Genomic DNA, 57,671 nt, shown 5'->3' with positions numbered 1-57,671 from the left:
GACCCTTCTGCATGATCGACTGCACGGCGAGCCCGCCTGCAATCAGGATTGCGACGAGCGGCACGAGCCACACGGCCTGCACGCGCCACCTCGACGGTTTCACAGTGACCGCCGCCGGAAAGCCGGTCGCCTCACTGTTCTCTTTCTGCCCGGACAATTTATTCAACTTCCAGCTCCACTGGATCCCATATGAGCCGGGGATCGAACGACAATGCCGCGAACATGGTCAGCACGACTACTGATCCGAATGCGATAGCCCCTGGACCTGCATCGATCGTCGCAACAGAACCGAACTGGACCAGCGCAACCAGGATCGTAATGACGTAGATATCGAGCATCGACCAGCGGCCGACAAGGTCCAGAAAACGGTAGATATGCGTTCGTTTGCGAGGGGTGACTCGCGAGCGTATCTGCGTGCTCCAGGCGAGATACACGAGCGACAGGATCTTGAGCATGGGCACCACGATGCTGGCAATGAAAACGATCACGGCAAGCGCCCACGACCCGGAGTTCCAGAGAAAGACCACGCCGCTCAGGATCGTGTCCGACTGGGTACCGAATACGGTGCTGGTAACCATGACCGGCAGGAGAACGGCTGGGATGTAGAGGACCATCGCAGCCAGCAGGAACGCCCAGGTGCGTGACAGACTGTGTGGTTTGCGCAGATGTAAAACCGCGCCGCAGCGCGGGCAGATGCCGCCATGCGCGTGTGCAAGCGGCTTTGACAGCAGGCTGCAGGCATGACACACGAACAGACCGGCGCGGGCCGCAGTCGGGGCCACCGCACTTTCCTCAGGCGCCCCCGGCGCAGCGTTGACGTGCGGCACGCTATCGAGACGCGCCCAGATATCCGCCGCATTGAAGGAAGCATTTGCTGTGGTGACCAGCACCATCACCGCGCCGAATGCCCACAGAGCGACACCGGGCATAACGGTCGCGAGATGTTCCAGTTTGACGAGCGCGACCAGCATGGCGAGCATGAGCACTTCGATCATTCCCCAGGGTGCAACATGCCTGAGCACACGCAAAATGAGTTCGGGGCGCTGCGGCAACCGGCCTGTATGTAGCGGCAAAAGCACACCGATCACTGCCAGGATGTTCAGCGACGGCATCAAGATAGTCGTCACGAAGACAAGTCCGGCCAAAGGCCACATGCCGTCGCTCCATAGCGCTGAGACCGCTCCGAACAGCGTCGTCCCGACGAATGTGCCCTGGACCCGAAGTCCGACGACAGAAAAGCAGTTGGCGACCACAAACAGAACCGCGGCAGCCAGTGTGAGTGCCAGTGCGCGGTCGTACGTTGCCGGCAGGCTCCGATAGAGGATCGCACTGCAACGCCGGCAGCGCGCAATGCCGCGTCCGGAGAGCAGGGCACTCCGCTGGAGCAGGTCACAGTCGTGACACGCGACAAGTTTGGCTTCGTTCATCTCTGATATCCGGGTTCTCGCGCGCAACACACGACGGACGGCTCATACAAGGCGGCAGACTAACACTGCGATGCGAATTTGTAAACCGGACAGACGGTTTGTTTGTGAATTAAAAATTTGGCGGGATTCGCCCGAACTGCCGCTGATCGGTCAGCAGTGCGCACGACATGCCGTGCCGCGTATGAACTGATGCAGGAGTCCGTCCCCGCTGATGCCACTTTCGCCGACAGCGAATCGAGCGGCATTCCACGGACACCATCCCGTCAGACCGGTCAGCGCGGCGTCAATTTCCTGCCTGAGACAAATCTGCGGGCGGGCCTTTTCATCCGCTATTGATATAGAGTTGTCGCGGCGCGTGCGGTGCGGGCGTGGAGGCTCGCGGAGCAGGGCGGTGAAATTGTAGCGTGTCGCCCCTTATTTACAGACCGGATAGACGGTTTACACAAAATAAAAACGGTGCTACTGTCCGGTCTCATCGGTTCCGCCCGGAACAGCGGGCCTCTCCCACCTCGAATTGCTCCCCAAGGAATGCCAAGTGTTCAACAGAAACGTCGTCCCGCTTCTTGTCACCGCTGCAGCGGTGCTAACCCTGACTGCGTGCGCCGGTGTGCAGCCCGTCCCGTACACGGGTATTTCCTCTTCCTCACAGTTGCAGCAAAACCGCGATGACGATTCACGCAAGGTGCCCTACAAATACGCTTCCCCTGTGGTCTGGTCACGATACACGCAGGTTCTGCTGGAGCCGGTCGTCGTGTACCAGGGGAGTGACAACCAGTTCGGCGACATAAAGGGCGCCGACCGGGACGAGCTTGCCGGCTACATGGCAAAAACGTTTTCGAAAGAATTGGCAACGCGCTTCCAGCTCGCGAAGCAGCCCGGTCCTGACACACTGCGCGTCAAGCTGACATTGACCGGCGCTGAAAAGACAAAGCCACTGGTCGGGCAGTTCATGCATTTCGATCTGGCGGGCAATCTCTACAACGGCGTGCAGGCGGTGCGCGGTGCCCAGGGGGCGTTCAGCGGCTCGGTTTCCTACGCGGTGGAGATCTATGACAGCAGCAACGGGCACCTGCTCAAAGCCTATGTTTCGAAGCAGTATCCGAATGCGATGAACCTGCCGGCCGCATTCGGGTCACTGGGTGCTGCAAAGACTGGCCTGGACAAGGGCGCTGCCGCACTGGTCGCCCAGTTTCACTAGAAGGACTCGCGGCGGCGCGTCAGCCGAAGCGCTGTCTGGCGCCGCGTGCGTCCATCGTACAAGCCGCCGGAACCCGCCGCGCAGATGGCGGCTGCCCTGACGTCCCCGAAGGTTGCGCATGCCGGCTCTGGTCGACTTTGTAGTCTTGTCTGTCCCGCCGCCTTTGATGGTGGCCGTGGTGTTTGCGATCGCCTATGTGCTGGTAGGCATTCCGGTCCATTTCCGACGCGGTGCAGTCGCCAGGGATGTGTTGGGCACGTTAGCCGGAGTCTTCTGTGCCCTTATCTACATCGCGCTCGTCGTCGGTGTCCATTCAGGTGTTCATACCGCTTCGCGATAACGCGGCCGTTCGTTGGTATCCAGCGAGCCGGTCTGCGTATTCGGCGAAGGGAAAAGGGTATGAAGGGCTTGTGACCCGTGATGATTCCGTCGATTGCCTGCCATGCTTTCCGGGTGACGCCGGGGCTGGGGATTGGCTGCAGTGGCGCTACGGGCGCCGAAGATGAGCGGGACGGGTAACGGTGGCGTGCGCATCAGTTGCCTGATGGGCGATGACGTTGGGAGCACGACTGGATATCCAGACCAGGCATCCCGGGAAATTTGCGCGTGCGTAGCTTGCCACGCGTGAGTCGACTGAAATGCAGTCCATGCTTCTGGCGCAGATAGCGATGGCCCGGGCGGCTGCCGGTCAGCCGCGAGATGTCGCGTTGGCTCCCCGAGCAGAGCGGATGCGAGATCCGGAGTTCCTGAATGTCGTCCAGGAGATGGATGCGGCCAGGGTGAAACGGATCAGCGAGGAAGCAGGTGGTCCTGAAATGCCTTGTTGCACCGGTAAGCAGCCAGGGATTCGTGCTGTCCTGCCTTCCCGGGCTGTGCCCGTTGTCCCTGCAGGAGCGCGATCGACTGTTTGATCGACTGCGCGGAAACACACGGAAAACCGGACGAACGAGCCCATCTGGCGTGACTGGATGGGGCATTGGTCCCGTGTACCGCCGGACCGGAGTGTCAGGCCAGGCCACCCAGGCGATGCGTCTTCTGCTTCGGCTGTGCTCTGGAAAAAAAGTAAAGGATACCTGAGGATTGTTTCTTAATGCCGCGGACCGAATGCATTTAACGGCGTCGGCTGTCCGTGGTGAGATACGCAACCTGTCCTGTTTTCTGGTGTCGGAGGAAATTGTAATGAAATACCTTGTATGGGCCGCATGCGTCGTTCTGGGGTTCGCACTGGGGGGCTGTGGTCTCGCTGCAGCTCCGTGTCGCGTTGCGTCGGCGGGTATCAAGATCGTTCCGGTGGTAGGGCATGTAGCGGCGGCGCCGACGGATACCTGCGCGGCGGTCATTGATCCGTGATCGAATCGACCCGACCCTCTGCGGGGGAGAGCCGGCCAGGACATCGATGACGTGTCCGGTCACAATCGCCCGGTCACCACATCATGGAGGATGGCGAACAGGCGGCGGACCGCCTTCGCGATCCGGACCGCCAGCCGCGGTATGGCGTCTGTCATGGCAGCGCACAAACTCCGATTGGTGGCTTCCGGGCCTGTCCGATGTTACCCATCCGATGCATGACGTAGTCTGGCAGTGGTCATGAGTGGATTGGCGTCGCCCGTATCGGGACGGAATCCGGAGATGAAAGTAATGTCAGCGAGGCCCGGCCACGCGCTCCGAAACGACTTTCTTCGGGGAAGTCGGTGGAGTTTGTTGAACTGAATGCAAAGACGGGCGACCGTTGATCGGCGCTCATCCGCTGTAGCAATCGCCCTCATGTGCCCGGGTTTGGCGGATACCCAGGATCGCCCGAGTTGAGACCGGAGAATATCATGGGAAAATGCCTGAGTAAACCGTCTGGACGGTCGGATCGAGTGTGTGGAAGTGTCGTAGAATGCCATCTTCATGGCCGATGGCCCTAGTTCAACCCCGTGGTGTCCGTTCCTGGCGAATCGGGGGATGAGATCGCATCGCTCGCGCAGCGCACAGGCGGGAGGAGTTGACGAAGAGCGTGATGCGCTTGGGTCATGCGTTGCGGACATCATGTTAAATAGAAATGGACAATCACACTCGTTCGGAAATCACCCGCAAAAAAGCAATCGAAGCGGCACTGGCTATACTTGCCCGTGACGGCGTCGGCGGTTTGACATTCGATGCATTGGCGCGTGAAAGCGGGATCAGCAAGGGCGGCCTGTTGCACCAGTTTCACACCAAGAACGGAATTCTTGAGGCGCTGGCTGAATATCATCGCCATCATTTCGAGCAGGTCGCAAGGAAATACCTCGCTAAAGAGGGCTCGTCGAAGGCGGAACCGACACTGTCCGCCCAGATTGCGATTTACCGCGAATCGGCCAACCAGCCTCATTCTGTTGCACGCGCTGTGCTTGCAACACTGATTGCACACCCGAATCCGGACCTTCTGGAACGTCTTCGGGCAATCGATGAAGGAACGTTGAAGAACATTGAAGCAGAGGCGTCGGATCGTGATTTTTCGTTGATCCGTCTGTTGGCCGCCAGCGGCCTTGCGTATTCGACGCTACTCGGCATGTCTTCACTCACACGGAAAGACCGTGACCGGCTGTTTGACACGTTGCTCGACGATGACGCCTGGAAAAATGTGGCCGCAAAGCCCACGGTGAAGAAGCGCTCCGGCGCCTGAGATAGATCCGACGGGGCCTGCATCCTTTTAGCTTCATGTCGGACGGAGATAGATCGATCGCGATCCGACGCGAACGTCTAGCCGGAGACGGGTCGAACAGATACTTCATTGGAAACGTCCGACACTCTTCGTTGCGCAACCCCGTTTGCAGCATCAGCTTCGTCATCAACTGAACCGTCCGTCCGGGACAGCGCTCAAGCAGCGTGGGGCATTGGGCAACGGTCAGAAAGCGGATAGGTTGGCGCGGTACACGGGGAAGGGGGTACTCGCGGATGACCCGATGAAGCCGCCCATCACGAACATCCGACCTTGATACATCCCACGGAACGGCCCGGATTCAGCCACACCCCAAAGCCCATTCATAAAAACGCATAATCTGAGAAAGTCTCTTCCGTACCGTACTCGCTTGTATGGCGTGCCTTCCAGATCTCCGATCAAGCGCGTCAAGCGACCAATTGCGATACAGCGCGATGTTTGAGATTCCGCCGCCTTCGCCGTAGCGGGCGGGCACTGGGTCCCAACTCAAAGCGTTCGCCTCGAGCCACGAGAAGTAGTCGTAGAGTGCCTCGGCGTAGCTCTTCCACGTTGCGGGACTTCGGGTCTGGGGATTTTCCAAGACGACCCATAAGAGATAGTCGTTCGGCGCGTTCATGAAGTCCATGTTCTCCGCGCACAGGAACGGCATGCCTGGACGAGATCGACCTTTGCAGACAAAGTCCGCTGTCGTATAAAAGAGTCTCACGAGACCTTCGAGACAGAGTCGTTGAGCGCATCGATGCAGATCTTCACCGAGCGAACGAAGTCGAGACCAGTGAGATGGGCGGCCAGATCGATGGCACCTGCGCCGCCTCGTCCGTGCTGCGGTGGAGACAAGAGCTCGTTGACCCACTTCTCTCCTGTAAAGACGAGGCGAAAGTCACGGCCAGCGTAGTTCACATGAACACGGATGCTCTCGGCCAAACCGGCAGAACGATATTCCCTGTCCACCTTGCAATACGCCCCAAGGAAACGAAGCAGGACGTAGAAGGGCACGGCCCTCGCTGACTCTATATCGGCAGTAGTCCACCGTCCCATGAAAGCACTCCTGAACGACACTACTGCCACGAAATATAGGCAAAGAAAGCGTCATCGCATGTAACTGTTACTAGATTACAGTTCAGATCATTCTACGCTTGGAGGACAGTGATACGGCGCAGTGGTTCTCGCACAAGGTCGGTGAAACCGCTATTCACGTTTCCAATCTAGAGGCTCACCGCCGATTCAATAAGTGCGACGAGAAGCGGTCGGCTTGGGAGGCTGTGATCGAACGCTACTTAAGAGGATCTGATCAGCGATAGATGAACATCATGCGCAGTGGGAACGTACGGTGCGGTAGCCCAAAACCGGCGCTAGCCAATCCTGCCATCCCTCGTTTTAATGTCGTTTTTAATGCCATCGTCTAAACGATTTCGGCGCGGTCGACTGGAAATTTCCGTGAGGTAGCCGGAGGCGTCCGCTGGATACGCCTCACGAGTCTGCTAGTCTTCCGTTGCGTGACCGCGTACTTCACCTCGTGAGTCCGGGACGTCGATTGATCGAATCTGCATACCGGGCAGGTCGCTTTCTGCGTAGTGGTTCGGTATATGGCCCGATAGCTGACTGCCGAATGTTCACGAGGGCTGCGGCCGGAGTCGGCAGGCGCGCGCTCTGAATCGGTGAAATCGATCCTGCTTCGGCTGTTCGTCGATTATCTGAAGTCTGCACGGTCGTTCCCGAGAGTAAGCAAGCGGGCTATCGGGCGTTTGTGGGGCGACGGGTATCGTCTTGCGAGCCCATCGTGTCGCTGTCGGCGCGCAGGTACATCGTGTGCGTCCCGTTGGTCGGAGCGATTCGGTCTGCTGGCTGTGATCGCTCTGTACCTGCGCCGTTGTGAAGTCTGCCCGGTACCCTTTTGATACGTTTTCCAGACACCGATCCGGGTCCGTTGCCCATGCCCGACGCGTCCAAAATATTTCTTTTATTCCGACGTAATCTGGTTAATTCCATGGCGGTCCGACAGAAAAATTCTGGCCGGAAACAGGTATTGACGGCGCTTTCCCGAGTGAACAAGATGGGGAGAAGAGAGCACGACGGAGCGAATCATGCCGGTCGCGAAAAGCTATACCCGAGCGCAATGGGATGAGCTTGTCCACTCGCTCGAATCACTGCCGGTCAAGCCGGGAGCCGAGCAGCGCGTGTCGATCACCGATGCAATGAAAGAGATGCGTGTGGTGATCGGTACGGCGAGGGAGAAGGGATACACGCTGGAAGAAATCGTTGAACATGCAAGGGAGAAGGGGCTCGATTTCAGCGTTGGCTCTGTCAAATACGCGTTATATCCCTTAAAAAAAGCTAGGTCGGCGCGACCGGCGGTAAAGGAATCTGCGCGAGGCAATACCGCACCATTGCCTCGTACGAAGAAGGTAGACAAGGGCGGCGCGCCGCGCGCGGAAGCCACCAGAGAGAATCAAAAGCAGGATGGGGGAAAAGTAGTCAACAAGCCGGGAACCATGGTGATGCGTGATGCGTACTCATTCGAGATTGCGCCCGACACCGAGAACCTTTAGAGGATTCAAATGGATACGACGACTTACCCCATCTATCTCGTTGGCGGCAGCAAGGGCGGCGTGGGCAAGAGCTTTGTTGCGCTCGCCCTGGCCGATTATCTGCTGCGGCGAGATATCCATGCGGCACTGGTGGAAACCGATACTTCCAATCCGGACGTGATGAAAGCGGTTCAGGATGAGATGCATTGCATCGCGTACAACCTGGACGATGCAAACGGCTGGATCGGCCTCGTCAATTACTGCGACGAGCACCGGGATGCAGCAATCGTCGTCAACACGGCGGCGCGGAGCCAGACGGGTGTCGAGCAGTTCGGCGCGACACTGGCCGGTGCGCTTGGCGAGCTTCGACGTCAGCTTGTGGTCCTGTGGGTGATCAACCGGCAACGCGACAGCCTTGAACTGCTGAATGCTTTTAACCGGACGTTTCCGGACGCGGTGACGAATGTCGTGCGCAACGGCTACTTCGGCGCGGCGGACAAGTTCACCCTGTATCAGGGGTCGCAGCTTCGCCGTTCTGTCGAATCGCGCGGCCATTCGCTGGATTTTCCCGATCTCGCGGATCGCGTCGCCGATGAGCTTCGTAGTCAGCGTATGTCGATCCGCAAGGCAGCAGAGACGATGCATATCGGTGAACGGGTCGAGCTGTTGCGCTGGCGTTCGCTGTGCGATGCCATGTTTGCCAAGGTAACTGCTAATGCGTAACCGGCGGGCGAAGTCGCCTGATGCGCTCGCCCGCCTGTTTCTCGATGTCACGGGCGAGATGCCCGACGATACGAGTCGGCTACGCATGCGCCGGATGTCCGGGGCGCTGAACCTGCGCGACAACGATGCGCTCTGGTCGATGATCGCCGTGCTCCAATACTACGCGCGGCTTTACGAGGCGATGCCGGATCGCATCCGCAGGGCCGGAGACGGTAGTTTCGATGGCGTGCGTAGGGAGGCGACCGATGCCTTGATGCGTCAGCATCGTGACGCGCTCGCGCGCTGCAAGGCCACGATCCAGTTGGCGGAGAATTTGATCCGGGAACACGAAGCGAGATATCAGGCCGCTCTGGCAGACTTCAACACGGCAGCGATCACTTCGCTTGCTGAACGGATGGCGAACCGGGTTGCGAGCGTGGCCGGTAACAGACTTGTCGGTGCGGCAGCGGTTGCGGCGCGGGAACAGCGGGAGCGGCTGAATGAGGTCGCGAGCCTGTTTGAGCGGACGATGGAGTCTGCTGTCAGACAGGCGCAGGTGAGTATCGATGCATCCGGGCAGCGTCTGACACGCTGACTAGGCTATCTGTTGTCTGTCGTGATCGGTCTATTCGCCGTGATAGTTGCCGTTGCGCTCTGGGTAGGGGAACACGCACGGTAAAGCGCACTCCCTGCCTGTGCCAGAGCACAGGCAGGGAGTGGTCAATCACGCGTTGCGCTGCGTGGTTTCCGTATTAGCCATATTTGCTGCGGTCGGATAAGGCCATGCTGTACGGCTTTCGTCGGCCGATTCCGCATCAGGCTGTGCCTCTGTTTCCTCGGCGCCGGCTTCGCCCTTGTCTGCGTCATCGTCCGGCGTGCTGTGTACGCTGAGCGCACGGACAGGCGGCACTTCCCGATCGGTGAGGATTTCCGGGAGCCAGTCGGACTTCGCCAGCTGCATTTCGGCAGTGGCCGAGGCGTCGCCCTTCTTCATCTTGCTGAGGTCGAGGGCGACCTTGGGCGACACCGCCTGCATGGCTACGTCCACGATACGTGATTTGCTGACGTGATCGAAATACGTCGCGCGGGTCGGCGTCCAGTACCGGGCCATGTCGAGGTGCAGCGCATTGCTCAGGGCGTTGATCGCGTGCGGTCCTTCCGTGCCGGTGACCCCGTCGAGCAGGGTGCCGGTGCAGAATGCCAGCAGATCGAGCAGCGTTGTACCGGCGTCCTGTCCGGTCAGCCACGGCAGCAGGTCAGCCAGATTGCGGGGAAGGGCGGCGAGCCACTGCTGGCGCTGTGCGTCGATGACGTCCCATGCGGTGCTGGCGGACAGGTCATCGGCGGCTTTCAGCAGTGCATCGTGGTTGCTGGTGGCGTTAAGCTCCAGATAGTCGCGGCTTGGCCCGACACCGTACCGCTCGGGGAAGGCGACCGGCACGAGCCGGAACAGCAGCGCTGCGAGCGCGACGGACGGCTGCGCGATCAGTTCCGCGTGGATGGCTGCGGTGCGGTGGGCGGTCAGACGCTGGCAGAGCTTGGCGTTGTGTACCGGCTTCGGTTTCCGGCTGGCCTCGTTGAGCGTGGCGACAGCCTGTCCCACGGTCGTTGCCGCCGTATCGTGCGCGGCATTCCCGTCGCGGCGAATCAGCCCCCGCTCGATGGTCAGGTTGCCCTGCGGGTCGAGGATGATGAACGCACCTGCTTCGGCCATCTGCTGTGCATCCCACGTCAGCGTGCGCGTTTCGAGTGCCTGAATCGCAGCGGTGACGCTGTTCAGTTCGGCCTCGATCCGTTCGCCTTGTTCATAGGCGTTCTCGTCGTCCTCTGCAAGAGCATCGTCTTGTTTCGCGAGTTCGTCCTGCCGCGCCGTCAGCGCGTCGATCTCGCGCTGCTCGTCCCCGGTATACGGACGGTTGAGCGGATCGAGCCTGTCGTAGCGGTTCAGTTCGAGGACGTCACGCTCCACGCGCGTCTCGGTCCAGTTCCAACCCTCGGCGCGGACTTCCCCGGCCACGGCTTCGAGTTTTTCGCCCGCAAGACGCTGCAGCAGTTCCGTGTCGGCAATGAATCCGGCGTTCTCGTCGTCGCTGAACAGATCGCGGCGTACATAGCCGCCCGCCGCCTCATAGGCGGAGAGACCGACGAAGCGCACGAGGCGGCTGCGGCTTGCGTCGATTTCGGCGCGCGTGATCGCCTGCCGCAGGTAGTTCGGCTGACGTTGCCACTCGTTCGCTTCCGACCAGATCAGTTCCTGCGTCTCGTGATCGTCGGAAAGGGCGAGCGCGGCCAACTGGTCGAGCGTGATGCTGTCCTCGCGCAACAGGCCGAGCAGCCTGGGTGAAACGTTGGCGAGCTTCATGCGCCGCTTGACGGTGAGCGGCGATGCGGAGAACAGCGCGGCGATATAGTCGACGCTGCGGCCTTCCTCGGCCAGCATCCGGTACGAGCGCAGCACGTCGAACGGATCGAGTCCTTCGCGCTCGCTGTTTTCGATCAGCGAAATCGTGAGGGCTTCGCCTTCGCTGACGATCCGTACCGGCACCGGATAGTCGGCGGCGATATGCTTCTGCTCGTACAGCAGGTCGAGTGCGGCTTCGCGGCGCTGACCCGCGCAGACACCATATCGGCGTTGCTTGCCCCGCGTTCCCTTCATTTCGTGGACGACAAGGTTTTGCAGCAGACCCTTTGCGCGGATGTTGGCGGCGAGGCCGGGAATCCCCGACAGAGGCTTCGTGCGCGCATTCAGCGGCGAGCGGCGCAGGCTGGAATACGGAACGGTGGCGATGGGCTGCTCGTTGCCGAAGTAGGTCTCGAGCATGGTAGTCGTTTCGGCGGTGTCTGCCGTGATGGTTTCGACTTGGGCGTGCATGATTGACTCCAGAAAGATAGAAGGTTCCGGGTCGGGGTTGCTACCGTGTTCCGTCAGGACATGACCCGGACAGCGTTCCTGACGGAATGAGGTGGCAGGGCGGCGAATAGCGCCACCCCCGGAGTGCTTACGCCTTCATCTGACGCATGGCGTCAGCGAGCATCCACAGCGAGCGATTGAGCTTCACGTTCTGGTCGATGCTTGTTATGGGGCGTGTGGATACAGCACGTCCGTTACTTGAGCGTCCGCGCAGGCCGCCCTTGGTCATGTTTTCCTGTACGCGGTTGAAGACCGTCCAGAGGTCGTCGCGGCGATCCTCGAAGCGGCGCGGAGCCAGTAGCTGGCTTTCGGTGACCGGTGCCGGTGCCTCGGCGTTGGTCGGGTCGTAGCGCAGCGCGAGCGCTGAGCGTGCGAACGCCTGCTGTTCGTCTCGGTTCAGTTCGACGGCGCGCATGCCGTCCTTCTGCTCGAGGATCAGGTCGAAGCCGTCGAGCACGTCGAATGCGCCGTTGATGACGTTCTGGACGATGTTGCCCTTGTGCGGCACACGGATGTCCCGGATGTTGTCGCCGGCCACCATGCCGTTCTGGCAGACGAAGCGCAGCACGCCCGCGAGCATCTGGTAGCTGCTCGTGCCGTCGTGCGAGTTCAGCAGCACGATTTCGTTGACTTCGTCGCCGATGATCTGGTCGGCGTGGCGAAGCCGCAGCATGTGTTTCGTGTACTCGCGCTTGCCTTCGTCGCGCACGCGCGTCTGGCAGGCCATGAACGGCTGGAACCCCTCGTTACGCAGGCCGCGCAGCACGTCGATGGTCGGAATGTAGGTGTAGCGATCCGAGCGGCTTTCGTGCTTGCCGACCGCAAAGATGGAGGGGGCAACACGACGGATCTGGTCATCCGACAGAGGCGAGTCGGCGCGGAGCATCGGGGAGCCGTAACGGAAAGAGGAAGCGAGTTGCATGACAATCTCCACAGCAAGAGGGTTGAGTTACGGGCTGTGAGATGGTCTTGCCGCTTGCGTGCGAAACCTTCCCGGTGGAACTCGGGGTTGGCTTCTGCTTTTGCCTGGCACCCGGGTTCCTGCCCGTGCGACCCAAGGAGTCGAAGGCGGGGCGGTGTCAAGGAAAGAGGCGAGGGATGGTGCGGGCAACACGGTCCCTCGCCCCTTGACGCCGCCCCGCCTTCGACTACGGTCGCGGGACAGGGCAGGAAACTCGGTGCCGGGCAGATGCTTGAGCACGAGTTCGACCGGGAGAGACAGCGAAGCCTCGGTTATTCACAGTTTTTGGGGGCAACGCTGTGAATAACTTTCCGCAGGGAACTGCAAGTAATTGACGTGGATCGGGTTTCCCGGTGCACCTGACAGCAGGTACGAAACGAGTCAGGCATAGGGTCGTTGATGGCCCGGATATGTGCCATGCAGACAGTACAGGGTTGGCTGGGACATAATGCCCCGCATACTGTTTCTGACATCAGGACAGGGCACAGGTACGCGGTTATCAGCTCGACTTGTACCGGGAAGTCGAGCTCGAATGCCTGAAGGTCGAGACGCGAGTGAGGACTTGTCCTGCATGAAGCGCGAAACTCACGGCGTCGTGGCTCGGAAGCCTGGTTCCCGGGACGCCGACATTAAAAAGGATCTCGAGTTGTTCATCACGGCGCAAAGCGAGAAGCATCACACGAGATGCGATGCTAAGCCGTGGCTGATAAGACCATCCAAGAGAATGCTCCCGATCGACTGTGACATGCGTCGGCCGATGGATAAATTGGTCAATCTGTCTACGCGCCGCGTATGACGGCTACTCGCTCTCGCCATAGAGAGGCGACGTTACGGAATTTGAGCGTGATATGAAACAGAGAAAAAGAGCTAAAAGGAAGAATAAAAGGCCTCTCCCTGTCGAGGTCAATCGGGGGCTCAAGTTCGTCGAACATCCCTTCACTCGAATCGATAAGGCCGTCTTGATGCAGGCGTTCTTAGATCAAGGGAAAAAAAGCGGCGAAGATTTTCCCGTTATCTTGGAATCGCTTATTGGTTACTTCCGTAATTGGTATCCACCGTCCATCATCTCGACAATCGCCACATATGGGTTGCAGGTTGGGGTCAGCGAAAAAGGTGCGTCACAGCAAGGTTTCGTAGAGAACGTGCAGCAACATCATGTCGAGTTGCTACAAGCATTGATGTTGACCTTGCCTCATGCAGAATGGGGACGCGAGCCGCCGCCTCCCGACATCATTCAGAAAATTATTGACCAGAGCAGTGGACTTGCAAATGCCTTTTCGCATCGCAGGTTTGTCGCGATGGAGGTTGAGCGCGATAAGCAACAACAAGTCGTGCTGCTTCTTCAGGAGCGTCTTCGTTTACACACTCAGATTGTTCGGAACTGGGGGTACTTTTCTGCTGTCGTTAGAATTTCAAAGGAGTTGTATAGAGCCATCGATCAGGATCTATCAAATCAATTCGGCTTCTCGGCGACAGATCTAATTGAAATATCCAAGACTTTGGTTTCGTCGTTTGAACGACGCTCTAACAGTCGGTGGAGAATTCTCGGTGAAATACTCAAAAATCAAACGACTGAGAAACTGGTTCGAGAATATTACGCGAAGTATCCGGATGTTGAAGGTGATCCAGACGAGTTTTTAGCCCATATTCCGGATGGTGTGACTACGGAGATGGTCAAATATAGGTTGCTGGCTCACGCCGACATTGCGCTGGTTAAGTTGGGAGTTGTCGATGTATCCGAGCTCGCGGAGCTCGCTGACCACACGGAGGGAGTGGTTGAGTCTGTTCTAAATAAATTGGTGTTGAATCCTGGTGACCTTGATTTGGAGCAGGCTGAGTATTTTTTTCTTGCAAATCCTGTATGGACGGCTCCGGGGATACTGATTGAACGTGAGTTTTTTTTTCCTGCGCCTCAGGTCATATTCAGCCATATTCATGCAATTTTAGGTTCACTGGCCGAGGTGGCAGGTGTAAAGGAGAAGCTGGAGAGGGCTCGCGCAGAATTTCTCGAAGATAAGATTGAAGGTATTGTTGAGAAAGCTCTCCCAGGAATACACATTACTTCGAACGCCAAATGGCAGCTTGATGATAAAATATTCGAAACGGATTTGCTCGGGAAAATTGACAGGGTTTTGCTTATTGTTGAAGCAAAGTCTGCGGCGTTGACTCCCCAAGGACTTCGCGGTGCTCCGGATAGGGTAAAGCGCCATGTACGTGATCTGATAGTGGACCCGGCACAGCAATCCTATCGACTTGAGCAGGTTATTCAGCACGCGAAAGACGGTGATCAAACGTCTATCAAGATCGCATCGTCATTGGGATTGGTTCCAGACGATATTGATATGGTCATTCGCATTTCCATCACGTTGGATGATTTTTCGGTTATCTGTAGCGCAGAGAAAGAACTGAAGTCTGCTGAATGGGTTCCTGATGACTTGCGTTTGGCGCCCACGCTGGGGCTGGCTGATTTCGAAGTTGTTGCCGATATTTTGTCAGAACCAGCACATTTTCTTCATTACTTCTCTGAACGGGAGCGGGTACAGAAGACGGCTGATATATTTGGCGACGAGCTTGATTATCTCGGTTTCTATCTGGAAACCGGGTTCAACGTGGCATCAATAGAAAATGAAAAGGTCGCCCTGTCAATTTCTGGGATGTCGCGTGATATAGACCACTACTATATGAGTGGTGATGCCGGTGTGATTGTTCCAAAACCGGTTCCTAAGGTTCATACTCATATCTCCCGTATCCTTGAGGCTGTCCGGCAGAGAGATGCAAAGTCATGGACTATTATGTCTTTGGACATATTAAGTCTTGGGAATCTTGAGGAGCAGCAGGCTCTCTTCAAGGAAATGGATCGATTGCGGGAAAGTGTGCGGAAAAATTATCAGAATCCGAAGCACCTGTGTTCTCTAAGGGTATCTCCGCCTGCACACCGCCTTGCTTGCGTGATTTTCTATGTTTATCCGGAAGCCCTTTCGGAGCGCCGCCAAGATATCGTTAGTCAACTTTCGGGCGATGCCTTAGCCGAGGGGAAATGGAGGCGCTGTGTTTTCGTTGGTCGAAAAATAGAAGAATGGGATCGGCCTTATCAGTTTATTGGAATTGCCACGCCTCCAAAAGAGTGATGCTCCGATCTAGTGGTTGGTCAGCCTCCGAAGTTGGGAGTGCAAAAAGGCGAACTGGCCGTGAGTGATTGTCGATACGAATTCATAGATCGCTTTTGAAACAGCCTGTCCGTCGGCGCGGCGGCGGAAGCAATGCATCTTGGCAAGCGCGCGGAACTGCCGCGCTGGCGTGTGCTGCGATACCATCTTTGGTCGCCCGGATGAGTTGGACGGTGCGTTACCGCAGTGAGGCCACCTTACGCGGTTATGAGAGTAAGTCAGCTATGTCCGTTGTTCGTACCGACGCAAGATTTCAAGCCGCGGGTCGTTTCGGGTCGCGGGTTGCTCTGCCAATTGAGCAAGGATCTCTCCGACGCCATACGGCCACGCGCCGGGGTCCGGACTGAGAACAGTCGAAAGCAAGTCGAGGAGTGCACGCGGATGTTGGGTGAGAATCTTCTCATTGATATTGACGCGCGCGAGAACTACCGAGTGCCCTTTTATCGGTACAAGTCTTGGAAGTATTGCCGTAACAATCTCCGAAAAACGGTCGGGCGCAGCCAACGCGAGGTCGACGAACCTCGCGGACATCTGAGCCGTTCGGACTGTCCGTTGGCGGGGCCAAACCCGTTCAAGAAACGGTAGCAGGTTCTCGCCGAGTGGCGGATTGGGTTTCTTGGCCCACTGCTGAAAGTACCAGAGGACCGAGGAACGCAATTCATCCCCTGCGTGAATAAGTATCTCCCGCAATTCGGTATCTGAGATGAGCGGTTCAGGCTCGTTCGAGTCCTTCTGTCGTGCCCAACCACGCAGCAGAATTCCGGCTAGATTGTTCGCGTGTGCTCTACGTAGGTTCTGTTGGCTGGCAAGCCCGATCAATGGTTGCTTTAGCTTCAGATAGAGCGGGGGTTGGGGTGCGCGCGCCGCCCAGAAAAAGCCCGCCCAAAAGGCTTCCGTGTCTTCATCATTGCGAGTCGAAAACGGCAGCATCCTCGTGTCGACCCACTTTCGGTCAGTGCGATACAACCATGTCAGTCTTGATGCAATCATTACGATGGCGTAGCGCCGATCGTCGGCATGCAGCGCAAGCATCTCATCCAGCTTGACTGACCACGCAATGGGAAGCCCCGCATCCGGCTTGATGTCATCCAGACCAGGATATTTGAACAGTGTGTCGAGCATACGGCCTGCTGCACTGTTCAGGCTCTCATCGACCCATCTTCTATCAGCACTTGGGAATTTATGCAGCCCGGAACTGGCTGACAACGACCCTCGGAGCGCTTCCCACACCAGGTCGAAAACTTCCGGACACTGTGAATAAAGCGTTCCGCATCTGTCACGCAACCATTCGGTCGCTGGATGGACAATTTCTCCAAGTTGAGCCGGTTCAAGTCGTGCGAGACGGCGTCCTATGACAGAAAGCATGCGAGGCGATTCAGCCTGGATGCTTGTTGAACTCAGCAAGGCGCGCCATGCCCATGCCGGATAGTTGCCCTTTCTGGAGGCACCTGTGATCGCACTGAGCGCTCGTGCGGGATGTGCCGCTGCGAGGCCGTGAAAAGGCTGGCGTACGACTGGTGCCAGTATCTCGTGCTTTGCAAGATTTTGTGCGGTTTCCAGGATGTCTCCCAGTGGCACCTGCTCGAGCGTGGCCGAGCTGGCATCAGTCTCAACTGTCCTAACTTTCGAAACATGCGGCTGGGCCGTGTATTTGGTGGCTTCTTCCGTCCAATCGGGCGCGGCCGAGCGAAGCAAAGCAATCTCTGCATCCAGGTCGAACGAAAAGATGACGCCATGCGTTGCCAGCCAATGTAGTCGATTCAATCGACAGTGAGCGATCAGTTCATCTCTGTGCTCGTGATCTTGGGCCCAAGGAAAATGTCCGCATCGCAATTGCTTTTCAAGTCCGGCAATCGTTGGGGACGGGAGTTCGTGCCACCGGTCTCGTAGAGTAAACAGCAGATCGCGCTCGTGATAGGAGTCCCAGAAGGCGTCATCACTCAACGCCAGCAAGCCTTTGCCTGCTTCTTCTGGTGTGGTCAGTTCGGCGAGTCCGAAGGACCAGATACGGAGGCGAGTAAATACTGTATCGGGTGACGTCCATTTCCAGACCTCCTGGCGTGCAGCATCCCGGTCGAATTTGGCCAACCGCATAACCATATTCGTCAAGATAATTAGGTGGCCGGTCAACCCGTAGGCATCTTCATCCGGCATCTCCCCGTCATCCGCCCTGATAGAGTCAAGGTAGATGTGGTCGTGTTCCCTGATTTCCGATTCGTGACGAACCGTATCCTCCAATTGCCGGCGGAATAAGGTTATCGCATATTTCAGCGCATTGTCCGGAATAGCAAACGGCTCGTGAGGGCGGGGATACTCGATATTGAGTCTTAAAACGGCTTCCAGCGCAGGTTCCGGCTTAGGCGCAGGTGCTCTTACGCCCCAGGAAGGCGAGACCGATAGATAGGGTTGGTAGAGTTCAATTGCTTCGCGGACTAGGGGCGATGACCATCCGTCGCGTTTTGCCGCTTCCTCGATAGGATACTTATCGATATCCGGCTGTCGTGGCCTACGCTGCCAACTGGCGAGTAGTAAGCGCCAGCCTTTGCGTATAGTAGAGGTAAATCGCGTCGCGTCGTGGCGCAACGACCGCTCGATATCGTCGCAAATCCGGGGGTGAAGTGGCGGTTGCGCGGCAGCCCACCACAATGCTGCGGGCTGGTGCGCGACTTTGACAAGCCACCATCCAAAATTAGCAAGGCGGGCGGGAAGAGCGGCTTCGCGACCGGCGCCGTTCCGTATCTGCGCAACTGCCGCAGCGGGTAACCTTTCGGTATCGGCCGAAGTAAGCTCCATGCCGTCCCATGCAGTTGCTGGCACGTCACGCTTTGCGAGGAAGTCTTTAGGATCGGTCGGGATAGGCAGCGTGTCACTGTCTAACCCGAACGCGTCAAATGGATCGAAGGAAGGCTGCATCTCGTCATCGCTGACTTAGCCCGGGCGCCCGTACCTTGCATTGCGATCAATGACGAACAGCCAGTCAGCTGGCAGTATCGTCTCGGAAGTGGCGAGGTACTTTGAGCCGACTGATGTTGAGACCAGATGAGCAATCATCCCACGTTCATAGGGGGCCATGGACCCCGGTCCCTGAACGGCCCTTCTTATGAGCTGGTTGTGCCAGCCACCTACGTCACGCGCACGGTCAGCCCACGCAGAGAGCGTTTTCCATAACGCTGCATGGTGATTGGCGCTGTCATAGGAGATTGGCTCAACACCCTCGTGTGTCCATTGTTCTGCCGCCTGCCTTGTATTGCCGGATTGGAAGGCATACAGAGCATTTGCGGGCCGCGCAAAGCGATTCAGTGCCTCAAGTAGGTACTGGACCGGCGGATCGTCGGCCGAGTATCCGACGAACACGATACGGAACCGCTGCAGAAGCGCTTGAATGTAGCGGGTCGCCCAGCCATCGGAGAGGTAGGCGTGCCCAAAATCGGCGCTCGATAGGACAAGTTCGTCATCACACGCTCGACGGTAATTTACGTCGACACGGCCATGAAGGTGAATCACCCCCCGAAAATCGTTGATTCTTCCTGGGTCTGGTAAATGAGGAGGATTGAAAGAATCAAGTCCTGGCTCACATTCCTCAAAGAGAAGGTCGAAATTGGTGGTGACAACACGAGGCATACCGCCGCGTATCCGCGAGAGATCAAGTAGCGTGCGGTGAGCATCGAGCACATAGCCCGGCTCCGGTCGCAGCGCTGTTGCCACGGCCTCCCGTACCTCGGAAGCTTCAAATTCCCTCTCGAGCATGCCGAAGATGCGGTCGGTTGCCACCAGACCGGTGAGCCCACTAGCTTCTTCAAACGTTCGAGCCGCGTTGAAGAGACGGCGTGCTGGACTATCCATTGCCGATCCCAACAGCGCGAGTACACGCTCAGCCAAGACTGCGAAGTTGGGCAGCTTGGCGTCTGCTTGCGAGATGCCGGCTCCGCAGAAGAACAGAACCTGTCCTGCATCGCGGGCAGCCAGGAGCTCATCAGGTAAGGACGGGCCGTCCGGCGTGAATCGCATGTGGGCGCCTTTATACTCTTATGTTTCGGTCGAATACGTCATGCTGCCAGATTGTATGGCAGCTGCGCGCGCGTCCGGGCGCTCCAAACAATCGATGTGTTTACTATCGCTAACCGGAGCGAGTTCACAACTGGTGCGCCTCAGCGATAACAATGAGAGACCCGCCGGGCTTTAGGCCGATAACGCTTCAACCAGCGCAAGATCGCTGTCGTCGCAATCTGTCTCTGTTGTTGAGTCGGCAAGCTCCCCCTTTGATTGTTGGCAGTCTTTGATGAATGCTGCCCATCGTTCCAAGGCAAGGCGTCGTTCACCGTAGTATGTGTATTGATCGTAGATTCCTTCGACGCCGGGGAGCTTGTGATTCAGGCACATCTCAGAGACGTCGCGGCTGATCCTTAGCTTCCGCATATGGGACTTCATGGTCGACCGAAGATCATGCGGTGTAAATCGACGTATCGAAGGTTTGTGGTTGTCGATCCAGTAATCGATGGCTTCCCGGATAGCGTCCTTGCTGAGGTGGGCGTCACCACCATGCCGCGCCGCTCGGCTGGCCGCCCTGGTTGGCAGAATATAGCGGGAGCGGGTATTGAGTGCGAGCAGTTCACGGAACCAGTCGACAACAACCGGCGCGAGCGGAATGTCCATTGCTGTGCCGGTCTTGCTGCCCGGAATATGCCAGCGTGCTTCATCGAGGAATACGTTTGTCCGCAGGCCTTTATACAGCTCCTCCGAACGAACGCCAGTCGCGAGAAGGATGCTGACCGAGAGCAGGTTCTCGTGATTCATGTCTGCGTTCAAAAGCACGTGCAGCTCATTGACCGTCAGCATAAGACGTTGCCGAATGGGAGGACGGGGACCAATAATCGAAACCAGCTCGACGCCGATGGCGGGATTTGCATTGATGACCTTCTTGCCAGCGGCGTGACGGAAGATGGCTTTGGCAACGATTAACAGCGTGTTCGCCTCGACCCATCCAAGCTTGGCGCGCTCGATCAGCCCAACGATATCCGCCGCTTCGACTTCGCGTACCTGCATCGCACCCAGTACGTTCTCGGTTCGCTTCAGGTTTCGACCGTAGCTTCGCTGCGTGCTCAATCCCAAATTGACCAGCACCTTCTCCCGGTAGTCGGAAACGAGCTGACGGACCGTCCAGTTCTTCCGAGATTTGTCCTTGCGCTTCTCGGTCGCCGGGTTGTTGCCTTTCTGGACTTCGACGCGTTTTTCGGCCGCGAGCTTGCGTGCTGCCGACAGCGTCAGATCGGGGTAGCGGCCGAGTGTCAATTCTTCAGGTTTTCCGCCTATCCGGAAACGGAGTACCCAGGACGCGGTCCCGGTAGCTGAAAGAGTGAAGGTCAAGCCGCCGCCGTCGGTTTTTGCGAGAGGGCGCCTTTCCCGAATCCATCGCCTTAGTTCGAGATCTGATAGGACATTCGTTCCGCGAGTTGCCATCGCCACCTCTGTCTAGCTACATATCTAGCTACACATTTTAGGCGCGCTCTGCACGGATATCAACGGATTGAATCGGACGGCTGTTTGTATATGTATTTGAATATTAACGGTTTTATGTGTATTCGTCGGAACTTGTCGGCCTTCTGTGGACCTACATCAGAACGATGTCGTACTGCTCCTGACTCAGATTCGACTCCACCTGCAGCGAGACCGGCTTGCCGATAAAGTCGATCAACATCGCGAGATGCTGTGACTCTTCTTCCAGGAAAAGATCGATCACCTGCTGCGACGCGACCACGCGGAACTCGCGCGGATTGAACTGCCGCGATTCGCGCAAAATTTCGCGCAGCACGTCGTAGCAAACGGTGCGCGGCGTCTTCACCTGCCCCTTGCCCTGGCAAACTGGGCAGGGCTCGCACAGCACATGCGCGAGCGATTCGCGCGTGCGCTTGCGCGTCATCTCAACCAGCCCGAGCTGCGAGAAGCCATTCACGGTCACACGCGTGCGGTCGCGCGACAACGCGCGCTTCAGTTCGCTCAGCACCTGATCGCGATGCTCGACGTTTTCCATATCGATGAAGTCGATGATGATCACGCCGCCGAGATTGCGCAGCCGCAACTGACGCGCAATGGTGTGCGCCGCTTCGAGATTGGTCTTGAAAATGGTGTCGTCGAAATTGCGCGCGCCGACGTAGCCGCCCGTATTCACGTCGATGGTCGTCATCGCCTCGGTCTGGTCGATCACGAGGTAGCCGCCTGACTTCAGGTCCACGCGGCGCGATAGGGCGCGCTGAATTTCGGCTTCGATGTTGTACAGGTCGAAGAGCGGCCGCTCGCCCGTGTAGTGATGCAGTTTCGCCGACACCGCCGGCGTGAACTCGGCCGCAAAATCGGCGAGCATCTGATAGGTCTCGCGCGAATCCACCTGAATGCGCGATGTCTCGTCGTTGACGAAATCGCGCAGCACGCGCTGCGCGAGGTTCAGGTCCTGATACAGCAAACTGGTGGGCGGCATGCGCTGCCCTTGCGACAGGATCGTCGCCCACGTCTTGCGCAGATACGCGACGTCGGCGGCAAGTTCTTCGCTCGTCGCGTCTTCGGCAATGGTGCGCACGATGTAGCCGCCTTTCTCGTCGGCGGGCAGCACGGCGGTCAGGCGCGCGCGCACGGCTTCGCGCTCGGCCTCGCTTTCGATCTTCTGCGAAATGCCGATATGCGGCTCCTGCGGCAGATACACGAGCGTGCGCCCGGCAATGCTCACCTGCGTGGAAAGCCGCGCGCCTTTCGTGCCGATCGGGTCCTTGACCACCTGAACCATCAGCGTCTGCCCTTCGAACACGATTTTTTCAATGGGCTGATGCGGGCTCTGGTGTTGCGGCTCGCCGGCAATGCGCGGGTGCCAGATGTCGGCGACATGAAGAAACGCGGCACGCTCCAGACCGATGTCGATAAACGCCGACTGCATGCCCGGCAACACGCGCACGACCTTGCCGAGATAGACGTTGCCCACGCGGCCGCGCGACAGCGTTCGTTCGACGTGAAGTTCCTGGACGGCGCCTTGCTGGACGAGCGCGACGCGCGTTTCCTGCGGCGTGACATTGATCAGGATCTCTTCATTCATGGTGTTGTTCTAGAAGTCGATGCGCGCTGCACGCAAAAGGGCAGCGGTTTCAAAAAGCGGCAAACCCATGATACCTGAATAGGACCCGTCGATATGCTCGATAAACTCCGCGGCGCGTCCCTGCACGCCGTATGCGCCCGCCTTGCCAAGCGGCTCGCCGCTCTCTACATAGCGGCGGATCGCGTCTGCGTGCAACGCAGCAAAGCGCACCTTCGACACCGACAGCGCGGCAGGCAGCAACTCGCCCTGTGCATCCACCACGGCGACGGCCGTCAGCACTTCGTGAACGCGGCCCGCGAGGCGTGTGAGCATCGCGGCGGCGTCGTCGGCGTCGAGCGGTTTGCCGAGAATCGCGTCGTCTATCGTCACCGTTGTGTCCGCAACTAGAATGGGCCGGGCAACGTGAGCGCCGGCCACGAGGCGCGCATGCGCGGCACGCGCTTTGGCCACGCAGACGCGCTTCACATAGTCGTGCGCGCGCTCGCCGGGCAGTTCGGCTTCGAGCGCTTCGGCGTCCTCATCGGGGCGTGGCAACAGCAATTCGAAACGCACGCCGATCTGCTGCAACAACTCCTGGCGGCGCGGACTCTGCGAAGCAAGATAGACGAACGGATGCAGCGAAGCGGCGGAGGTTGGCATGAAGAGTCTCGAACAATCGGATAGGAAGAAGGCGCGATGACGGTGACGGGCACCCCAACGCCCCGGGCGCTCGGCGCACCTCGCTCACGCGCGATGATACGGATGATTCTGCGTGATGGTCCACGCACGGTAAAGCTGTTCGGCAAGCAGCACGCGCACCATCGCGTGCGGCAGCGTGAGGCTCGAGACGCGCAGCAGCATGTCGGCGCGCGCCTTCAGTTCGGGGTCCAGTCCGTCGGCGCCGCCGATCAGAAACGCGACGTCGCGGCCGTCCTGTTGCCAGCCGGGCAGGGCGCCCGCCAGCTGCATCGTGGTCCAGTCCTTGCCGCGTTCGTCGAGGGCGACGATGCGCGCATTCTTCGGCAAGGCGGCTTCGATTTTTACACGCTCGGCGGCCATCACACTTTCGGCCGGCCGCCCGGACGAGCGCTGTTCCGGCTTGATCTCGCGCAGCTCGATGCGCAACTCAGGCGGCATGCGTTTCGCGTATTCGTCGAAGCCGGTGGCAATCCAGTCCGGCATCTTGTGGCCGACGGCGAGAATGTGCAGTTTCATGAAGGCCCTGAAGCTCTGGCCGCGGACTCGTACCGCGTGCCCGTCAGCCGCTTACTTGCGGCGCGCGGCGCTCTTGCGCGCGGGCTTCTTCACGGCCGGCGCTTCGTCGTCCTCGTCTTCTTCGTCGGCCTCGCTCGCGCGCGCGCCGCCGAACGGATCAGGCGCGGAGAGCTTGATGCGCACCGGCTTCTCACCCCAGATTTCCTCGAGGTTGTAGTACTGGCGCAGCGCCGGCTGCAGGATGTGGACAATCGCGTCGCCGCAATCCACGAGGACCCATTCGCCGATGTCCTCGCCCTCGGTGCTGACGATCTCGCCGCCGGCTTCTTTCACGCCTTCGCGCACGCTCGAGGCAAGCGCCTTGGTTTGCCGGTTCGAGGTGCCGCTCGCTACGATCACGCGATCGAACAGCGCGGTCAGATGGCTGGTGTTGAACACCCTGATGTCTTGCGCCTTGACGTCTTCGAGAGCGTCGACGATCACGCGTTGCAGTTTGCGAATATCCATAGGGTTATCGGTGGTACAGATGATGTTGAAGGATGTAGTCCCACACCGGGGTGGGGACATGGCTTGCGGCCTCGCCGTGGTGTTCGCCGCCCACCTGAGCAAGCCGCTGGCTCACCTGCTCGCGCAGATGCGCGCGAATGTCGGTGGCAGAGACGTTGAACGCAAGCGTCGTGTCGATCAGCAGGTGGCCGCAAGGTGTGGCTTGCAGAACCTCGGCGCTGGCGCGGCGCGCGTCGATTTCTCTAGCGAGCGCGGGCGGAATCGACGCGAGGTCGAAACCGGGCCGCGTGGCCGCGCAGATGTGCGCGAGGTCGAACAGGCGCCGCCAGTCGCGCCATGTGTCGAGATGCACGAGTTGGTCCGCGCCGATCAGCAAGGCAATCGACGCGTCGCTGCCCTCGCGTTCGCGCCAGCGCTGCAGCGTGTCGACTGTGTAGGTCGGACCGTCGTGCTCGATTTCGTCGGTTGCGACGCGCACCGTGACGCCGGACAGCTTCAGTTCGCTCGCCGCAGCGCGGGTCATGGCAAGCCGATGCACGGCCGGCGACACGTCAGCTTTCTGCCAGGGCTGGCCGGCCGGCAGCAGCACCAGCTCGGTCAGTCGCAGCACGTCGGCGAAACGCCGCGCGAGCGCGAGGTGGCCGTCGTGTATCGGGTCGAAGGTGCCGCCGAGCAAACCGATCCGGCGAGGCAGTGCAGCGGAATGAGCGTTCGGCTTCAGGTGAAGATCCTTTGTCGTAGCCACGTGTGAGGCAGTGTGCGGGTCCGGGTGTCCGGAGCGCTCACAGCCACTCGCGCGGCACGAGAAAATCGCTGTAAAGGCGCGCTTCAGGCGTGCCCGGCTCAGGCTGCCAGTTGTAGCGCCAGTTCGCCACAGGCGGCATCGACATCAGGATCGATTCGGTGCGTCCGCCGCTCTGCAGTCCAAACAGTGTGCCACGGTCGAAGACCAGATTGAACTCCACATAACGTCCGCGGCGGTACGCCTGGAAATCGCGTTCGGCCTGGCCGTACGGAATGTTGCGGCGCTTTTCGATGATCGGCAGGTACGCCTTGAGGAATCCCTCACCCACGCTTTTCAGCATCCCGAACGATTGCTCGAAGCCCGGCGCCGAGTAATCGTCGAAAAAAATCCCGCCGATGCCGCGCGCCTCGTTTCTGTGCTTGAGGAAGAAGTACTCGTCGCACCAGCGCTTGAAACTCGGGTAGAGGTCGGCGCCATAAGGCTCGAGCGCGTCGCGGCAGGTGCGGTGAAAGTGTTGCGCGTCTTCTTCGTAACCGTAGTAGGGCGTCAGGTCCATGCCGCCGCCGAACCAGAACACAGGTTCTTCGCCGGCTTTGGTTGCGATCAGCAAACGCACGTTCATATGCACGGTCGGACAGTGCGGATTGTGCGGATGCAGCACGAGCGACACGCCCATCGCCTCGAAGCCGCGCCCGGCGAGTTGCGGGCGCGCGGCGCTCGCCGAGCCCGGCAGCGCGTCGCCGGCCACGTCCGAAAAGCCGATGCCCGCGCGCTCAAAGAAGTTGCCGCCTTCGAGAATGCGCGTGCAGCCGCCGCCGCGCAGCTTTTCGCCGGGCGTGCGCTGCCATGCGTCGGTGGCGAAGGGCTTGCCGTCGAAAGCGCCCAGCGTGTCGGCGATATGGGTTTGCAGGCTTTGCAGCCAGGTGCGCACGGCTTGTGCGTCGTAGCTCGAATCGGTCATCAATGCAGGTGCTGAAGGCGGCACGCGGGTGCCGCAGGTTCGTCGTGATGCGCCGCCGCGCACCCGCAGTTTAGCGCCGTTGGCGCCACGCCCGGGCGCAGCGGACGGCGTCTCAGTGCTTCCCTTCGGTCCTGGCGTCGTGCTTGCGGTTCAGCGCGCGATAGCCAATGTCGCGCCGGTATTGCATGCCGTCGAACGAAATCTGGTTGATTGTTTCGTATGCGACCGACTGCGCGCTGCGCACGGAATCGGCCAGGCCCACCACACACAGCACGCGTCCGCCGGAGGTCAGCAGCTTGCCGTCCGTAAGCGTGGTGCCCGCGTGGAAAGTGACCGAATCCGCCGTTTCAGCGGGAATGTCGTTGATGCGGTCGCCCTTGCGCGGCGTGTCAGGATAGTTGTGCGCGGCGAGCACCACGCCGAGCGCGGTGCGGCGGTCCCACTCCAGTTCGACCGTGTCCAGCGTGCCGGCGATGGCCTGCTCGACCACCTTTGAATAGTCGCCCTTCAGACGCGCCATGATCGGCTGCGTTTCGGGGTCGCCCATACGGCAGTTGAACTCGAGCGTCTTCGGATTGCCTTGCGCGTCGATCATCAGGCCGGCGTACAGAAAGCCGGTGTAGCGGATGCCTTCCTTCTCCATGCCGCGCACCGTCGGCAGGATGATTTCGCGCATCACGCGCGCGTGCAGTTGCGGCGTGACGATCGGCGCGGGCGAATAGGCGCCCATGCCGCCGGTGTTCGGGCCCTGATCGCCGTCGAGCAGACGCTTGTGGTCCTGGCTCGACGCGAGCGGCAGCACGTGCTTGCCGTCCACCATCACGATGAAGCTTGCTTCCTCGCCGGCCAGAAACTCTTCGATCACCACGCGCGCGCCCGCGTCGCCGAGCTTGTTGTCCGACAGCATCATGTCCACGGCGGCGTGCGCTTCTTCCAGCGTTTGCGCGACTACGACGCCCTTGCCGGCAGCGAGGCCGTCCGCCTTGATGACGATGGGCGCGCCCTTGGCGTCGAGATACGCGTGCGCGGCGGCGACGTCGGCGAAGGTTTCGTACTCGGCCGTCGGGATCGCGTGACGCTTCATGAACGCCTTCGCGAAGTCTTTCGAGCTTTCGAGCTGCGCCGCTTCCCTGGTCGGCCCGAAAATCTTCAGCCCACGCGAGCGGAACAGATTGACGATGCCCGCCGCGAGCGGCGCTTCCGGCCCGACCAGCGTGAAGGCGATCTGTTCTTTCTCGACAAAATCGGCGAGCGCTTCGGGCTCGGTAATGTCGACGTTGCGCAGGCGCTCGTCCTGGGCGGTGCCGCCGTTGCCAGGAGCCACGTAGACGAGCTGGACCCGCGGCGACTGCGCGAGCTTCCACGCGAGCGCATGTTCGCGACCGCCGGAACCGACGACGAGTAACTTCATGTGAATCCCCGAAACTTAGAAACCAAAAACGGCGCCCGCCCGATGCGGCGGCGAGCCGTGCAATAACAATGAGTTCCGCCATGCTCGCCGCCGGGCGAGGCGGGCGCAACGCATGGCGGACCCGGATGAAAGCGGCGCAGGGACACCGACGCGCCGGCTCGGCGACGCCCGTTCAGCAGCAACGATGAAGTGTTCCGGCGGCGTGCGCGGCGCAAGCGTTGCAAAAGCGCGGCAAAAGCGTGGCACTCGCCGGCAAGCGGCTTCATTCGTCGGCGATCGCGGCGTTTGTATAGACTTCCTGCACGTCGTCCAGATTTTCCAGCGCGTCGAGCAGCTTCTGCATCTTCACCGCGTCGTCGCCGGTGAACTCGACTTCCGTCTGGGGTTTCATCGTGACCTCGGCCACTTCGGCCTTGAAGCCGGCCGCTTCCAGCGTGGCCTTGACCTTCGGGAAGTCGTTCGGCGGGCACAGCACCTCAATGCTGCCGTCTTCATTCGTGACGACGTCGTCTGCACCGGCTTCGAGCGCGGCTTCCATCAGCTTGTCTTCCGGCGTGCCTGGTGCGAACAGGAACTGGCCGACGTGATCGAACATGAACGACACCGAGCCGTCCGTGCCCATGTTGCCGCCGTTCTTGGAGAACGCGTGGCGCACTTCCGCCACCGTGCGCGTACGGTTGTCGGTCATGGTGTCGACGATCACCGCCGCACCGCCGATGCCGTAGCCTTCGTAGCGGATTTCCTCGTAGTTCGCGCCGTCCACGCCGCCCACGCCGCGCTGGATCGCCCGGTTGACGTTGTCTTTGGGCATGTTGGCGTCGTACGCCTTTTCGACGGCGAGCCGCAGACGCGGGTTCGAGTCGATGTCGCCGCCGCCCATGCGCGCCGCGACCTGGATTTCCTTGATGAGCCGCGTCCAGACCTTGCCGCGCTTGGCGTCGGCCGCTGCTTTCTTATGCTTGATGTTGGCCCATTTCGAATGACCCGCCATACCTTTCTCCGTCGCGCGCGCCAGTGGGGCGCCCGCATTGTGCAATTGTCGTTGCGATTTTTCGGGCGCTCGTAAAAGGCGCGCCTCGATGTCAAACCTTGCCGGTGATTCTGCCCGCCCGCTTTGCGCCGCGTCCGGCCGGCCGCCGCGCCCGTCTTTGCGTGCGCGTCTGGGTGTGCGCTGGCGTGCGCGCCCGCGTTTGCCTTTGCGGACGCATCTGCGTCAACACCGCGGCTCGCAAGCTCGCTCCGGCAAGCCGGACGGGCCATCGTGCGCGGCACACACCGCGCATGCGCTCGCCGCTTGTCCGGGCGAGCTCGCATGGCGCATTGGAATGCCCGCCGCGCCTCGCATGGCGTGCAAGGCCGCGATTCAGGCGGAATCGGATTTTATCACGCCGCGAGGCTGCGGCAGCGGCCGGCGTGGCGCGAAACGGCATGAAAAGTGTGCGAAAACCGGGCGTTAGCGGCGCGAAACACACGACGCACGGCAGTTTTTCAACCACGCCTCAGTTTTTGGTGCCGAACAGGCGGTCGCCCGCGTCGCCGAGACCCGGCACGATGTACGCGTGCTCGTTCAGATGCGAGTCGAGCGAGGCCACGTAAAGCTTCACGTCGGGATGCGCGTCCTGGAACACCTGCACGCCCTCGGGCGCCGCCACCAGCGCGAGGAACAGGATGTTTTCGGCGGCCACGTTGCGGCGCTTGAGCACGTCGACCGCATGCACGGCGGAATAGCCGGTCGCGACCATCGGGTCGCACAGAATGAACACCCGGTCTTCCAGGTCGGGCAGGCGCACCAGATATTCCACCGGCCGGTGGTCCTCGGCGCGATAGACGCCGATGTGGCCCACGCGGGCCGACGGCACGAGCTCCAGCAAGCCGTCCGACATGCCGATGCCCGCGCGCAGCACCGGCACGATGGCGAGCTTCTTGCCGGCGATCACTGGCGCGTCGATTTCGACGAGCGGCGTGTTCAGGCGGCGCGTGGTCATCGGCAGATTGCGGGTGATCTCGTAGCCCATCAGCAGCGTGATCTCGCGCAGCAGTTCACGGAACGTACGCGTGGAGGTGTCCCGGTCGCGCATGTGCGACAGCTTGTGCTGGATCAGCGGGTGATCGAGGATGAAGAGATTGGGGAAACGGCTGTCCTGAGTCATGGCGGGGGCGCGAGCGGCGGGTGAAAGGTCGATCCGGGTCGATTCAGGTCGATCCATGGCGATCCGGAAATCGGTTCGGCGCGCCGCCGGCCGGCCAAACCACTTCCGACAGCCGGCAAACGCGCCACGGCGCAAGTTTACCGAAAGAGTGCCACCCGAAGATACCGGAGATTGCAGCCGCCCGGCGCAGCCTGGCACCGATTCTTCTAGAATCGGGGGAAACTTTGCAACCATCGGCACGATGCCAACGAGGAGACGGACACATGGACATGGGAATGGCAGGGCGCACGGCGCTGGTTTGCGCGGCGAGCAAGGGGCTGGGGCGCGGCTGCGCCGAAGCGCTCGCGGCCGAGGGCGTCAATCTGACGATCGTCGCGCGCACCTCCGAAACGCTCGAGGCGACGGCCGCACACATTCGCCGCCAAAGCGGTGTCGAAGTGAAGACGGTCGCGTGCGACATCACCACGCCCGAAGGCCGGGCCGCGGCGCTAGCGGTGTGCCCGCAGCCGGACATCCTCGTCAATAACGCGGGAGGGCCGCCGCCGGGCGACTTCCGCAACTTCACGCACGACGACTGGATTCGCGCGCTCGAGAGCAACATGCTCACGCCCATCGAACTGATCCGCGCGACCATCGACTCGATGAGCGCGCGCGGCTACGGGCGCATCGTCAACATCACGAGTTCGGCGGTGAAGGCGCCTATTGACGTGCTGGGCCTTTCCAACGGCGCGCGTTCGGGACTCACCGGCTTTGTCGCGGGCCTCGCGCGCAGGGTGGCGTCCACCGGCGTGACGATCAACAATCTGCTGCCGGGCATGTTCGACACGGACCGCATCGCCGTCACCATGGCTGCCACGGCCAAAGCAACCAACATTTCCGTCGACGAAGCGCGCCAGCAGCGCATGAAGGCGATTCCCGCCGGCCGCTTCGGCACGCCCGACGAGTTCGGCCGCGCCTGTGCCTTCCTGTGCAGCGTGCATGCCGGTTACATCACAGGGCAGAACTGGCTGATCGACGGCGGCGCGTATCCCGGCACGTTCTGATGCGCATACCTGCGTCGCCGCAACAGCCGCTGCAACAGCCGCCGCGGCATCACAACAACGACAATCACAACGGTTTGAGGAGTCTTACGTCATGACCACCCGCATCGCGCTGATCGCGCACGATCACAAGAAGGACGACATCGTCCGCCTCGCCGGCGAATACGTCGACACGCTGCGGCGCTGCGACATCATCGCGACCGGCACGACGGGCGGGCGCATCAGCGAAGCACATGGCCTGCAGGTGGAGCGCATGCTGTCCGGTCCGCATGGCGGCGACCTGCAGATCGGCGCGCAACTCGCGGAAGGGCGCGTGGACATGGTGATTTTCCTGCGCGATCCGATGACGCCGCAACCGCACGAGCCGGACATCAACGCGCTGGTGCGCGCGTGCGACGTGCACAACATTCCGTGCGCGACCAACATTTCGACGGCGCGCATGGTTCTCGACGTGCTGACACTGCGCCTCACGCAACAGGTCTGACGCTGCATGCGCCGGGTATTCCGGCGACACCATCAGCCGGCATTCGCCATCAAGGAGACGTGAATGGTCAAAGCAATCCGATTCGATAAAACCGGCGGGCCCGAAGTGATGAAATGGGTCGACGTCGAAGTGGGCGAGCCGGCGGCGGGCGAAATCCGCATCCGTCAGACGGCGGTCGGGCTCAACTATATCGACGTGTACTTTCGCACCGGCCTGTATCCGCTGCCCTTGCCGGGCGGCCTCGGCATGGAAGCCGCCGGAGAAGTGACGGCGGTCGGTACGGGTGTGAGCGGTCTGCAAGCGGGCGACCGCGTCGCCTACGTGGCGCGGCCGCCCGGCGCCTATGCGCAGGAGCGCGTGCTGCCGGCGGCGCAGGTGATCAGGCTGCCGGACGCGATCAGCGACGAACAGGCCGCCTCGGTGATGCTGCAAGGGCTCACCGCGCAATACCTGCTGCGCCGCACGTACCCGGTGAAAGCCGGCGACACGATCCTGATTCAGGCCGCGGCGGGCGGCGTCGGCCTGCTGGTTTGCCAGTGGGCGAAGGCGCTCGGCGCGACCGTGATCGGCACCGTGGGCTCCGACGAAAAAGCGGAGATCGCCAAAGCGCACGGGTGCGACCACGCCATCGTCTACACGCGCGAGAACTTCACGAAGCGCGTGCGCGAGATCACCAACGGCGCGGGCGTGCCGGTCGTGTACGACTCCATCGGCAAAGACACGTTTGCCGGCTCTCTGGATTGCCTCGCGCCGCTCGGCATGTTCGTGAGCTTCGGCAATGCGTCCGGGCCGCTGCCGCCTATCGACTCGTCGGAATTCGCGGGACGCGGCTCGCTGTTCTTCACGCGTCCCACGCTGTTCACGTATATAGGCAAGCGCAGCGACTACGAGGCGATGACCGCCGACCTGTTCGGCGTGCTGACTTCGGGCAAGGTTAAGACGAGCATCAATCAGCGCTACGCGCTCGCCGACGTCGGACAGGCGCACGCGGACCTCGAAGCGCGCAAGACTACCGGCTCGACGATCCTGCTGCCGTAGCCTCGTCACGTTTTTTTGGCGGACCACAAGGGCCGTTCCATCTCACGATGGAGCGGCCCTTGGTTCTTATGGCTGTCGGTTCTCTCCGTTTACGCGATTTTTATACGGCCTGTGCGAGCTTTGACCAGGTCTTTACGCGCTCGCGACTATCGTTGCGGCTATCCAAAGTCCGTCAATGGAGAACAAAAATGGATGTGCTGTACGTCGGGGCCATTGCGCTTTTTGCCGCGCTGACCTTTGCACTGATCGCCGGCTGCGAGAAGCTGCTGCTGTCGCGGCGCGGGCAGGGAGCGCGCTCATGAACTGGATGCTGTGGATGTCGGGCGCCGCGACCGCGCTGCTGTTCGCGTACCTGGTCTATGCGCTTTTGCGCGCGGAGGACATCGAATGAATTCGAACAATGTTCTGCAGGCCGGGCTCTTCATCGTTGTGCTGCTTGCCGCGGCGGTGCCGCTCGCGCGCTATCTCGGCGGCGTGATGGACGGCAGCTCGCGCGTGCTGCGCATCGGCGCGCCGCTCGAGCGGCTCCTGTATCGCATGGCCGGTGTGGACCCGTCGAGCGAAATGAGCTGGAAGCAGTACGCGGTCGCCACGATTGCATTCAACGTCCTCGGCGCGGTGTTCCTGTACGTGCTGTTGCGCGTGCAAGGCTGGCTGCCCGGCAATCCGCAGCAACTGGGCGCGATGACCGTAGACGGCGCGTTCAACACCGCCGTCAGTTTCGTGACCAACACCAACTGGCAGGACTACACGCCCGAGCAAACGGTCGGCTACCTCACGCAGATGCTCGGCTTGACCGTGCAGAACTTCCTGTCCGCTGCGACCGGCATCGTGGTGGCGATTGCGCTGCTGCGCGGTTTCGCGCGTCATACCGCGCAGACCATCGGCAACTTCTGGGTCGACCTGACGCGCGTCGCGCTATACGTCCTGCTGCCGATGTCGATCATTCTCGCCACGCTGCTGATGAGCCAGGGCGTGATCCAGAATTTCAAGGCCTACGAGAACGTATCCACCTTGCAGACCACGAGCTACGCCGCGCCGAAGCTGGATGCGCAGGGCAATCCGCTGAAGGACGCGAAGGGCAATGCGCTGACTGTCGATACGCCCGTCAGCACGCAGACTCTCGCGATGGGCCCGGTCGCTTCGCAGGAAGCGATCAAGATGCTCGGCACGAACGGCGGCGGCTTTTTCAACGGCAACTCGGCGCACCCTTTTGAAAATCCGACACCGTTCTCCAACTTCCTGCAAATGTTCGCCATCCTGATCATTCCGGCGGCGCTCGCGCTGGTGTTCGGCCGGGTGATCGCGGACCGCCGCCAGGGCATTGCGGTACTCGCTGCGATGACCATTGCGTTCGGCGTGTGCGTATTCGCCGAGATAGGTGCGGAGCAGGGCGGCAATCCCGCGTTTGCCGCGTTGCATGTGGACCAGTCGGCGAACGCCATGCAGTCCGGCGGCAACACGGAGGGCAAGGAAACACGCTTCGGCATCGCACAGTCCGGCATCTTTACGATTGCGACCACAGCGGCTTCGTGCGGCGCAGTCGCCAACATGCACGACTCGCTCACGCCGCTTGGCGGGCTCTATCCGCTGCTGTTGATGCAGCTTGGCGAAGTCATTTTCGGCGGGGTCGGCTCGGGGCTGTACGGCATGCTCGTATTCGCATTGCTCGCGGTGTTCGTGGCGGGTCTGATGATCGGCCGCACGCCCGAGTATGTCGGCAAGAAGATCGAAGCGTATGAGATGAAGATGGTCTCCATTGTCGTGCTGCTGACGCCGCTGCTGGTGCTGGTCGGCACCTCGATCGCGGTGCTGAGCGACGCCGGCAAGGCGGGTATCGCGAACCCGGGTGCGCACGGCTTCTCCGAAATTCTCTACGCGTTCAGCTCCGCTGCGAACAACAACGGCAGCGCGTTCGCGGGCCTGACCGTGGGCACGCCGTTCTACAACTGGCTGACCGCCATCGCGATGTGGTTCGGCCGCTTCGGCACCATCGTTCCGGTGCTCGCGATTGCCGGCTCGCTGGCCGCAAAGAAACGTATCGGCGTGACGGGCGGCACCTTGCCCACGCATGGTCCGCTCTTCGTCGTGCTGTTGCTCGGCACCGTGCTGCTTGTCGGCGCGCTCACCTACGTGCCCGCGCTGGCGCTCGGCCCCGGCGTCGAACATCTGACGATGATGGGCGCGCACTGACGCGGCGCGATGACAGGCAGCGAGTCGATGCGCGCTCGCGCGCGCGTCAGCAGGCAATGCGAATTTCGAGGATTCAATGACTGAACATACTGCAACGGGATCCATGTTCGACCCGGCGCTGCTGCGCCCGGCGATCATGGACTCATTCAAGAAACTCACGCCGCGCACGCAGTTGCGTAATCCCGTGATGTTCTGCGTCTACGTGGGCAGCATCCTGACGACGGTTCTATGGTTCGCCGCGCTCGCCGGCGAGGCCGAGGCGCCCGCGGGCTTCATTCTCGCCGTCACGCTGTGGTTGTGGTTCACGGTGCTGTTCGCGAACTTCGCGGAAGCGCTCGCCGAGGGGCGCTCGAAAGCGCAGGCTGCGGCGCTGCGCAGCGCGAAGAAAGACGTGATGGCGAAAAAGCTCAACGAGCCGCATCCGAAGTCGCCGGTGCGTATCGTCACGGCTTCGGATCTGCGCCGCGGCGACGTCGTGCTGGTCGAGACTGGCGACGTGATTCCCGCCGACGGCGAAGTGCTCGAGGGCGTCGCCTCGGTCGACGAATCGGCGATCACCGGCGAATCCGCGCCGGTGATCCGCGAGTCGGGCGGCGACTTCTCGTCGGTCACGGGCGGCACGCGCGTGCTCTCCGACTGGATCGTGGTACGCGTCACCGCGAACCCGGGCGAGGCGTTTCTCGATCGCATGATCGCAATGGTCGAGGGCGCGAAGCGGCAAAAAACGCCCAACGAGATCGCGCTGACCATTCTGCTGGTTGCGTTGACCATCGTCATGTTGCTCGCCACCGCGACGTTGCTGCCGTTCTCGATGTTTTCGGTGGAAGCCGCGCATCTGGCAAATGCGGCGGGGCACGTGGTGACGATTACCGCCCTGGTCGCGCTGCTGGTGTGCCTGATTCCAACCACTATCGGCGGATTGTTATCGGCAATCGGCGTGGCCGGCATGAGCCGCATGATGCAGGCGAATGTCATTGCCACTTCGGGCCGCGCGGTGGAAGCGGCTGGCGACGTGGACGTGCTGCTGCTCGACAAGACCGGCACGATCACGCTCGGCAACCGCCAGGCGTCGCTGTTCATACCTGCGCCAGGTCTCACCGAGGAGGCGCTTGCGGACGCGGCCCAGCTTTCGTCGCTCGCCGACGAGACACCCGAAGGCCGCAGCATCGTCGTGCTCGCCAAGCAGCGCTTCAATATCCGGCAGCGCGATATGGCGTCGCTGCACGCGGAGTTTCTCGCGTTCACCGCGCAAACGCGCATGAGCGGCGTCGATCTTCCCAACCGGGAAATCCGCAAGGGCGCGGCCGACGCCGTGAAGCACTACGTCGAAGCGCACGGCGGCCGCTTTCCGCACGAAGTCAGCAACGCGGTGGCGGAGGTCGCGCGGCGCGGCAGCACGCCGCTCGTGGTCGCGGAGAAAGGGCAGCAGGGCGCGCGCGTACTGGGCGTGATCGAGTTGAAGGACGTGGTGAAAGGCGGCATCAAGGAGCGCTTTGCCGAACTGCGCAAGATGGGCATCAAGACCGTGATGGTGACGGGCGACAACCGCCTGACCGCGGCGGCAATCGCGGCCGAAGCCGGCGTGGACGATTTCCTTGCTGAAGCCACGCCCGAAGCGAAGCTCGCCACGATTCGCGCGCATCAGGCCGAAGGCCGGCTCGTCGCGATGACCGGCGACGGCACCAACGACGCGCCCGCGCTCGCACAGGCCGATGTCGCAGTGGCGATGAACACCGGCACGCAGGCCGCGAAAGAAGCCGGCAACATGGTGGACCTGGATTCGAATCCGACCAAGCTGATCGAGATCGTTGAGATCGGCAAGCAGATGCTGATGACGCGCGGCTCCCTGACCACGTTCTCGATTGCAAACGACCTCGCCAAATACTTCGCGATCATTCCGGCCGCGTTCGCGACCACTTATCCGGCGTTGAATGCGCTCAACGTGATGCATCTCGCGACGCCCGCCTCCGCGATCATGTCGGCAGTCATTTTCAATGCGCTGATTATCGTGCTGCTGATACCGCTCGCGTTGAAGGGCGTGCGGTATCGCGCGCTTGGCGCGGCCGTTCTGTTGCGGCGCAATCTGCTCGTCTACGGGCTCGGCGGAATCGTGGTGCCGTTCATCGGCATCAAGTTGATCGATATGGTGCTGGCCGCATGCGGCTGGGTCTAAGGCAGTTACGAGGAAACAATCATCATGAAGAATCTGTTGCGTCCGTTGATCGTCATTTTTGCGGTGCTGAGCGCCGTGACCGGTCTCGCTTATCCTGCGTTGGTGACCGCGCTCGGTCAGACGCTCATGCACGACGAAGCGAATGGCAGTCTGATCGAGCACGACGGCAAGGTGGTCGGCTCGAAGCTGATCGGTCAGCAGTTCGACGCGCCTCAGTACTTCTGGGGACGCCTGTCGGCGACGAGTCCCATGCCCTATAACGCGCAGGCTTCGGGCGGCTCGAACCTCGGGCCGACCAATCCTGCGTTGCTCGACGAAATGAAAGGCCGCATCGACGCGTTGAAGGCCGCCGGTACAGATCTTTCGAAGCCGGTGCCGGTGGATCTCGTGACCTCGTCGGGCAGCGGTCTCGACCCCGAGATCAGCCCGGCGGCCGCCGCGTATCAGATCGCGCGAGTGGCAAAAGCGCGCGGGCTGGCGACGAACGACGTAGAAGCGCTGGTTGAGCGGTATACGAGCGGGCGTCAATTTGGCGTGCTGGGCGAGCCACGCGTGAATGTGCTGCAACTGAACCTCGCACTCGACGAAAGGACTCGTGGTTGAGTGCCGTGGTCGCGTAAAGCGGTTGCGTCCGTGGCGTTTTGCTGATGTGCGTGGATGGTGGCGTCACTAGGCCGATGGGCGGGCGGCATGTGTGCGCGTGAATGGTGACCATGCGAGGCCCATTTGCCGCGAAGCCGCCGGCGTGCCACCATTGCACGCAAAACCGCACACACCAACGCACACAAAACCGCACGCATACAACGACAACACCAACGCATGAACCGCCCCGATCCTGACGAACTGCTCGACAAACTGCAGCGTGACGAACAAAAACGTCAGCGCGGCAAGCTGAAGATTTTCTTCGGCGCGTCGGCGGGCGTCGGCAAGACCTATGCGATGTTGCAGGCGGCGCGTCGCCGTCGCGACGAAGGCGCGGACGTGCTGGTCGGTATCGCCGAAACGCATGGGCGCGGCGAAACGGCGGCGCTGCTCGAAGGTCTCGACCTGTTGCCGCTTGCGCAGATCGAATACCGTGGCCGCAAGCTCGGCGAATTCGACCTCGACGCGGCGCTTGCGCGCAAGCCGCAACTAATACTCGTCGACGAGCTTGCGCATTCGAACGTGCAGGGCGCGCGGCATCTGAAGCGCTGGCAGGACGTCTATGAACTGCTCGACGCCGGCATCGACGTGTACACCACGGTCAACGTTCAGCATCTGGAAAGCCTGAACGACGTGGTGGGACAGATCACCGGCATTCGCGTGTGGGAGACGGTGCCTGACCGCGTGTTCGATCGCGCCGATGAAGTCACGCTGGTCGATCTGCCTGCCGAGGAACTGCTCGATCGCATGCGCGACGGCAAGGTGTACCTCGCGCAGCAGGCCGAGCGCGCGGTGCGCAATTTCTTTCGCAAAGGCAATCTGATCGCGCTGCGCGAGCTTGCGCTGCGCCGCACGGCGGACCGTGTCGATGCGCAGATGCACGAGTATCGCGCAGACCGTTCGATCGAACGCATCTGGCAGGCGCGCGAGCGCTTGCTGGTGTGCGTGGGCCCCGGTCCCGAAGCGCCGATGCTGGTGCGCGCGGCGGCGCGTCTTGCCGCCAGTCTGAAGGCGGACTGGATCGCCGTGTATGTCGAAACGCCCGCCTTGCAGCGCTTGCCCGACGCGCGTCGCGAACGCACGCTCAATGCGTTGAAGCTTGCCGCGGAACTGGGTGCGGAAACCGCCACGCTCGCCGGCACCGATGCGGTTGCCGCGCTCACCGGTTATGCGCAGGCTCGCAACGTGTCGAAGCTGGTGGCGGGTGCATCGACGCGAACCGGCATCGCACGCTGGTTGCGCCGGCCGCTTGGCGAGCGCCTCGCCGAGCAGGGAAGCCATGCCGACATCACGCTGATTGGCCTGTCGTCCGCCGGTGGCAGCGGCGAGCAGCGCCGGCTGCTCGACACGACCGCCAACGCCTGGCGCGACGCGTTGAGCGCCGCGCGCGAGCGCCGCTCGCCGCCCCGCGCCTACGCGTTTGCACTGGCGATCTGCGCGGGCATTACCGTGGTGGCGAGCCAGTTGCTCGCCCGTATTGATCTGACCAACCTCGTCATGCTGTACCTGCTCGGCGTGATCTTTGCCGCGGCGAAGCTGGGACGCGGGCCCGGCGTGTTGCTGTCGTTCATGAGCGTGGCGGCCTTTGACTTTTTCTTCGTGCCGCCGCGCTTGTCGTTGTCGGTGTCGGACACGCAGTATCTGCTGACGTTCTTCGGCATGTTGCTGACTTCGCTGGTGATCAGCCATCTCACGTCGAGCTTGCGGCGCGAAGCGCGGGTCGCACGGCGCCGCGAACAGCGCACGGGTGCGATGTATGCGATGGCGCGCGAACTCGCTGCTGCGCTGACCGCCGAGCAGATTGTCGGCATCGGCAGCCGCCACGTGAGCGAGGTGTTCGGCGCGCGCGTCGCGATCCTGCTGCCCGACAGCGCGGATCGGGTCCGGCAGAAGATCGAAGACGCGGACGCAGCGATCACGCTCGAGGGCGAGCTCCTCGATACCGACGTCGGCCAGTGGACCTACGATCACCAGAAGCCGGCGGGGCACGGCACCGATACGCTGCCGGCGGCCGCCGCCCTGTATCTTCCGCTGAAGGCCCCGATGCGCACGCGCGGCGTGCTCGCCGTGGTGTTGCGCGACGAACGCGAACTGAGCGTGCCCGAGCAGCAACGCATGCTCGACGCCTTCGCCGCACAAATCGCGCTCGCGCTGGAACGCGTGCATTACGTGGACATCGCGCGCGACGCGCTGGTCAGTATGGAATCCGAACGATTGCGCAACTCGCTGCTGTCTGCGATTTCGCACGACTTGCGTACGCCGCTCACGACCATCGTGGGCTTTTCGTCTATGCTCGCGCAATCGCGTAAGCATGCGGGGGACGCGCGGCGCGACGATGAACTCGTGGAAGCGATCCATGAAGAAGCGCTGCGCATGACGGGCATCGTGACGAATCTGCTCGACATGGCGCGCCTGCAGGCGGGCAGCCTGCAACTGAACCGCCAGTGGACGCTGCTGGAGGAAACCGTGGGCGCCGCGCTGCGCGCCTGCCGCCGCGTGCTGGCCGGGCGCCCGGTTCGGGTCGAACTGGCAGCCGATTTGCCATTGCTTCACCTCGACGCCGTGCTGATGGAGCGGCTCTTCTCGAACCTTTTCGAAAACGCCGCGAAATACACGCCGCCAGGTACGCCGTTGACCATCGGCGCGCAGCGCTTCGACGAGGACGGCAAGTCGTTCGTGCGCGTGAACGTCGACGATAACGGGCCCGGCCTGCCCGCAGGCATGGAAGCACGCGTGTTCGAGAAATTCACGCGCGGCGAGAAGGAGTCGGCGAAGCCCGGCATCGGCCTCGGCCTTGCGATTTGCCGCGCGATTGTCGAGGCGCACGGCGGCAGCATAGGCGCGATCAATCGTTTATCGGCGCAAGATGCAGGGCCGCTGGCTGCGACGGGACGAGCCGTGGGCCGTGTCGAAGGCGCGCGTTTCTGGTTTACGCTGCCGGTGGACACGCCGCCCGACGTAACGCACGCTGCCGATGCGCTGGAAGACGAATCCGCCGACAATCTCCGTCCCCACCCNCCCCCGACTGAGCCCGCCAGGCCCCCCCATGAGTGACCTCAGCATCACCGTCGTTCTGATCGAAGACGAAAAGCAGATCCGCCGTTTCGTGCGCGCCGCGCTCGAAGGCGAGGGCATGGTCGTGCACGACGCCGAAACCGGCAAGCAGGGTCTCGTGGAAGCCGCGACGCGCAAGCCCGACCTCGTCATCGTCGATCTCGGCCTGCCCGACACCGACGGGCTCGACGTGATCCGCGAACTGCGCGGCTGGAGCGAATTGCCGGTGATCGTGCTGTCGGCACGCACCCAGGAAAGCGAAAAGGTCGCGGCGCTCGATGCCGGCGCCGACGACTACCTCACCAAGCCGTTCGGCGTGTCGGAACTGCTCGCGCGGATTCGCGCGCATCTGCGGCGGCGCAATCAGGGCGGTGCGAACGAATCGCCGCAGGTGCGCTTCGGCGCGGTGAGTGTGGATCTCGCGTTGCGGCAGGTCACGCGCGACGGCGTGGCGGTTCATCTGACGCCCATCGAATACCGGCTGCTCGCGACGCTGGTGCGCCATGCCGGCCGCGTGCTGACGCACCGGCAACTGCTGCGCGATGTCTGGGGGCCGTCACACGTGGAGAGCCATCACTATCTGCGCATCTACATGGCGCATCTGCGCGGCAAGCTCGAGCGCGACCCCGCACAGCCCGAGCACATCGTCACGGAGACGGGCGTGGGCTACCGGCTGGTCGGCGTGGCCTGAGCATCGCGGCGCGTGCAGCCGGGCACAACCACGGCGGCGCCGTTATAATTACTGACCGTAAGGACGGCCTTACGCTATTCACAAACGGGGACGGCCCCATCTGATCATGGAGCTGTTCCATGTCCTGGATTCTTCTGTTCATCGCCGGTCTGCTGGAAGTCGCCTGGGCGGCGGGCCTCAAGAGCTCCGAAGGTTTCACGCGCCTGTGGCCTTCTGTTTTCACCCTCGTCACCGCAACTGGCAGCTTTGTCCTGCTGGCCATGGCAATGCGGCAGTTGCCGCTCGGCACAGCCTACGCGGTGTGGACGGGCATCGGCGCGGTCGGCGCTTTCGTGTTCGGCATCGTCATGATGGGGGAAGCGCTGACGCTTGCGCGCGTGGCGAGCGCGGCGCTGATCGTCGTCGGACTGATCGGGCTCAAGCTGTCGTCCGGACACTGAGCGCGGCAGCGGCAGCATGAACCCGGGCCGGCTCGAGCCGCCCGAGCCGCCAATTTGCGGGCCACTCTGCGTTCTGCGAATTAACGTGGCTATAATGAGATCGACACCAACCTGAAGTTGCCCGCGGCCTGCTCGGCGCGGCCGGCTTGGCGCGGGTCTGACGACTTCGGTGTGGCGGCTCATTGCTGATTGGCCTCCCGGAGCGCCCGGCGCGCGCGGCGAGCCTGGAGGCGGCCATGCTTGAATCACTTTCGCTTGCTGCGGGGCTCTCATGGGGCAGCGGCCTGCGCCTCTACCTGACGGTCCTGCTGGCCGGCGTATTCGAGCGCCTCGGCCTCGTCCATCTTCCCGATACGTTGTCCGCGCTGTCCTCGCCTTGGGTGATCGGCGTGGCGGCCGTGCTGACCGTCACCGAATTTCTCGCCGACAAGATTCCCGCGTTCGATTCGCTGTGGGACGCGGTTCACACCTTCATCCGCATTCCGGCCGGCGCGATGCTTGCGGCCGGCGCGCTCGGTCACGCCGATCCGGCGCTGCTGACGGTCGCCGCGCTCGCGGGCGGCACGCTTGCGGGCACCGCGCATCTGACGAAAGCGGGCACCCGCGCGTTGATCAATCTGTCGCCGGAGCCGGTGTCCAATGTCGTCACGTCGACCGCCGAAGACGGCTTTGTGTTCGGCGGCATCCTGCTCGCGCTGTTCGTGCCGCTGCTGTTCCTGGTGCTGATCGTGGGCTTTCTCGTGCTCGCCGGCTGGGTGTTGCCGCGCTTGTGGCGCGGCGTGCAGGGCGGCTTTCGCGGCATGGCGACGCACATGGTGTCGCGCCTCGCGAGGAGCCGGCACGAGTGAGCGATACGGTTCGACGTTCAACGGCGCGGGTCGCCGCACCGGCGGCGCGCCGTTTTAGCCGCGCCGATCTGCTGCGCCAGGCGCTGCGCATGACCGCGCGCGACTGGCGCGCGGGCGAGCTCACTATCCTGCTGCTTGCGCTCGTGCTTGCCGTGGCGGCGCTTTCCAGCGTCGGCTTTCTCGCCGACCGGCTGCATCAGGGGTTGGAGCGCGACGCAAGGCGCATGATTGCCGCCGACTTCATCGTGCGCGCCGATCATCCGGTCGACGCGCAGTTCGCGCGCGAGGCCGCGGCGCTCGGCCTGAACACCGCGACCACGGCCATCTTTCCCAGCATGATCAACTCGACCGGCGCGCAGCCCGTGTCGCGGCTCGCCGCGATCAAGGCGGTGTCGCCGGGTTATCCGTTGCGCGGCGCGCTGCGCATCGCGCACGGGCCAGGCGCGGCGGATCGCGCGGCACAGTCCATTCCGGCGCCGGGCACCGTGTGGGTCGACCAGCAACTGCTCGACGCGCTGAAAGTGCGGGTCGGCGACACGGTGAAGGTCGGCAACCGCAGCTTCACGATCGGCGCGATGATTACGCGCGAACTGGACCGCGGCTTCTCGTTCGTGAACTTTTCGCCGCGTCTGATGATGCGCGCCGACGAAGTGCAATCCACCGGCCTGATCACGTTTGGCAGCCGCGTCACGTACCGGCTGCTGGTGGCGGGCGCGGACGCTCCGGTGGCGCGCTTCGCGCAGTTCGCGCATGGCAAGGTGGATGGCGGCAAGATGCGCGGCGTCGCGCTCGAATCGCTGCAGGACGGCCAGCCGCAAGTGCGGCAGACGCTCGATCGCGCGAGTCATTTCCTGACGCTGGTGTCGCTGCTGACCGCGCTGCTTGCGGCGGTTGCCATTGCCATGGCCGCGCATCGGTATATGCGGCGGCATCTGGACGGCTGCGCGGCGATGCGCTGTCTAGGAGTCAGCCAGGCCACGTTGCGCGCACTGTTCACGCTCGAATTCGTCGGCGTGGGGGTTGCGGGCGGCATGCTCGGCGTGGCGCTCGGGTTTCTCGGCCACCTCGCGTTGCTGACCTGGCTTGGCAGTCTGATCGACGTCGAATTGCCGTACCCGAGCGCATGGCCAGCACTCCAGGGCATTGCCGCGGGGCTCGTGCTGCTGCTTGGTTTCGCGTTGCCGCCGCTGTTGCCGCTCACGCGTGTGCCGCCTGTGCGTGTGCTGCGCCGCGAGTGGGGGGAAGCCGGGCGCACTGCGTGGGCCGCATACGGAGTCGGCATCATGCTGTTTGCCGCGCTGCTGATCGTTGCGGCGGGCGAACTGAAGCTCGGCGGCATTGTCGCCGGCGGTTTCGCGGGCGGGCTGCTGGTGTTCGCCTGCATCGCGCGGCTCGCGCTGTGGGCTGCGGCGCGCGTGGTGCGCAGCGAGCGCGTGAATGCAGGAATCGGCTGGCGTTACGCGTTGGCTTCGCTCGAGCGGCGCAGCGGCGCGAGCGCGTTGCAGATCACCGCGCTCGGCATTGGCCTGATGTGCCTGCTGTTGATCGCGATGACGCGCAACGATCTGGTGGCGGGCTGGCGCAAATCGACGCCGCCCGATGCGCCGAACGAATTCATCATCGACATACAGCCCGATCAGCGCGAAGCGGTCACCCGTTATCTCAACACGCACGGCGTGCCCGGCACGGTGCTCTCGCCGATGGTGCGCGGCCGCCTCACGGCGATCAACGGCCTTGCGGTCAACCCGGATTCGTTCAAGGGCGACGACGCGAAGCGGCTGGTCGACCGCGAATTCAATCTGTCGTACACGACGCAGTTGCCGGACGACAATCGTATTTCCGCCGGCAAGTGGTACGGCGACACCACGACCCCGCAGATTTCGATTGAAGAAGGGCTCGCGAAGCTGATCAACGTGAAGCCCGGCGACGTACTGCGCTTCGACGTCACCGGCTTGCAGGTCGACGCGCCGGTCACGAGCGTGCGCAAGCTCGACTGGGGTTCGTTCAAGGTCAACTTCTTCGTGCTGATGCCGCCCGCCGCGCTACAGGATTTCCCGGCAACCTTCATCACCAGTTTCCATTTGCCGCCGGAAAAACGCGCGACCATCGACGGCCTGATCGCTGCCTATCCGAACCTCACGGCTATCGACACCGGTCCAATTCTCGCGCAGGTGCAGCGCGTGCTGCAGCAGGTGATCGGCGCCGTGCAGTTTCTGTTCGCGTTCACGCTTGCGGCGGGCGTGCTGGTGCTGTACGCAGCGCTTGCCGGCACACGCGACGAGCGTATGCGAGAATCCGCACTGCTGCGCGCGCTGGGCGCGTCGCACGGCCAGGTGCGCACGGTGCAGGTCGCGGAGTTCGTCGCGGTTGGCGCGCTGGCCGGGCTGATGGCCGCAATCGGCGCGCAGATTATCGGCTGGGTGCTCGCGACCCGCGTGTTCCAGTTCTATCTGGAGTTCAACCCGTGGCTGCTGCCGGCCGGCGTAGTGGCGGGCATTGCCTGCGCGGCTGTCGGAGGCTGGCTGAGTTTGCGGCATGTGTTGTCGCGTCCCGCATTGCAGTCGCTGCGGGACGCCTGATTATTTTCCGGGTTGGTGAGTGTTGATGAGCGAGATGGATGACGAGGTGTCCGCGGCGCAGCCGACGGCCTTCGAACTGGTGGGCGGCGAAGCGCGCGTGCGCGAACTGGTCGACCGTTTTTACGATCTGATGGATCTCGAAGCCGAGTTCGCCGGCATTCGCGCGTTGCATCCCGAGTCAATGGAAGGTTCGCGCGACAAGCTGTTCTGGTTTCTGTGCGGATGGCTGGGCGGCCCGGACCACTACATCAGCCGCTTTGGGCATCCGCGCTTGCGGGCGCGGCATCTGCCGTTCGCGATTGCGTCCAGCGAGCGCGACCAGTGGCTACGCTGCATGGCCTGGGCAATGGAAGACATCGGGCTTGCGGAGCCGCTCAGGGAACGCCTGCTCGGTTCGTTCTTTGAAACGGCGGACTGGATGCGCAACCGCAATGGCTGACGAAGAAGCCGTGGTGCCGGAGTGCGCGCCGTCAGATCGCGCGCCGACCGGTTCGACGCCAGTAGACCTCACCGCTTACAGCGCGCTCCCGCCGCAAGCCCGCGAGGTGCTCGACTGCTGGTTCGGTTCCCCCGATGCAGCGGACTTCGGTCAGGCGCGCAAGCTGTGGTTTTCCGTCGACGAATCGTTCGACGCCATGCTGCGCGAACGTTTCGGAAACCTGATTGATGCCGCACTCGACTCGCACCTCGACAGTTGGGCCGCCACGCCGCTCGGCGCGCTGGCGCTCGTCATCGTGCTGGACCAGTTTTCGCGCAACTGCCATCGCGATACGGCGCGCGCGTTCGCGGCTGACCGCAAGGCGCTGCAGATCGCGCAGCAGATGGTGGCGAGCGGTGCGGATCGGCGCTTGCCAAGCGTGCATTATCGGGCGTTCGCCTATCTGCCGTTCGAACACGACGAAGCGCTGGCGAGCCAGCAGGAATCCCTACGTCTTTTCAAGGCGCTCGCCGACGAGCCGGGCGGCGAGTCGTATTATCCGTTCGCCGTGAGGCACGCCGAGATCGTCGCGCGTTTCGGACGCTTTCCGCATCGCAATGCGCTGCTCGGACGGCAGTCGACGGCCGAGGAAACCGCTTTCTTGCGCGAGCCGGGATCGTCGTTCCAGTCGCGCCGGAGGAAAGGGACGGGGGCGCGCAGGGGTGCAAAGGGCACTGCTGGTTGATGCGCGGTGCGGGACAGTTGGCACGGCGCGGCAGGGCGTCGCGCCACTGCGCGACTCCGCTGACGCATCAATGGGCTAGCGCACTACCGCGCCACCGGCTTACTGGGCCACCGCGCTACTGCGTCACTGCACATTGAGCACCGCACGTCGATCGCCACCGCCGCCGCGCATCGATCACCGCATGACGACCGCCACCGCCGCACGTCGATCACCGCACCACTGCACCCCTCGAAGATGCAGCAAAGCGCCGCGTATTGCGCGATGCCGGCGCGCCTTGCCATCACAACGATAAGTTGCGCTCGCAACCATGGCCACGCGCTCACGGACCATCGGCCGCAGCCGGCGCGGCCGTCGGCGTGCGCACGAACACGCGCAGCAGCTCGTCGTTGTCGCCGGGCCGCGCTCCGCTCCAGAAGAGCCGCCAGTCGCCGGCGGGCAGCAAGGCGTTGGTGCGGCGGCTTTCGACAATCAGCCAGGTGCAGGCCGTCGTGCGTGTGTTCGCGCTCGGCTGATGCGCGATGCCCGAGTAGTAATAGAGCATCGGCGCCTCGGATTCGCCGAGCCCGACGCTCGCCATGCAATCGCCGTCGTTCCATTCCCGATTCAGCGCGGCGCCGAGGTTTTCGAACACAGAGCGGTAGCTTTTCGCATAGTCAAGCCAAGGCAGCAGCAGCGTGCTGACGAGTCCCCAAGCGACGATTGCGCCCGCGCACCAGCTGAGCGCGCCGCGCCACTTGCCGGTGTACTTGAAGACGGGCAGGAGCCAGAGCCAGCCAAGCGTCATCAGCAGCGCGGCCGCGAGCAGAACGGGTTTCACTGGCAACACCCAGTCGAGCGGCAGCCACCGGCCGAGCAGATGCAGCGAAGCGTGCGCACTGACTGGACTGCTCATGATCGACCAGACGATCCATGCGAGCGCCGCCGTGCTGCCGAACAGCACACGGCTCGTCATGTCCCAGACAGTATGCAGACGTCGCGGGAGCCGCTCGACGCCTTGCATCGCGAGCAGCGCAAGCGGCGCGATGAACGGCAGGATGTAGAGCTCGCGGATCGTCGCCGAGGATTGCAGCACGGCGAAACCGACGCCCGCAAAGATCGTCGGCAACATGACGCGCGGATCGCGCCAGCGCCGCCACGCACCGCCGGCGAGCGCGGCCAGCGCGAGCGGCACGGCCGGAAAACCGACGCTCAGCGCCGTGCGCAGCACGAACAGCCGGCTTTCGCTTTCCGAGCCGAGCTCTGCGACCGAGAAGCCGAAGAAACGGCCGATGTTGTTGTCCCAGAGCCAGATCCTGAAAAGCGCCTCGGAGCGCAGATAAAAGCAGATCGGCCAGATCAGCGCGAACGGTGCCAGGACCAGCGCCGCGATGCCCAGTGCGGCTGCGAAGCTGCGGCTGCGGCAGGCAGGATAGAGCGCAAGCACTGCACAGGTCGTCGCGCCGAATACCAGCGGCACAAACAGGCCCTTGGCGAGAAAGGCGACGCCCACGCCTGCGCCGAACATTGCCGCACCGCTCAGAATCGCATGGCGGCGCGCGCGCGCCGCTTCGCCCGACAGGCCGCCTCGCGCGCCATCGTCGTGAAGATGCACGAGCACCAGTTCAAAGAGCCCGCAAAAGCCAAGGGCAGCGCCCGCCATGAGCGCGACGTCGGTCATCATGTCGTGGACATGCTTGACGACGACGAGCGTGCCGCCGAACAGCGCCAACGTGCCGAGCACGCGCAGGTCGAACCAGCTCGACGCATCCACCGCGCGGCGTGCGACGCGCGCCGTGTAGTAGACGGTCAGGCCCGCGAACAGCGCGCTCGCGAGCCGTGCGGCATCATGCAGCGGCAGATAGCGGCCGAACATCCATGCGAGGCCCGCGGCGACCCAGTCGTAGACCGGCGGTTTCTCGACAAACGGCTGGCCAGCATTGGTGGGCACGACGAGATCGCCGGTGTCGAGCATGTGCTGGACAATGCCGAACGTATAGGTTTCGTCCTGCTTCCAGGGATCGTGCCCCAAGGTACCCGGCAACAGCCACGCGCACAGGACCGCCAGCGCGACGAGCCACATCAGCGGACGGACGCTGCTGAGCGCGCGCCAGCGTGCGCCGCCGCTCGGGCGATCCGCAGCCGGCAAGCCGAGGGCGGGCTGATCGCCAGCGCTTGACGCGGGCGGTCCCGAAGGCTTGGCGGGGCGCGTGGGCGCGGCGGCTGCGGAGGTCTGGGCGTCGGTCGCGCCTGCGTTGTTCGGGTTGATCGGGCCGCTCAGGCCGCTCGCGCCACTCGGGGCGGCGCCGGCTAACCGCGCCTGCTGCGAGTGATCGGCGAAGCCCGCTGTCGCGGACACCGCTGTGGCGGCGCTCCCCTTGCGCCACGGTGTGGAAGACTTTTCTTGCATGAAACGATCTCTGGTCTGGTCGCGGTGTGCGGCAAACCGGTTGCGCACACGATGTTCTAGCTTGCGTCGCGCGAGTCCGCGCGGTCGTCGCGATTGTAGTCTCCCATTATTACGGTTGATTACAGGCGCGGCGGCGCACGCATACTGCGATTGGGCGTGCCGCGGCGATGCCTGATGCCGCTAAGGGAGGCAACGAAGAGCGGGAAGAGCGGGGAGAGAGGCAGAGAGGCAGAGAGGCAGAGAGGCAGAGAGGCAGAGAGGCAGAGGCAGAGGCAGAGGCAGAGGCAGAGGCAGAGAGAGGCAGAGAGAGGCAGAGAGAGGCGGAGAGAGGCGGAGAGAGGCGGAGAGAGGCGGAGAGAGGAAAAGCGGCGCCTGTTCGAGGCGCCGCCCCGCCGGGCGGCGCATGAGAACGAGCGCCGCACAAAGTGTTGAAAGAACCGCGGCTAGCGGCTAGCGCCCGCCTGCCACGTCGAGTAGCGCGCCGGTCACATACGACGCCGCGTCGCTCAACAGCCAGACGATGGTTTGCGCGACTTCGTCCGCGCTGCCGGGACGCCCCAGCGGCGTGGTCGCGCCAAGCTGGGCCGCGCGCTCCGGCTTGCCGCCGCTCGCGTGGATTTCGGTGTCGATAAGGCCGGGCCGCACCGCGTTCACGCGCACGCCTCGCGGCCCCAGTTCTTTCGCGAGGCCGAGCGTCATCGTGTCGACTGCGCCTTTCGAGCCTGCGTAGTCGACGTATTCGTTGGGCGAGCCCAACCGCGCCGCCGCGGAAGACACATTCACGATCACGCCGCCCGCGCCGCCGCGATCGGTCGACATGCGTCGCGCGGCTTCGCGCGCGCACAGATAGGCGCCGAGCACGTTCACATTGAACATGCGCGTGAGGCGAGTGAGGTCCATGTCCGCAAGCGGCATGGACGGGGCCACGATGCCCGCATTGTTGACGAGCGCGTCGAGCCGGCCGAACTCTCGTACAACCGCGTCGAACATGGCGATTACGTCGGCTTCGTTCGCGACGTCGCCGGCAATCGGCAGCGCCCGTCCGCCGGCACGCTCCACTTCTGCGACGGTTTCTTCGGCGGCCCTCCGGTTTTGCGCGTAGTTCACGCCCACCGACCAGCCGCGCTCGCCGAGCAGGCGCGCGGTCGCGCGGCCTATGCCGCGGCTGCCGCCGGTGATCAGAACAGTTTGAGTCATCGCAGCCTCGACTGGCAAGTAGTTAAGGTTCAGGGTCCGACCGAAAACGAAGGGGAAAGGTGGTCATCCGGCGGCAGGGACCGGAGTAAGCCCAACCGCGACAACAGCAGACGCCCCAGCTACCGCATCTGCAACCACAGCCGCCGGTGCAACGGCGACCCCGGCCCGAAGTCCATCCTCTACAACAGCAGACGCCCCAGCTACTGCATCCACAACCACGGCCGCCGGTGCAACCGCGACCACGGCCGCCAGTCCATCCTCCACCGCGGCGTCGAGTCCGCGCCGCAACCCAGGCGCGAATCAAACGGCTTCGCGCTTGATGGCCCACTTGTCGGCGGCGGGCGGCTGATAGCGTTGCAGCTTGCCGATCAACCCGGCGGGGTCGGCGTCCATCTGCAGAATGTCCAGATACGTTTGCCGCATGAATCCTTCTTCCACCGTGTGCTGCAACAGCTTGATCAACGGATCGTAAAAGCCGTCGATGTTCAGTAGTGCAACAGGTTTCTGGTGGTAGCCGAGCTGCGCCCACGTGTAGACCTCGAAAAACTCTTCGAGCGTGCCGGCGCCGCCCGGCATTGCGACGAACGCATCGGACAGATCGGCCATCATCTTCTTGCGATGATGCATATCCGGCACCACGTGCAACTCCGTCAAGCCGTTATGGCCGACTTCCTTGTTGACGAGCAGCTCCGGAATCACGCCGATCGCGCGGCCGCCTTCGGCCATTACCGTGTCGGCGATCACGCCCATCAGCCCGACCTTGCCGCCGCCGTAGACGAGCGCAAGGTCGGCCTCGACCAGCGCGCGTCCGAACGCGCGCGCGGCCTCGGCATACAAGGGTTTGGCTCCGTTCGCGGAACCGCAATACACACACACCGACTTCATGAAAAACGTCCTATTCGTTACGGGGCGCGCCGCCTTCCTTGGGCGGGAGATAGTCGTAGAACTCGCGTTTTTGCAGCTTGCCCGACACGAGATCGTCGAAAATCTGCCGTGAGCGGCCGCGCAGGTAAGGCGCCATCAACGACACGATCTGCACGCTCACCTGATGCAGCTCCGCGCGAATCGTCTCCTGCTCGTTGTATTTGCGCGGATTCATCACGAACTGATACGACAGCCAGTACGTTGCGATGACACCGATATTCGTCGCGATTACTTGCAACTCGCCAGGCGTCGCCACCATTTCGCCGTCCGCGACGAGCTGGTCGCAGAACTGGCTCGCAAAGCGTACCTTGTGGCTGATGATCTGCTTGAAGTGCGTCTCGAGCGTGCGGTTGCGCGCGAGCAGATCGTTCAGGTCGCGATACAGGAAACGATAGCGCCAGGTGAAATCGACCATGTACTGCAGATACGACCACATTTCGTCGATGGTCGCGCGGTGGTCGTCCGGAAAACGCAGACGCTTTTCGATCTCCTGCTCGAACTGGCTGAAGATGCTGTTGATGATGTCGTCTTTGTTGCGGAAGTGGTAGTACAGGTTGCCTGGACTGATTTCCATTTCCTCGGCGATGGTCGTCGTCGTAACGTTCGGCTCGCCGATCTCGTTGAACAGTTTCAACGACAGTTCGAGTATCCGTTCGCGGGTGCGGCGGGGAGGTTTGGCTTCCATGTCGTCCGGCCCTGGTTACGCCGGGGTGGGCGCGCGGCGGCGTGCCGCTGCTTTTTCGGTCCACCCGGACGCGGTTGCTTTTTTGAGACTGCCGGACGATTATAAACCGAGCGTGCTAATTTCAAGCGGACACTCAGGGTTTTCATTATTCGCGACGACCATGCGCGGGACTTGCAGCAGCCGGTGCCGCACGTCGCCCTGGCGGCGTTCACAGCCACGCGGTTACCCAATGCACCACGAGCGGGCCGACAATCAGCACCCACGTCATCAGGCACATGCCGAGCGCGACCATCACCGCGGCACTGCCCAGATCTTTCGCGCGGCGCGACAGCTCGTGCCGTTCGAGTGAAATACGGTCGATGGCGGCTTCCACGCTTGAATTCAGCAGCTCGACGATCAGCACGAGCAGCACCGAGCCGAGCAGCAACACGCGCGCCACCGGGTCGACCGGAACCAGCATGCCGCAGGGCAGCAGAATCGCGGCGAGCGTCAGTTCCTGACGGAACGCGCTCTCCTCGCGGATCGCGACGCGAAATCCCGCGAGCGAGTTCTTCATCGCGTGCCAGGCCCGCGTGAGGCCGCGATTGCCCTTGTACGGATTAAAGGGCAGCGGCGCGAGCGGATCGTCAGGGCCGAGCGGTTCGTGCGATGTTTCGTGCGGCGCGGGCGCGCCGCCATCTCCGTGAGGGAGGAGCGGCTGGCCTGGGCCGCTGCGGTTGTGCCGGCCATTGCGGCCCTGTGCGCCGTGATGGTCTAGCGCAGGGGGGGCGCGGACGTCGTCAAACGGATCGGCGCCCGTGCCATCGCGGCCGTCGTGCTCGTTGCGTTCGTAGCGTTCATTGTGCTCGTCGCGATGAGTGTCGCCGCGCTGTACGGCGCGCAGTACGCCGTTTGAAGATGCGCGGCTCGTGGGAGAGGATCGGCGTTGCATGGGCAGCCCGGCGCGCCGCGTTACGCGGTTGCGCTTTCCTCGCGATACGAAGCGCGCGGCAACGGCTTTAGATGCGCGGCAAATTGCTCGGAGGCCGCCGCCCACGAGAAGCGCTCGGCCCACGCCCGTGCATGCGCGCGGTCGATCTTGAGCGCTTCGAGGCACGCCTCGCGCAGGTCTTCGTTCATCGCTCCAGCACCGCCGTCGGCGAGCACGTCGATCGGGCCGGTGACCGGGTAGGCTGCCACCGGGGTGCCGCAGGCGAGCGCCTCGAGGAGCACGAGGCCGAACGTGTCCGTGCGGCTCGGGAACACGAACACGTCCGCTGCCGCGTAGACCTGGGCGAGTTCAGCCTGCGTGAGCACCCCAAGGTAGTTCGCTTGCGGGTAGCGCGACTTCAGTTCAGCGAGTGCCGGGCCTTCGCCCGCCACCCATTTCGAGCCGGGCAAATCGAGCTTCAGGAAAGCCTCGACGTTCTTCTCGACGGCCACGCGCCCCACGTACAGAAAAATCGGCCTCGCGGTGTTGAGCACTTTCGAATCCATAGGGCGAAAGATGTCGAGATCCACGCCGCGCGTCCACAGCACGACGTTCGTGAAACCGTACTTTTCGAGGTCGCTTTTCACCACCGGCGTGGGCGCCATCACCGCGAGCGACGGCTTGTGGAACCAGTGCAGGAACCTGTAGGTCGCGGCGAGCGGAATGCCGAAGCGCGCCTGCACATATTCGGGAAAACGCGTGTGATAGGCCGTGGTGAACGGCAGCTTGTGCTGGATCGCGTAGGCGCGCGCGGCCATGCCGAGCGGGCCTTCCGTGGCGATATGCAAGGCGTCGGGCTGGAATGCGTCGATGCGCTCGCGCAGCTTGCGGCGCGGCAGGAGCGACAGACGGATTTCGGGGTAGGTCGGGCAGGGGATCGTCCGGAATTCGAGCGGTGTCAGCAAATCGACGCGGTGGCCGAGTTCGGTGAGCTCGCGTGTGGTGTTCTTGAGCGTGCGCACGACGCCGTTGACCTGCGGTTCCCATGCGTCGGTGACGATCATGATCTTCATCGATTCGTTCCTCGATTGTGTGCCCGGTCCGGACCAAAGCAGTTGAGAAGGGTTACGCGGTTGCACGGGCCTTCTGCACGCCCGCTTGCGGAGCGCGCATCACGGTCCAGTAGATCACCTTGAGCTCGCCTTCATACGTTTCGACGAGTGCCGACAGGCTTTCGACCCAGTCGCCGTCGTTGCAATACAGCACGCCGTCAATGTCGCGTATCTCGGCTTTGTGAATGTGTCCGCACACCACGCCGTCGCAGCCGCGGCGGCGCGCTTCGTCCGTCATTACGCGTTCGAACGAGGAGATGAAGTTCACCGCGTTCTTCACCTGATGCTTCAGGTACTGCGACAGCGACCAGTACGGAAAGCCGAGCCGGCTGCGGATGCGGTTGAACCAGCGGTTCAGGACCAGGATCATCGTGTAGAGCGTGTCGCCGAGATACGCGAGCCATTTCGCGTGCTGGATCACGCCGTCAAACAGATCGCCGTGCACGATCCACAGGCGCTTGCCGGCGAGCGTCGTGTGAAACGCCTCGCCGCGCACGTGAATGTCGCCGAACGCGAGGTCACAGAACTGGCGCGCGGCTTCGTCGTGATTGCCGGGCACGTAGATGACCTGGGTGCCTTTGCGCGCTTTGCGCAGCACCTTCTGCACGACGTCGTTGTGCGCCTGGGGCCAGTACCAGCCTTTCTTCAACTGCCAGCCGTCGATGATGTCGCCCACGAGATACAGGTACTCCGACTCGTTGTGGCGCAGGAAATCGAGCAGATAGGGCGCCTGGCATCCGCTCGAGCCAAGATGGATGTCCGACAGCCAGATCGTGCGGTAGCGATGGGGCTCCGCATGGTCTTCGTCGTGCTGGGGCGTGGGCGTGTCGAGTTGCTGCGGCGCGGCTGGCAGCGGCAAGCCGTGGCCAGAGCTGGGGCCGGGACGAAACGCGACGGAGTCGACGCTCGGGCCGGTCTGGCGGAACAGGGAAGTCGCGGACGTTCTGGAGTCCATGGCTCACGCGTCGAGTTGCGGTGCCCGTATTGGGCCTACGGCGCGTGACTGTGCCGTGACAGTCACGAGAAGTTCTTATTACGGCGGTGGAGTGTGTGGAGGAGCGGAGAAGGGGAGTGGTGGAGCGGCGGAGTGCGGAGTGCGGAGTGCGGAGTGCGGAGTGCGGAGTGCGGAGTGCGGAATGCGGAATGCGGAATGCGGAATGCGGAATGCGGAATGCGGAATGCGGAATGCGGAATGCGGAATGCGGAATGCGGAATGCGGAGTGCGGAGTGCGGAATGGCGGATCGGCGAGGTGTTGGAGTGGCAAACCGAAGCGGGATGCGGGGTCCTCACGCCGATTCGCCTCACCCTGCAATTGCGGCACCCGCGGCTCGCCGCCCTCGCGCGATGCCTGGCGCGCAACGCTTAGCGCGCAACGTCGATCACGCGAGTGCCGGCGAGGCGATCATGCAGGAACTGCCGGCTTGCGCCGAGCCGTCCGGTAGCGGCCCACAGCACGAACCAGAGGCCGGCAAGCGCAAGCGTCTGCGGCAAGTGCAAGCCGAGGAGAGGATGCAGCGCGAGCGGCGGCAGAAACCATAGCCAGGCCAGCACATAACGCGCGATGGCGCGCCAGGCGGAGAGCGGCGCGCCCTCCGCGGTTACCACGCGCAAGCGCCAGGTTTTCATCGGCAGCGTCTGGCCGCTGTGGGTCCAGAACCAGACGAAATACAGACCGACGACAAGGCCGATCCACGCCGCGAGCAGATTGTGATGCGTGAGCCCGTTGCGCTGCTGCGTGAGCGTGCTGAACAGATAGGCCGCCACGAACACGACGCCGAACAGCAGCAGCGCTTCGTACAGCAGCGCGGCAAGGCGGCGGCGCACGCTGGGCGGCCTGGCCGCCGACGCTGGCCCTGCCGCAGGCGAGCTTGCGCTCGCCGCGGAATCAGATTCCGGGTTGAGATTGGCGGATTCGCGCGGCTCGGCCACAGGCGGGCGCGCTCTACGAACCATTGAAGATGGACGGCGCTTCCGCCGGCGAGACCGGCACTGGCGTGGCCGGCACGAAGCTGCCGGCCGCCGGAATGCCCGGCAGCGAAGCCGGGCTCGGCAACGACGCGGCCGCCGCGCTCGCCGCCGGCGCGCCGCTTGCAGCGCGCTCGCGCGCGTTGACCAGCCGGTCGAGGCCCTTGATCTCGCTGCGCCCCGACGGCGGCGCGCTGACCACGCTCGGACGCCGCTTGTGCTCGCTCGCGGCAAGCCGCTGCTTGAGCTCTTCCGGCAACTCCTGATACGCCTTCCATGCGTTCTGACGCGCTTCGCGCGGCAACTGCTTCGAAACCTGATAATTTTCACGCGCGACGCGCCGCTGATCGGGCGTCATGCGTACCCATTCGGTCATCCGGTCGTGCAGGCGTTTTTGCGCTTCAGGCGATAACTTCGAGTAACGCGACGCGATCTTGAGCCATTTGCGCTTGCGTTCGTCGCTAAACGAATCCCACTGTGCCTCGAACGGCGCGAGAGCGATATGGTCGGCGGAACTCAGGCGCGTCCACGCGAGCGGGCTTTGGCTGCCGGGCAGGCTGGGCAACTCGACGCTGAGCGTGGTTGCGGGCGAACGTGCGGGCGCCGCGCCGTTGCCGTTCGTGGCAGGCGCGCTGGCGGGCGAGGGGCTCGGGTAAAAGCGCGGATACGTGGCGGCAAACGACACGAGCGCCGCTATCGCACATCCGAAAACAACGGCCAAGCCGCGCTTGTAGCTCACCCGAACAATCTCCCGCTCAGTGGGCGCGCGAAAGATACGCGTTGAAGCCGTGGTCGAGATAGGCATTGAGCGGCAGGTCGTCGCTTAACATGGCGGCATCGATATCGGCGAGTTCGGCCGTGCGTTGCTGGTCTTCCCAGTAGGCGATGCCGACGAGGCTCACCACCAGCGCGGCGAGCGGCCACGCCAGCGCGAAGCGGCGCAGCGGCGAGCGGCGGCGCTGCGGGCGTGCTTCGTTCGAGAGGCCCGACGGCATGCCCGCGAGAGCCGGGACGAACACCGGCGCATTCACGGTTTCGGGCTTCTTGCGGGCAAGCGCGGCACGGCGCGCGGCGGCCAGCCGGTCGACGGTGGCGGACGGAATGCCGGCCGCGTTTTCGTCGAGCGCGCGGCGCACCTGGCGGGCGAACTCGAGTTCTTTTGTTTCGAGGGAGCTCATAGCGTGATTCCTTTGGCCTTGAGCGCTTGCGCCAGCGTGTGGGTGGCCCGCGAGCAGTGCGTCTTCACACTGCCTTCGGAGCAGCCCATTGCGGCGGCAGTCTCAGCGACATCCATATCTTCCCAATAACGCATGAGAAACGCCTCCCGTTGACGTGCCGGCAATTTTTGGATCTCGTCGTCGATAGTCTGCAAGACCTGTTCGCGCTCGAGTTTGCGCTCGTTGCTCTCGGCGCCCGCCGAGCCTTGCTCCGCCTCGAAAGTTTCAAGCGGATCGAATTCCTCGTCGTCCGAATTGCCGAGCGACGAGAACAGACTCACCCAGGTATTGCGTACTTTCGCACGACGGAAATAGTCGTGCGTCGCATTCTGCAGAATACGCTGAAACAGAAGCGGAAGCTCGGCTGCGGGGCGGTCGCCGTATTTCTCGGCGAGCTTGATCATCGCGTCCTGCACGATATCCAGCGAGGCGTCGTCGTCCCGCACGGCGTAGACCGTCTGCTTGAATGCGCGCCTTTCGACGCCCGCCAAAAAATCGGCGAGTTCCTTGTCTGATGCCATCCGTTGGGGGTCGGCGCAGCGAGCGTGCGCGTAATCGGTCGAAAAATGTCGTAAAACTCGCGGATGCTAACAAATTTTTGCGCCAGCAGGGGCGAAAGGTGGGGCAGCGCATGCCGTCCTGATGCGCCGCATCGGTCAGGAACGGCCGCCTGCGCGGGCATCGGGCAATATTTGCTTGACCGCGCGGGCGTCTGCCGCTATCGTCGCTGGTTCGCAACATAAGTGACTTGTCTCATTGAGGTGTGGCCCAAGAAGCTCACCTGTCAACTGGACGCGCCGCTTGAACCCGAGCCACAAGCCCGGCAGAGAGCACCCGATCAATTTTTTGCCGAAAATTCGAAAGGTGAATAAATGAATATGCCCAGCGCGGAATTCTCCACGTCGGATACCACTCCACACCACGAAGCTGACTCTATCGGCGCCACTGTGCTCATGAAGGCACTGGCCGACGAAGACGTCGAGTTTATCTGGGGTTATCCGGGCGGCTCGGTACTCTACATTTACGACGAGCTGTACAAGCAGGACAAGTTCGAACACATCCTCGTGCGCCACGAACAGGCCGCCGTTCACGCCGCCGACGCCTATGCGCGGTCCACCGGCAAGGTCGGTGTGTGCCTCGTGACCTCCGGCCCCGGCGTCACCAATGCGGTGACCGGCATCGCTACCGCTTACATGGATTCGATCCCCATGGTCGTGATCAGCGGCCAGGTGCCGACTGCCGCGATCGGCCAGGATGCGTTCCAGGAGTGCGACACTGTCGGCATCACGCGTCCGTGCGTGAAGCA

At 62.6% G+C, this 57,671-nt stretch carries 51 protein-coding genes (2 of these 51 cut by a window edge); 23 read left to right on the top strand and 28 right to left on the bottom strand.

Translation table 11 applies throughout. The annotated features are described in order from the left end of the window. Together F757_RS0118155 and F757_RS0118150 are read right to left on the bottom strand one after the other, a co-directional pair. Positions 1–166 carry the 5' end (the start) of a PqiB family protein gene (locus F757_RS0118155; RefSeq protein WP_027212627.1) on the bottom strand. It extends 1,463 nt beyond the left edge of the window, so 166 of the gene's 1,629 nt are visible here — the first part of the coding sequence; the start codon lies at positions 164–166; the stop codon falls past the left edge of the window. Then, entirely contained in the window at positions 159–1,427 is a 1,269-nt protein-coding gene (locus F757_RS0118150) for a paraquat-inducible protein A (protein ID WP_027212626.1), read from the bottom strand. Before F757_RS0118150 ends, F757_RS0118155 begins: the two co-directional genes overlap by 8 nt. Before the next feature lie 535 nt (positions 1,428–1,962). On the opposite strand from F757_RS0118150, the gene F757_RS0118145 reads away from it, so the two are divergent. From F757_RS0118145 to F757_RS0118135, 3 genes are all read left to right on the top strand, one after another. Next, the gene (locus F757_RS0118145) at positions 1,963–2,625 is read left to right on the top strand and encodes a DUF3313 domain-containing protein (RefSeq protein ID WP_027212625.1); all 663 of its coding nucleotides are present in this window, start codon (positions 1,963–1,965) and stop codon (positions 2,623–2,625) included. 1,179 nt (positions 2,626–3,804) lie between these two features. Then, positions 3,805–3,975: a DUF6726 family protein gene (locus F757_RS36925; protein WP_332258135.1), complete on the top strand. Its 171-nt coding sequence runs from the start codon at positions 3,805–3,807 to the stop codon at positions 3,973–3,975. A gap of 694 nt (positions 3,976–4,669) precedes the next feature. Next, positions 4,670–5,272 carry a TetR/AcrR family transcriptional regulator gene (locus tag F757_RS0118135; RefSeq protein WP_027212623.1) on the top strand — a complete coding sequence of 201 codons (603 nt, stop codon included), beginning with the start codon at positions 4,670–4,672 and terminating at the stop codon, positions 5,270–5,272. A gap of 738 nt (positions 5,273–6,010) precedes the next feature. Here the strand turns inward: F757_RS0118135 and F757_RS33755 are convergent. Next, positions 6,011–6,346 carry a hypothetical protein gene (locus F757_RS33755; protein WP_051376807.1) on the bottom strand — a complete coding sequence of 112 codons (336 nt, stop codon included), beginning with the start codon at positions 6,344–6,346 and terminating at the stop codon, positions 6,011–6,013. A 1,046-nt stretch (positions 6,347–7,392) separates the two neighbouring features. Between F757_RS33755 and F757_RS0118115 the strand changes: the two genes are divergently transcribed. Genes F757_RS0118115 through F757_RS33750 form a run of 3 tightly spaced genes read left to right on the top strand, consistent with a single transcriptional unit; the run spans position 7,393 to position 9,133 of the window. Then, positions 7,393–7,857, top strand: a complete 465-nt coding sequence (locus tag F757_RS0118115) for a hypothetical protein (RefSeq protein ID WP_027212621.1) — start codon at positions 7,393–7,395, stop codon at positions 7,855–7,857. Positions 7,858–7,866: 9 nt separating this feature from the next. Beyond that, on the top strand, positions 7,867–8,559 hold the full coding sequence (locus F757_RS0118110) for a nucleotide-binding protein (protein ID WP_027212620.1): 693 nt from the start codon (positions 7,867–7,869) through the stop codon (positions 8,557–8,559). After that, the gene (locus F757_RS33750; protein ID WP_332258134.1) at positions 8,552–9,133 is read left to right on the top strand and encodes a hypothetical protein; all 582 of its coding nucleotides are present in this window, start codon (positions 8,552–8,554) and stop codon (positions 9,131–9,133) included. Before F757_RS0118110 ends, F757_RS33750 begins: the two co-directional genes overlap by 8 nt. Before the next feature lie 129 nt (positions 9,134–9,262). On the opposite strand, the gene F757_RS33745 is transcribed toward F757_RS33750, so the two are convergent. Next, positions 9,263–11,410 carry a ParB/RepB/Spo0J family partition protein gene (locus tag F757_RS33745; protein ID WP_035467084.1) on the bottom strand — a complete coding sequence of 716 codons (2,148 nt, stop codon included), beginning with the start codon at positions 11,408–11,410 and terminating at the stop codon, positions 9,263–9,265. Positions 11,411–11,537: 127 nt separating this feature from the next. Beyond that, a complete protein-coding gene (locus F757_RS0118095; protein WP_027212619.1) occupies positions 11,538–12,371 on the bottom strand; it encodes a DUF932 domain-containing protein in 834 nt (277 codons plus the stop codon). An 887-nt stretch (positions 12,372–13,258) separates the two neighbouring features. Here F757_RS0118095 and F757_RS0118085 point away from each other — a divergent pair. Continuing rightward, on the top strand, positions 13,259–15,538 hold the full coding sequence (locus F757_RS0118085; protein ID WP_027212617.1) for a hypothetical protein: 2,280 nt from the start codon (positions 13,259–13,261) through the stop codon (positions 15,536–15,538). Between the two features lie 261 nt (positions 15,539–15,799). Here F757_RS0118085 and F757_RS34690 read toward each other — a convergent pair whose 3' ends face one another. The 12 genes from F757_RS34690 to upp form a co-directional block, all read right to left on the bottom strand. After that, complete coding sequence (locus F757_RS34690) at positions 15,800–18,490, bottom strand: hypothetical protein (protein ID WP_156923662.1); 2,691 nt, start codon at positions 18,488–18,490, stop codon at positions 15,800–15,802. Between the two features lie 15 nt (positions 18,491–18,505). Continuing rightward, the gene (locus F757_RS34685) at positions 18,506–19,585 is read right to left on the bottom strand and encodes an SIR2 family protein (RefSeq protein ID WP_051376805.1); all 1,080 of its coding nucleotides are present in this window, start codon (positions 19,583–19,585) and stop codon (positions 18,506–18,508) included. A gap of 171 nt (positions 19,586–19,756) precedes the next feature. Next, complete coding sequence (locus F757_RS33735) at positions 19,757–21,034, bottom strand: tyrosine-type recombinase/integrase (RefSeq protein WP_035467081.1); 1,278 nt, start codon at positions 21,032–21,034, stop codon at positions 19,757–19,759. 151 nt (positions 21,035–21,185) lie between these two features. Next, positions 21,186–22,655, bottom strand: coding sequence for a ribonuclease G (rng, locus tag F757_RS0118070; protein WP_013339918.1), 1,470 nt, complete (start codon positions 22,653–22,655; stop codon positions 21,186–21,188). A gap of 9 nt (positions 22,656–22,664) precedes the next feature. Further along, positions 22,665–23,294 carry a Maf family protein gene (locus tag F757_RS0118065; RefSeq protein ID WP_027212616.1) on the bottom strand — a complete coding sequence of 210 codons (630 nt, stop codon included), beginning with the start codon at positions 23,292–23,294 and terminating at the stop codon, positions 22,665–22,667. An 84-nt stretch (positions 23,295–23,378) separates the two neighbouring features. Further along, the gene (gene rlmH / locus F757_RS0118060; protein WP_013339916.1) at positions 23,379–23,849 is read right to left on the bottom strand and encodes a 23S rRNA (pseudouridine(1915)-N(3))-methyltransferase RlmH; all 471 of its coding nucleotides are present in this window, start codon (positions 23,847–23,849) and stop codon (positions 23,379–23,381) included. A gap of 51 nt (positions 23,850–23,900) precedes the next feature. Beyond that, complete coding sequence (rsfS, locus tag F757_RS0118055) at positions 23,901–24,356, bottom strand: ribosome silencing factor (RefSeq protein ID WP_027212615.1); 456 nt, start codon at positions 24,354–24,356, stop codon at positions 23,901–23,903. A 4-nt stretch (positions 24,357–24,360) separates the two neighbouring features. Beyond that, entirely contained in the window at positions 24,361–25,101 is a 741-nt protein-coding gene (locus F757_RS0118050; protein WP_084530943.1) for a nicotinate-nucleotide adenylyltransferase, read from the bottom strand. Between the two features lie 37 nt (positions 25,102–25,138). Next, positions 25,139–26,062 carry an oxygen-dependent coproporphyrinogen oxidase gene (hemF, locus tag F757_RS0118045; protein WP_027212613.1) on the bottom strand — a complete coding sequence of 308 codons (924 nt, stop codon included), beginning with the start codon at positions 26,060–26,062 and terminating at the stop codon, positions 25,139–25,141. A gap of 112 nt (positions 26,063–26,174) precedes the next feature. Then, the gene (gene purD, locus F757_RS0118040) at positions 26,175–27,473 is read right to left on the bottom strand and encodes a phosphoribosylamine--glycine ligase (protein WP_027212612.1); all 1,299 of its coding nucleotides are present in this window, start codon (positions 27,471–27,473) and stop codon (positions 26,175–26,177) included. Positions 27,474–27,735: 262 nt separating this feature from the next. Next, positions 27,736–28,464: a YebC/PmpR family DNA-binding transcriptional regulator gene (locus tag F757_RS0118035; RefSeq protein ID WP_027212611.1), complete on the bottom strand. Its 729-nt coding sequence runs from the start codon at positions 28,462–28,464 to the stop codon at positions 27,736–27,738. Between the two features lie 508 nt (positions 28,465–28,972). Further along, positions 28,973–29,623: a uracil phosphoribosyltransferase gene (gene upp, locus F757_RS0118025; RefSeq protein ID WP_027212609.1), complete on the bottom strand. Its 651-nt coding sequence runs from the start codon at positions 29,621–29,623 to the stop codon at positions 28,973–28,975. A gap of 263 nt (positions 29,624–29,886) precedes the next feature. Here upp and F757_RS0118020 point away from each other — a divergent pair, with 263 nt between their 5' ends. The 15 genes from F757_RS0118020 to F757_RS0117950 all read left to right on the top strand — a co-directional run bounded on the left by F757_RS0118020 (position 29,887) and on the right by F757_RS0117950 (position 45,968). Then, complete coding sequence (locus tag F757_RS0118020) at positions 29,887–30,666, top strand: SDR family oxidoreductase (RefSeq protein ID WP_027212608.1); 780 nt, start codon at positions 29,887–29,889, stop codon at positions 30,664–30,666. A gap of 91 nt (positions 30,667–30,757) precedes the next feature. Beyond that, positions 30,758–31,147: a methylglyoxal synthase gene (locus F757_RS0118015; RefSeq protein ID WP_027212607.1), complete on the top strand. Its 390-nt coding sequence runs from the start codon at positions 30,758–30,760 to the stop codon at positions 31,145–31,147. Positions 31,148–31,210: 63 nt separating this feature from the next. Continuing rightward, positions 31,211–32,185 carry a quinone oxidoreductase family protein gene (locus F757_RS0118010; protein WP_027212606.1) on the top strand — a complete coding sequence of 325 codons (975 nt, stop codon included), beginning with the start codon at positions 31,211–31,213 and terminating at the stop codon, positions 32,183–32,185. A gap of 188 nt (positions 32,186–32,373) precedes the next feature. Continuing rightward, positions 32,374–32,487, top strand: coding sequence for a hypothetical protein (locus F757_RS0118005; RefSeq protein WP_013339906.1), 114 nt, complete (start codon positions 32,374–32,376; stop codon positions 32,485–32,487). Continuing rightward, positions 32,484–32,576: a K(+)-transporting ATPase subunit F gene (gene kdpF / locus F757_RS0118000; protein WP_006048244.1), complete on the top strand. Its 93-nt coding sequence runs from the start codon at positions 32,484–32,486 to the stop codon at positions 32,574–32,576. The genes F757_RS0118005 and kdpF overlap by 4 nt, the downstream gene beginning before the upstream one ends. Then, positions 32,573–34,378 carry a potassium-transporting ATPase subunit KdpA gene (gene kdpA, locus F757_RS0117995; RefSeq protein ID WP_027212605.1) on the top strand — a complete coding sequence of 602 codons (1,806 nt, stop codon included), beginning with the start codon at positions 32,573–32,575 and terminating at the stop codon, positions 34,376–34,378. The genes kdpF and kdpA overlap by 4 nt, the downstream gene beginning before the upstream one ends. Positions 34,379–34,454: 76 nt before the next feature. Beyond that, positions 34,455–36,551 (top strand): potassium-transporting ATPase subunit KdpB, encoded by a 2,097-nt coding sequence (gene kdpB, locus F757_RS0117990; RefSeq protein WP_027212604.1) that lies wholly within the window; start codon positions 34,455–34,457, stop codon positions 36,549–36,551. A gap of 24 nt (positions 36,552–36,575) precedes the next feature. Then, on the top strand, positions 36,576–37,154 hold the full coding sequence (gene kdpC, locus F757_RS0117985) for a potassium-transporting ATPase subunit KdpC (RefSeq protein WP_027212603.1): 579 nt from the start codon (positions 36,576–36,578) through the stop codon (positions 37,152–37,154). 216 nt (positions 37,155–37,370) lie between these two features. After that, positions 37,371–40,247: a DUF4118 domain-containing protein gene (locus tag F757_RS0117980; protein ID WP_027212602.1), complete on the top strand. Its 2,877-nt coding sequence runs from the start codon at positions 37,371–37,373 to the stop codon at positions 40,245–40,247. Next, on the top strand, positions 40,240–40,938 hold the full coding sequence (gene kdpE / locus F757_RS0117975) for a two-component system response regulator KdpE (RefSeq protein ID WP_027212601.1): 699 nt from the start codon (positions 40,240–40,242) through the stop codon (positions 40,936–40,938). Before F757_RS0117980 ends, kdpE begins: the two co-directional genes overlap by 8 nt. A gap of 119 nt (positions 40,939–41,057) precedes the next feature. Continuing rightward, the gene (sugE, locus tag F757_RS0117970; protein WP_013339900.1) at positions 41,058–41,378 is read left to right on the top strand and encodes a quaternary ammonium compound efflux SMR transporter SugE; all 321 of its coding nucleotides are present in this window, start codon (positions 41,058–41,060) and stop codon (positions 41,376–41,378) included. 236 nt (positions 41,379–41,614) lie between these two features. Continuing rightward, positions 41,615–42,226 carry a DUF4126 domain-containing protein gene (locus tag F757_RS0117965; RefSeq protein WP_027212600.1) on the top strand — a complete coding sequence of 204 codons (612 nt, stop codon included), beginning with the start codon at positions 41,615–41,617 and terminating at the stop codon, positions 42,224–42,226. Continuing rightward, positions 42,223–44,805 (top strand): ABC transporter permease, encoded by a 2,583-nt coding sequence (locus F757_RS0117960; RefSeq protein WP_027212599.1) that lies wholly within the window; start codon positions 42,223–42,225, stop codon positions 44,803–44,805. The genes F757_RS0117965 and F757_RS0117960 overlap by 4 nt, the downstream gene beginning before the upstream one ends. 25 nt (positions 44,806–44,830) lie before the next feature. Then, positions 44,831–45,244 carry a group II truncated hemoglobin gene (locus F757_RS0117955; protein WP_027212598.1) on the top strand — a complete coding sequence of 138 codons (414 nt, stop codon included), beginning with the start codon at positions 44,831–44,833 and terminating at the stop codon, positions 45,242–45,244. Further along, entirely contained in the window at positions 45,237–45,968 is a 732-nt protein-coding gene (locus F757_RS0117950) for a DUF924 family protein (RefSeq protein ID WP_035467074.1), read from the top strand. Before F757_RS0117955 ends, F757_RS0117950 begins: the two co-directional genes overlap by 8 nt. A 319-nt stretch (positions 45,969–46,287) precedes the next feature. On the opposite strand, the gene F757_RS0117945 is transcribed toward F757_RS0117950, so the two are convergent. The 11 genes from F757_RS0117945 to F757_RS0117890 form a co-directional block, all read right to left on the bottom strand. After that, complete coding sequence (locus F757_RS0117945) at positions 46,288–48,354, bottom strand: ArnT family glycosyltransferase (protein WP_027212596.1); 2,067 nt, start codon at positions 48,352–48,354, stop codon at positions 46,288–46,290. 450 nt (positions 48,355–48,804) lie between these two features. Beyond that, positions 48,805–49,551 (bottom strand): SDR family oxidoreductase, encoded by a 747-nt coding sequence (locus F757_RS0117935; protein WP_027212594.1) that lies wholly within the window; start codon positions 49,549–49,551, stop codon positions 48,805–48,807. 300 nt (positions 49,552–49,851) lie between these two features. Next, entirely contained in the window at positions 49,852–50,436 is a 585-nt protein-coding gene (locus tag F757_RS0117930) for a TIGR00730 family Rossman fold protein (protein ID WP_027212593.1), read from the bottom strand. A 10-nt stretch (positions 50,437–50,446) separates the two neighbouring features. Then, complete coding sequence (locus F757_RS0117925) at positions 50,447–51,160, bottom strand: TetR/AcrR family transcriptional regulator (protein ID WP_027212592.1); 714 nt, start codon at positions 51,158–51,160, stop codon at positions 50,447–50,449. Positions 51,161–51,368: 208 nt separating this feature from the next. Continuing rightward, complete coding sequence (locus F757_RS33730; protein ID WP_084530941.1) at positions 51,369–52,091, bottom strand: diacylglycerol kinase; 723 nt, start codon at positions 52,089–52,091, stop codon at positions 51,369–51,371. 20 nt (positions 52,092–52,111) lie between these two features. Beyond that, positions 52,112–53,143: a glycosyltransferase family 4 protein gene (locus tag F757_RS0117915; RefSeq protein ID WP_027212591.1), complete on the bottom strand. Its 1,032-nt coding sequence runs from the start codon at positions 53,141–53,143 to the stop codon at positions 52,112–52,114. A 52-nt stretch (positions 53,144–53,195) separates the two neighbouring features. After that, positions 53,196–54,137, bottom strand: a complete 942-nt coding sequence (locus F757_RS0117910) for a UDP-2,3-diacylglucosamine diphosphatase (RefSeq protein ID WP_027212590.1) — start codon at positions 54,135–54,137, stop codon at positions 53,196–53,198. A 408-nt stretch (positions 54,138–54,545) separates the two neighbouring features. Beyond that, the gene (locus F757_RS0117905) at positions 54,546–55,112 is read right to left on the bottom strand and encodes an RDD family protein (RefSeq protein ID WP_027212589.1); all 567 of its coding nucleotides are present in this window, start codon (positions 55,110–55,112) and stop codon (positions 54,546–54,548) included. 13 nt (positions 55,113–55,125) lie between these two features. Further along, positions 55,126–55,887: a DUF3106 domain-containing protein gene (locus tag F757_RS0117900; RefSeq protein WP_027212588.1), complete on the bottom strand. Its 762-nt coding sequence runs from the start codon at positions 55,885–55,887 to the stop codon at positions 55,126–55,128. A gap of 16 nt (positions 55,888–55,903) precedes the next feature. After that, positions 55,904–56,326, bottom strand: a complete 423-nt coding sequence (locus F757_RS0117895; protein WP_027212587.1) for a DUF3619 family protein — start codon at positions 56,324–56,326, stop codon at positions 55,904–55,906. After that, positions 56,323–56,886 (bottom strand): RNA polymerase sigma factor, encoded by a 564-nt coding sequence (locus tag F757_RS0117890; protein WP_027212586.1) that lies wholly within the window; start codon positions 56,884–56,886, stop codon positions 56,323–56,325. The genes F757_RS0117895 and F757_RS0117890 overlap by 4 nt, the downstream gene beginning before the upstream one ends. Before the next feature lie 351 nt (positions 56,887–57,237). Between F757_RS0117890 and F757_RS0117885 the strand changes: the two genes are divergently transcribed. Continuing rightward, positions 57,238–57,671 carry the 5' end (the start) of an acetolactate synthase 3 catalytic subunit gene (locus F757_RS0117885; RefSeq protein WP_027212585.1) on the top strand. The gene runs 1,330 nt beyond the window's last position, so 434 of the gene's 1,764 nt are visible here — the first part of the coding sequence; the start codon lies at positions 57,238–57,240; the stop codon falls past the right edge of the window.

This window comes from Burkholderia sp. WSM2232 (genome assembly GCF_000472545.1).
GTDB lineage: Bacteria > Pseudomonadota > Gammaproteobacteria > Burkholderiales > Burkholderiaceae > Paraburkholderia.
This window is presented reverse-complemented; position numbering and strand designations above follow the sequence as displayed.

Coding starts and splice junctions, on each gene's coding strand:
- rlmH (WP_013339916.1), bottom strand. CDS start 23,849: ATGAAACTGCACATTCTCGCCGTCGGCCACAAGATGCCGGACTGGATT.
- F757_RS33735 (WP_035467081.1), bottom strand. CDS start 21,034: ATGGCAACTCGCGGAACGAATGTCCTATCAGATCTCGAACTAAGGCGA.
- F757_RS0118150 (WP_027212626.1), bottom strand. CDS start 1,427: ATGAACGAAGCCAAACTTGTCGCGTGTCACGACTGTGACCTGCTCCAG.
- F757_RS0117955 (WP_027212598.1), top strand. CDS start 44,831: ATGAGCGAGATGGATGACGAGGTGTCCGCGGCGCAGCCGACGGCCTTC.
- kdpC (WP_027212603.1), top strand. CDS start 36,576: ATGAAGAATCTGTTGCGTCCGTTGATCGTCATTTTTGCGGTGCTGAGC.
- F757_RS0118005 (WP_013339906.1), top strand. CDS start 32,374: ATGGATGTGCTGTACGTCGGGGCCATTGCGCTTTTTGCCGCGCTGACC.
- F757_RS0117965 (WP_027212600.1), top strand. CDS start 41,615: ATGCTTGAATCACTTTCGCTTGCTGCGGGGCTCTCATGGGGCAGCGGC.
- kdpA (WP_027212605.1), top strand. CDS start 32,573: ATGAATTCGAACAATGTTCTGCAGGCCGGGCTCTTCATCGTTGTGCTG.
- rng (WP_013339918.1), bottom strand. CDS start 22,655: ATGAATGAAGAGATCCTGATCAATGTCACGCCGCAGGAAACGCGCGTC.
- F757_RS34685 (WP_051376805.1), bottom strand. CDS start 19,585: ATGCGATTCACGCCGGACGGCCCGTCCTTACCTGATGAGCTCCTGGCT.
- kdpE (WP_027212601.1), top strand. CDS start 40,240: ATGAGTGACCTCAGCATCACCGTCGTTCTGATCGAAGACGAAAAGCAG.
- upp (WP_027212609.1), bottom strand. CDS start 29,623: ATGACTCAGGACAGCCGTTTCCCCAATCTCTTCATCCTCGATCACCCG.
- F757_RS0118115 (WP_027212621.1), top strand. CDS start 7,393: ATGCCGGTCGCGAAAAGCTATACCCGAGCGCAATGGGATGAGCTTGTC.
- F757_RS0118015 (WP_027212607.1), top strand. CDS start 30,758: ATGACCACCCGCATCGCGCTGATCGCGCACGATCACAAGAAGGACGAC.
- F757_RS36925 (WP_332258135.1), top strand. CDS start 3,805: ATGAAATACCTTGTATGGGCCGCATGCGTCGTTCTGGGGTTCGCACTG.
- F757_RS0117915 (WP_027212591.1), bottom strand. CDS start 53,143: ATGAAGATCATGATCGTCACCGACGCATGGGAACCGCAGGTCAACGGC.
- kdpF (WP_006048244.1), top strand. CDS start 32,484: ATGAACTGGATGCTGTGGATGTCGGGCGCCGCGACCGCGCTGCTGTTC.
- F757_RS34690 (WP_156923662.1), bottom strand. CDS start 18,490: ATGCAGCCTTCCTTCGATCCATTTGACGCGTTCGGGTTAGACAGTGAC.
- F757_RS0117945 (WP_027212596.1), bottom strand. CDS start 48,354: ATGCAAGAAAAGTCTTCCACACCGTGGCGCAAGGGGAGCGCCGCCACA.
- rsfS (WP_027212615.1), bottom strand. CDS start 24,356: ATGGATATTCGCAAACTGCAACGCGTGATCGTCGACGCTCTCGAAGAC.
- F757_RS0118135 (WP_027212623.1), top strand. CDS start 4,670: ATGGACAATCACACTCGTTCGGAAATCACCCGCAAAAAAGCAATCGAA.
- F757_RS33750 (WP_332258134.1), top strand. CDS start 8,552: ATGCGTAACCGGCGGGCGAAGTCGCCTGATGCGCTCGCCCGCCTGTTT.
- hemF (WP_027212613.1), bottom strand. CDS start 26,062: ATGACCGATTCGAGCTACGACGCACAAGCCGTGCGCACCTGGCTGCAA.
- F757_RS0118085 (WP_027212617.1), top strand. CDS start 13,259: ATGAAACAGAGAAAAAGAGCTAAAAGGAAGAATAAAAGGCCTCTCCCT.
- F757_RS0118065 (WP_027212616.1), bottom strand. CDS start 23,294: ATGCCAACCTCCGCCGCTTCGCTGCATCCGTTCGTCTATCTTGCTTCG.
- F757_RS33745 (WP_035467084.1), bottom strand. CDS start 11,410: ATGCACGCCCAAGTCGAAACCATCACGGCAGACACCGCCGAAACGACT.
- F757_RS0118035 (WP_027212611.1), bottom strand. CDS start 28,464: ATGGCGGGTCATTCGAAATGGGCCAACATCAAGCATAAGAAAGCAGCG.
- F757_RS0118020 (WP_027212608.1), top strand. CDS start 29,887: ATGGACATGGGAATGGCAGGGCGCACGGCGCTGGTTTGCGCGGCGAGC.
- F757_RS0117935 (WP_027212594.1), bottom strand. CDS start 49,551: ATGACTCAAACTGTTCTGATCACCGGCGGCAGCCGCGGCATAGGCCGC.
- F757_RS0117950 (WP_035467074.1), top strand. CDS start 45,237: ATGGCTGACGAAGAAGCCGTGGTGCCGGAGTGCGCGCCGTCAGATCGC.
- F757_RS0117930 (WP_027212593.1), bottom strand. CDS start 50,436: ATGAAGTCGGTGTGTGTGTATTGCGGTTCCGCGAACGGAGCCAAACCC.
- purD (WP_027212612.1), bottom strand. CDS start 27,473: ATGAAGTTACTCGTCGTCGGTTCCGGCGGTCGCGAACATGCGCTCGCG.
- F757_RS0117890 (WP_027212586.1), bottom strand. CDS start 56,886: ATGGCATCAGACAAGGAACTCGCCGATTTTTTGGCGGGCGTCGAAAGG.
- F757_RS33755 (WP_051376807.1), bottom strand. CDS start 6,346: ATGGGACGGTGGACTACTGCCGATATAGAGTCAGCGAGGGCCGTGCCC.
- F757_RS33730 (WP_084530941.1), bottom strand. CDS start 52,091: ATGCAACGCCGATCCTCTCCCACGAGCCGCGCATCTTCAAACGGCGTA.
- F757_RS0117910 (WP_027212590.1), bottom strand. CDS start 54,137: ATGGACTCCAGAACGTCCGCGACTTCCCTGTTCCGCCAGACCGGCCCG.
- sugE (WP_013339900.1), top strand. CDS start 41,058: ATGTCCTGGATTCTTCTGTTCATCGCCGGTCTGCTGGAAGTCGCCTGG.
- F757_RS0117925 (WP_027212592.1), bottom strand. CDS start 51,160: ATGGAAGCCAAACCTCCCCGCCGCACCCGCGAACGGATACTCGAACTG.
- F757_RS0118110 (WP_027212620.1), top strand. CDS start 7,867: ATGGATACGACGACTTACCCCATCTATCTCGTTGGCGGCAGCAAGGGC.
- kdpB (WP_027212604.1), top strand. CDS start 34,455: ATGACTGAACATACTGCAACGGGATCCATGTTCGACCCGGCGCTGCTG.
- F757_RS0118010 (WP_027212606.1), top strand. CDS start 31,211: ATGGTCAAAGCAATCCGATTCGATAAAACCGGCGGGCCCGAAGTGATG.
- F757_RS0117895 (WP_027212587.1), bottom strand. CDS start 56,326: ATGAGCTCCCTCGAAACAAAAGAACTCGAGTTCGCCCGCCAGGTGCGC.
- F757_RS0118095 (WP_027212619.1), bottom strand. CDS start 12,371: ATGCAACTCGCTTCCTCTTTCCGTTACGGCTCCCCGATGCTCCGCGCC.